45 protein-coding genes and 3 tRNA genes (1 of these 48 running past the window's edge) are annotated in these 57,671 nt (G+C 51.1%); 25 read left to right on the top strand and 23 right to left on the bottom strand.

The window, feature by feature from the left end; genetic code table 11:
- From CHB92_RS09430 to CHB92_RS09420, 3 genes are all read right to left on the bottom strand, one after another.
- Nucleotides 1–2,836, bottom strand: the 5' portion of a protein-coding gene (locus tag CHB92_RS09430; protein ID WP_089318954.1) for an FAD-binding and (Fe-S)-binding domain-containing protein. 110 nt of this gene lie to the left of the window's left edge; 2,836 of the gene's 2,946 nt are visible here — the first part of the coding sequence; the start codon lies at nt 2,834–2,836; its stop codon lies off the left edge, out of view.
- Nucleotides 2,837–3,150: 314 nt separating this feature from the next.
- A tRNA-Pro gene (locus CHB92_RS09425) sits at nt 3,151–3,224 on the bottom strand.
- A 165-nt stretch (nt 3,225–3,389) separates the two neighbouring features.
- Entirely contained in the window at nt 3,390–4,541 is a 1,152-nt protein-coding gene (locus CHB92_RS09420) for an MFS transporter (protein WP_089318953.1), read from the bottom strand.
- Between the two features lie 332 nt (nt 4,542–4,873).
- On the opposite strand from CHB92_RS09420, the gene CHB92_RS09415 reads away from it, so the two are divergent.
- Entirely contained in the window at nt 4,874–5,971 is a 1,098-nt protein-coding gene (locus tag CHB92_RS09415) for a sodium:calcium antiporter (RefSeq protein ID WP_089318952.1), read from the top strand.
- Nucleotides 5,972–6,106: 135 nt separating this feature from the next.
- On the opposite strand, the gene CHB92_RS09410 is transcribed toward CHB92_RS09415, so the two are convergent.
- Entirely contained in the window at nt 6,107–7,444 is a 1,338-nt protein-coding gene (locus CHB92_RS09410) for an SPW repeat domain-containing protein (RefSeq protein WP_179222998.1), read from the bottom strand.
- A gap of 656 nt (nt 7,445–8,100) precedes the next feature.
- Between CHB92_RS09410 and CHB92_RS09400 the strand changes: the two genes are divergently transcribed.
- Nucleotides 8,101–8,367: a hypothetical protein gene (locus tag CHB92_RS09400; RefSeq protein ID WP_089318949.1), complete on the top strand. Its 267-nt coding sequence runs from the start codon at nt 8,101–8,103 to the stop codon at nt 8,365–8,367.
- 11 nt (nt 8,368–8,378) lie between these two features.
- Here the strand turns inward: CHB92_RS09400 and CHB92_RS09395 are convergent, their stop codons facing one another.
- Together CHB92_RS09395 and CHB92_RS09390 are read right to left on the bottom strand one after the other, a co-directional pair.
- Nucleotides 8,379–8,807: a hypothetical protein gene (locus CHB92_RS09395; protein WP_089318948.1), complete on the bottom strand. Its 429-nt coding sequence runs from the start codon at nt 8,805–8,807 to the stop codon at nt 8,379–8,381.
- A gap of 328 nt (nt 8,808–9,135) precedes the next feature.
- Nucleotides 9,136–9,209: transfer RNA gene (locus CHB92_RS09390), tRNA-Arg, on the bottom strand.
- A 154-nt stretch (nt 9,210–9,363) separates the two neighbouring features.
- Between CHB92_RS09390 and CHB92_RS09385 the strand changes: the two genes are divergently transcribed.
- Nucleotides 9,364–9,780 (top strand): organic hydroperoxide resistance protein, encoded by a 417-nt coding sequence (locus CHB92_RS09385; protein ID WP_089318947.1) that lies wholly within the window; start codon nt 9,364–9,366, stop codon nt 9,778–9,780.
- A gap of 81 nt (nt 9,781–9,861) precedes the next feature.
- On the opposite strand, the gene sucC is transcribed toward CHB92_RS09385, so the two are convergent.
- Entirely contained in the window at nt 9,862–11,058 is a 1,197-nt protein-coding gene (gene sucC, locus CHB92_RS09380) for an ADP-forming succinate--CoA ligase subunit beta (RefSeq protein WP_089318946.1), read from the bottom strand.
- 210 nt (nt 11,059–11,268) lie between these two features.
- Between sucC and CHB92_RS09375 the strand changes: the two genes are divergently transcribed.
- From CHB92_RS09375 to CHB92_RS09350, 6 genes are all read left to right on the top strand, one after another.
- Entirely contained in the window at nt 11,269–12,357 is a 1,089-nt protein-coding gene (locus CHB92_RS09375) for an AI-2E family transporter (protein ID WP_089318945.1), read from the top strand.
- 76 nt (nt 12,358–12,433) lie between these two features.
- Nucleotides 12,434–13,519 carry an AI-2E family transporter gene (locus CHB92_RS09370; protein ID WP_089318944.1) on the top strand — a complete coding sequence of 362 codons (1,086 nt, stop codon included), beginning with the start codon at nt 12,434–12,436 and terminating at the stop codon, nt 13,517–13,519.
- A 47-nt stretch (nt 13,520–13,566) separates the two neighbouring features.
- On the top strand, nt 13,567–14,811 hold the full coding sequence (locus CHB92_RS09365) for an AI-2E family transporter (RefSeq protein ID WP_089318943.1): 1,245 nt from the start codon (nt 13,567–13,569) through the stop codon (nt 14,809–14,811).
- Between the two features lie 97 nt (nt 14,812–14,908).
- Nucleotides 14,909–15,577: an ABC transporter ATP-binding protein gene (locus tag CHB92_RS09360; RefSeq protein ID WP_089318942.1), complete on the top strand. Its 669-nt coding sequence runs from the start codon at nt 14,909–14,911 to the stop codon at nt 15,575–15,577.
- A gap of 360 nt (nt 15,578–15,937) precedes the next feature.
- A complete protein-coding gene (locus tag CHB92_RS09355; protein WP_089318941.1) occupies nt 15,938–16,732 on the top strand; it encodes a hypothetical protein in 795 nt (264 codons plus the stop codon).
- 129 nt (nt 16,733–16,861) lie between these two features.
- A complete protein-coding gene (locus CHB92_RS09350) occupies nt 16,862–18,772 on the top strand; it encodes a RecQ family ATP-dependent DNA helicase (protein ID WP_089318940.1) in 1,911 nt (636 codons plus the stop codon).
- Nucleotides 18,773–18,797: 25 nt separating this feature from the next.
- Here the strand turns inward: CHB92_RS09350 and CHB92_RS09345 are convergent, their stop codons facing one another.
- Nucleotides 18,798–20,231 carry a DUF6056 family protein gene (locus CHB92_RS09345; RefSeq protein WP_089318939.1) on the bottom strand — a complete coding sequence of 478 codons (1,434 nt, stop codon included), beginning with the start codon at nt 20,229–20,231 and terminating at the stop codon, nt 18,798–18,800.
- A 289-nt stretch (nt 20,232–20,520) separates the two neighbouring features.
- Between CHB92_RS09345 and CHB92_RS09340 the strand changes: the two genes are divergently transcribed.
- Nucleotides 20,521–21,258, top strand: a complete 738-nt coding sequence (locus CHB92_RS09340) for a head GIN domain-containing protein (protein ID WP_089318938.1) — start codon at nt 20,521–20,523, stop codon at nt 21,256–21,258.
- A 29-nt stretch (nt 21,259–21,287) separates the two neighbouring features.
- On the opposite strand, the gene CHB92_RS09335 is transcribed toward CHB92_RS09340, so the two are convergent.
- The 3 genes from CHB92_RS09335 to CHB92_RS09325 all read right to left on the bottom strand — a co-directional run bounded on the left by CHB92_RS09335 (nt 21,288) and on the right by CHB92_RS09325 (nt 23,552).
- A complete protein-coding gene (locus CHB92_RS09335; RefSeq protein ID WP_089318937.1) occupies nt 21,288–22,721 on the bottom strand; it encodes an amidohydrolase family protein in 1,434 nt (477 codons plus the stop codon).
- Nucleotides 22,722–22,791: 70 nt separating this feature from the next.
- Entirely contained in the window at nt 22,792–23,085 is a 294-nt protein-coding gene (locus tag CHB92_RS09330) for a DUF1330 domain-containing protein (protein ID WP_089318936.1), read from the bottom strand.
- Between the two features lie 38 nt (nt 23,086–23,123).
- A complete protein-coding gene (locus CHB92_RS09325; RefSeq protein ID WP_089318935.1) occupies nt 23,124–23,552 on the bottom strand; it encodes a nuclear transport factor 2 family protein in 429 nt (142 codons plus the stop codon).
- A 183-nt stretch (nt 23,553–23,735) separates the two neighbouring features.
- Between CHB92_RS09325 and CHB92_RS09320 the strand changes: the two genes are divergently transcribed.
- Nucleotides 23,736–24,251: a DinB family protein gene (locus CHB92_RS09320; protein WP_089318934.1), complete on the top strand. Its 516-nt coding sequence runs from the start codon at nt 23,736–23,738 to the stop codon at nt 24,249–24,251.
- Nucleotides 24,252–24,539: 288 nt separating this feature from the next.
- Here the strand turns inward: CHB92_RS09320 and CHB92_RS09310 are convergent, their stop codons facing one another.
- Complete coding sequence (locus CHB92_RS09310) at nt 24,540–24,767, bottom strand: VF530 family protein (RefSeq protein WP_089318932.1); 228 nt, start codon at nt 24,765–24,767, stop codon at nt 24,540–24,542.
- Nucleotides 24,768–24,838: 71 nt separating this feature from the next.
- Here CHB92_RS09310 and CHB92_RS09305 point away from each other — a divergent pair, with 71 nt between their 5' ends.
- The gene (locus tag CHB92_RS09305) at nt 24,839–25,462 is read left to right on the top strand and encodes a YdcF family protein (RefSeq protein ID WP_089318931.1); all 624 of its coding nucleotides are present in this window, start codon (nt 24,839–24,841) and stop codon (nt 25,460–25,462) included.
- Between the two features lie 112 nt (nt 25,463–25,574).
- On the opposite strand, the gene CHB92_RS09300 is transcribed toward CHB92_RS09305, so the two are convergent.
- Nucleotides 25,575–26,675 carry a lipase family protein gene (locus tag CHB92_RS09300; RefSeq protein ID WP_245842414.1) on the bottom strand — a complete coding sequence of 367 codons (1,101 nt, stop codon included), beginning with the start codon at nt 26,673–26,675 and terminating at the stop codon, nt 25,575–25,577.
- 197 nt (nt 26,676–26,872) lie between these two features.
- Here CHB92_RS09300 and CHB92_RS09295 point away from each other — a divergent pair, with 197 nt between their 5' ends.
- Nucleotides 26,873–27,820: an NADP-dependent oxidoreductase gene (locus CHB92_RS09295; protein ID WP_089318929.1), complete on the top strand. Its 948-nt coding sequence runs from the start codon at nt 26,873–26,875 to the stop codon at nt 27,818–27,820.
- A 252-nt stretch (nt 27,821–28,072) separates the two neighbouring features.
- On the top strand, nt 28,073–30,565 hold the full coding sequence (locus tag CHB92_RS09290; RefSeq protein ID WP_089318928.1) for a zinc-dependent metalloprotease: 2,493 nt from the start codon (nt 28,073–28,075) through the stop codon (nt 30,563–30,565).
- 80 nt (nt 30,566–30,645) lie between these two features.
- Here the strand turns inward: CHB92_RS09290 and CHB92_RS09285 are convergent, their stop codons facing one another.
- The gene (locus tag CHB92_RS09285; protein WP_089318927.1) at nt 30,646–32,484 is read right to left on the bottom strand and encodes a prolipoprotein diacylglyceryl transferase; all 1,839 of its coding nucleotides are present in this window, start codon (nt 32,482–32,484) and stop codon (nt 30,646–30,648) included.
- A gap of 404 nt (nt 32,485–32,888) precedes the next feature.
- Between CHB92_RS09285 and CHB92_RS09280 the strand changes: the two genes are divergently transcribed.
- Nucleotides 32,889–33,281 (top strand): VOC family protein, encoded by a 393-nt coding sequence (locus CHB92_RS09280; RefSeq protein WP_089318926.1) that lies wholly within the window; start codon nt 32,889–32,891, stop codon nt 33,279–33,281.
- 148 nt (nt 33,282–33,429) lie between these two features.
- On the opposite strand, the gene CHB92_RS09275 is transcribed toward CHB92_RS09280, so the two are convergent.
- From CHB92_RS09275 to CHB92_RS09260, 4 genes are all read right to left on the bottom strand, one after another.
- Complete coding sequence (locus CHB92_RS09275; RefSeq protein WP_089318925.1) at nt 33,430–33,855, bottom strand: ACT domain-containing protein; 426 nt, start codon at nt 33,853–33,855, stop codon at nt 33,430–33,432.
- Nucleotides 33,856–33,858: 3 nt separating this feature from the next.
- Nucleotides 33,859–35,451, bottom strand: coding sequence for an amidase family protein (locus CHB92_RS09270; protein ID WP_089318924.1), 1,593 nt, complete (start codon nt 35,449–35,451; stop codon nt 33,859–33,861).
- A gap of 126 nt (nt 35,452–35,577) precedes the next feature.
- Nucleotides 35,578–36,342: an MBL fold metallo-hydrolase gene (locus CHB92_RS09265; RefSeq protein ID WP_089318923.1), complete on the bottom strand. Its 765-nt coding sequence runs from the start codon at nt 36,340–36,342 to the stop codon at nt 35,578–35,580.
- Nucleotides 36,343–36,596: 254 nt separating this feature from the next.
- Complete coding sequence (locus CHB92_RS09260) at nt 36,597–37,796, bottom strand: phosphoglycerate kinase (RefSeq protein ID WP_089318922.1); 1,200 nt, start codon at nt 37,794–37,796, stop codon at nt 36,597–36,599.
- A 548-nt stretch (nt 37,797–38,344) separates the two neighbouring features.
- Here CHB92_RS09260 and CHB92_RS09255 point away from each other — a divergent pair.
- From CHB92_RS09255 to CHB92_RS09240, 4 genes are all read left to right on the top strand, one after another.
- Nucleotides 38,345–41,047, top strand: a complete 2,703-nt coding sequence (locus CHB92_RS09255; protein ID WP_089319068.1) for a D-alanine--D-alanine ligase family protein — start codon at nt 38,345–38,347, stop codon at nt 41,045–41,047.
- 99 nt (nt 41,048–41,146) lie between these two features.
- A complete protein-coding gene (locus CHB92_RS09250; RefSeq protein ID WP_089318921.1) occupies nt 41,147–41,923 on the top strand; it encodes a PASTA domain-containing protein in 777 nt (258 codons plus the stop codon).
- A gap of 184 nt (nt 41,924–42,107) precedes the next feature.
- Nucleotides 42,108–43,919, top strand: coding sequence for a T9SS type A sorting domain-containing protein (locus CHB92_RS09245; RefSeq protein WP_179222997.1), 1,812 nt, complete (start codon nt 42,108–42,110; stop codon nt 43,917–43,919).
- On the top strand, nt 43,916–44,230 hold the full coding sequence (locus tag CHB92_RS09240; protein ID WP_089318919.1) for a rhodanese-like domain-containing protein: 315 nt from the start codon (nt 43,916–43,918) through the stop codon (nt 44,228–44,230). The genes CHB92_RS09245 and CHB92_RS09240 overlap by 4 nt, the downstream gene beginning before the upstream one ends.
- Nucleotides 44,231–44,471: 241 nt before the next feature.
- On the opposite strand, the gene CHB92_RS09235 is transcribed toward CHB92_RS09240, so the two are convergent.
- Entirely contained in the window at nt 44,472–45,758 is a 1,287-nt protein-coding gene (locus tag CHB92_RS09235; RefSeq protein ID WP_089318918.1) for a site-2 protease family protein, read from the bottom strand.
- Entirely contained in the window at nt 45,748–46,377 is a 630-nt protein-coding gene (locus CHB92_RS09230; protein WP_089319067.1) for an HAD family hydrolase, read from the bottom strand. Before CHB92_RS09230 ends, CHB92_RS09235 begins: the two co-directional genes overlap by 11 nt.
- Before the next feature lie 91 nt (nt 46,378–46,468).
- Between CHB92_RS09230 and CHB92_RS09225 the strand changes: the two genes are divergently transcribed.
- Nucleotides 46,469–46,542, top strand: a tRNA-Ile gene (locus CHB92_RS09225).
- 84 nt (nt 46,543–46,626) lie between these two features.
- Here the strand turns inward: CHB92_RS09225 and CHB92_RS09220 are convergent.
- Nucleotides 46,627–47,490, bottom strand: a complete 864-nt coding sequence (locus CHB92_RS09220) for a M28 family peptidase (protein WP_089318917.1) — start codon at nt 47,488–47,490, stop codon at nt 46,627–46,629.
- Between the two features lie 337 nt (nt 47,491–47,827).
- Between CHB92_RS09220 and CHB92_RS09215 the strand changes: the two genes are divergently transcribed.
- A complete protein-coding gene (locus CHB92_RS09215; RefSeq protein ID WP_089318916.1) occupies nt 47,828–49,096 on the top strand; it encodes an MgtC/SapB family protein in 1,269 nt (422 codons plus the stop codon).
- A 136-nt stretch (nt 49,097–49,232) separates the two neighbouring features.
- Here the strand turns inward: CHB92_RS09215 and CHB92_RS09210 are convergent, their stop codons facing one another.
- On the bottom strand, nt 49,233–50,537 hold the full coding sequence (locus CHB92_RS09210; protein WP_089318915.1) for an NCS2 family permease: 1,305 nt from the start codon (nt 50,535–50,537) through the stop codon (nt 49,233–49,235).
- A gap of 183 nt (nt 50,538–50,720) precedes the next feature.
- On the opposite strand from CHB92_RS09210, the gene CHB92_RS09205 reads away from it, so the two are divergent.
- The 4 genes from CHB92_RS09205 (at nt 50,721) to CHB92_RS09190 (ending at nt 55,647) form a co-directional block, all read left to right on the top strand.
- Nucleotides 50,721–51,485, top strand: coding sequence for an oxygenase MpaB family protein (locus CHB92_RS09205; protein WP_089318914.1), 765 nt, complete (start codon nt 50,721–50,723; stop codon nt 51,483–51,485).
- A gap of 93 nt (nt 51,486–51,578) precedes the next feature.
- Entirely contained in the window at nt 51,579–52,322 is a 744-nt protein-coding gene (locus tag CHB92_RS09200; RefSeq protein WP_089318913.1) for a Mut7-C RNAse domain-containing protein, read from the top strand.
- Between the two features lie 371 nt (nt 52,323–52,693).
- The gene (locus tag CHB92_RS09195; protein WP_089318912.1) at nt 52,694–55,237 is read left to right on the top strand and encodes a PAS domain S-box protein; all 2,544 of its coding nucleotides are present in this window, start codon (nt 52,694–52,696) and stop codon (nt 55,235–55,237) included.
- A 17-nt stretch (nt 55,238–55,254) separates the two neighbouring features.
- Complete coding sequence (locus CHB92_RS09190; RefSeq protein WP_089318911.1) at nt 55,255–55,647, top strand: response regulator; 393 nt, start codon at nt 55,255–55,257, stop codon at nt 55,645–55,647.
- Nucleotides 55,648–55,767: 120 nt separating this feature from the next.
- On the opposite strand, the gene CHB92_RS09185 is transcribed toward CHB92_RS09190, so the two are convergent.
- On the bottom strand, nt 55,768–57,279 hold the full coding sequence (locus tag CHB92_RS09185; RefSeq protein WP_089318910.1) for a malate:quinone oxidoreductase: 1,512 nt from the start codon (nt 57,277–57,279) through the stop codon (nt 55,768–55,770).
- Nucleotides 57,280–57,671 lie beyond the last annotated feature (392 nt).

Here is a 57,671-nt window from a genome sequence, read left to right as displayed (position 1 = left end):
CCGGTTGTTGCCGTACCGTTGGAAACAGTACCAACTCGCCCACCTGCATAGACAAGTCATAGTGTTCTTCCTCGTAGCCAAAAGAGCCGGCCATGCCACAGCAGCCCGATGGAATGGCCTCCACCTTGTAGTTGGGAGGGAGCGTAAGCATCTGCTGCGTGTACAGCACAGAAGATAATGCTTTCTGGTGGCAGTGCCCATGCAGCTTGATCAGTCGCTGTTCGTCTTTAAACAAACCCTTATCAATGTTACCGCTGAGGATCTCGCGTGCGATAAACTCATCGAACTGCAGGCTGTTAATGGATAGGGCTTTTGCCGCTTCTTCCTGATCAGCATCTACCAGATCAAGGTACTCATCACGGAAGGAGAGGATGCAGGAGGGCTCTATGCCCACCAATGGTGTCTCACTGGATACGATATCTTTCAGTAAAGCCACGTTTTTCTGCGCCAGCTTTTTTGCTTCCCGCAGCAGACCTTTAGATAGATAAGTACGGCCGCTTTCCTCATGCTTTGGAATTTCTACCGCAAAGCCCAGGCGCTCCAGCAATAGCACAGCAGTCTTGCCGATGTGCGTGTCGTTGTAATTCGTGAACTCGTCGCAGAAGAGATAAACTTTCTTCTTAGCCTTGGTCTGTCCGTTGCGGCCTTTTTGCTTTTGATGCTTCTTGAACCAGCTACGCAGGGTAGTTTCCTGGAGCAGCGGGATAGTCCGCTTCGGAGCAAATCCCATCATTTTCTTGGCGATGGCAGCTGTTGTGGTATTTTTAAACAGGAAGTTGTACACACCCGGCGCCATGGCAGCCAGTTGGTTCGCCTTCGTGAAGTTGCCTACCATACGGGTGCGGAAAGGAACGCCGTTGGCATCGTAGTAGTGTTGCAGGAACTCTGCTTTCAGCTTGGCCACGTCCACGTTAGAAGGGCACTCTGACTTACAGCCTTTGCAGGAAAGGCAGGTATGCATGGTGTCCATGATTTCCTGGTGGTCGAAGCGGTTCTCTTTGTCGGAACGGGTCAGGAACTCACGCATCATGTTGGCCCTGCCTCGGGTCGTGTCTTTTTCGTTGCGCGTTACCATGTAGCTCGGGCACATGGTACCACCCGTCAGATGCGTTTTGCGGCAGTCGCCGGAGCCATTGCAAAGCTCGGCTGCCCGCAGCACGCCTCCTGCCTGGTTGAAACGGAACACGGTGTCAAACTCCGGTGTCTCCTGTCCTGGTTCATAGCGCAGGTAGGTGTTCATGGAAGGGGTGTTCACGATCTTACCTGGGTTAAAGATATTACCCGGGTCCCACACGCGCTTCACTTCCTCTACCAGTTTATAGTTGTCTTCCCCGATCATAAAGGGGATAAATTCCCCGCGCAGACGCCCGTCGCCATGCTCACCACTCAGCGAGCCCCGGTACTTTTTCACGAGGTGGGCAATCTCTGTGGCAATATCGCGGAAGAGCTTGTTGCCTTCTTCGGTCTTCAGGTTGATGATGGGGCGCAGGTGCAGTTCTCCGCTGCCCGCGTGGGCATAGTGCACGCAGTACAGATTATATTGCTCCAGCGTCAGGTTAAACTCCCGGATAAACTCCGGCAGGTCATTTACGTCTACCGCCGTATCCTCAATCACAGCGACCGGCTTGGCATCACCCGGGATGTTGGAAAGCAACCCGAGGCCTGCCTTACGCAGGTTCCATACCTTTTTGGTGTCGGGCCCCACTACCAGCGGATAATGGTAGCCCAGTTGATTTTCTTCCAGGTCGCGCACCAGGGCCTGTGCCTGTTGCGCTACTTCTTCTATCGTGTCTGCTCTTAGCTCCACCACTAGAATAGCTCCAGGGTCGCCCTTTACAAAAAAGCGGTTTTGGCTTTGCTCTATGTTTGTTTTGGTGCACTCCAGGATGTAGTGGTCCATGAGTTCACTGGCGCTCGGCTTGTAGCGCAACGCCACGAGGTTAGCCCGCAGGGACTCGTCGATGCTATGGCAGTGGATGCACAATAGACCTGTTTCCTTTGGTGGGATCGGGTTGACGTGCAGTTTGATCTCGGTCAGGAAAGCTAGTGTGCCTTCAGAACCGGCGATCAGTTTACAAAAGTTAAAGATCGCAGCTCCTGGTGTAAAGGGCTCCGTTTCGAGTAGCAAGTCAATGGCATAGCCGGTATTGCGGCGCTCAATGCTGGGCTTTGGGAACTCCCTGCGGATGTTTTCCTGGGTAGGAGTATGCGATAGCATAGCCTTCGTGGCCTGGTAGAGGCGTGTTTCCAGCTCTCCGGAAGTATTCTCTCCCCGGCACTTGGCTTCAAATTCCGCTTGGCTTAGTGGTCCAAATTCCGTTTCGGTACCGTCGCTTAGAATCGCTTTCACGGAGATCGTATGTTCGCGCGTACTGCCGTACACCACCGAATTTGAGCCACAGGAGTTGTTCCCCACCATTCCGCCTATCATGGCGCGGTTGGCCGTAGAGGTTTCCGGTCCGAAATAAAGGCCGTACTGCCTCAGGAAAAGGTTAAGCTCGTCGCGGATAACGCCTGGCTGCACCCGTACCCAATTTTCCTCCGGGTTTACCTCCAGTATTTGTGTAAAGGTGCGCGACACGTCCACAACTATACCGTTGCCTACTACCTGCCCCGCCAGGGAAGTGCCGGCCGTACGCGGAATAAGGGAAGTGCCTTCCTGGCGTGCAAAAGCGATCAGTTTCTTGATATCCGCAGCCGATTTCGGAAACGCAACGGCTTGAGGCATTTCGCGGTAAGCGGAGGCATCGGTTGCGTACAGCGTACGCATGGTATTATCGAAATAAAACTCCCCTTCCAGTTGCCCGGCAAGGTGTTGCAGTTTTTCTGGGTTCATATAAGTAAACGCTGTACCGGCTTTTCAAGAAGAGCAACCAAAATTGCCTCTGATAAGTGCAGGAAAGCTGGTATAAACAAGACGAAATGTACGGGTAGTGTTTTGTGCCTTTGTTAATCTTTTCTGCTATTTGTTTTACACCTGACTAATGATGCACTGGGTGTGTTAAAGAATTAACAAAGGTTCCTATCCCGAAGGTAAGCAGCGTTTTGCTAAAGTCAAAGCAGGAAATTGCACTGCTAAAGGCTGCTGAAAGATGGGCTAGGGGACAGCAATAAAAAAAGCCTTATACAAAAAGTATAAGGCTTTTAAAGTCGGAGTGGCGGGATTCGAACCCACGACCTCCAGCACCCCATGCTGGCGCGATACCAGGCTACGCTACACCCCGAATCTGATGGCAAAATAAAAGCCTTACAGAACAAATGCAAGCCTTTTGGGTGGTCTGTTGCGATATATATTTCTGCTTTACATTTTGCATAATCAGGAAATAGAGCCAAAGCAAAAGCGCTCTTGGTTAGCCTGATTGATATGTCCCTGGGAATCAAATCTAAACTTAGCTTGCTGTTGCTGCCTGAGCTTCATTCTTAAAAAATAAAGTAGAAATCGGGATAAACATCAGTCCGGCACAGGCAAAGGCAATAAACGAAACCCTTAGGTTAAAAGCATGGGCCAAATAGCCGATCAAAGGCGGACCAATCAACATCCCTACCATCCCATAAGTAGCAATGATAGAAATGGCCATGCCAGGAGAGTACTTTTTAGAGGCACCTGCTAAAGTAAAGGTCATCGGGATAACAGCGGCAGTGCCAAAGCCAACGAGGGAGAAGCCAAGCATGGCTGGCCAGAAGTTCGGCATAAGAATAGCCAGCCCAATGCCTGAAAAAATAAAAACAGCACTCAACACATAGGTGGCAGGCATGCCAATTCTTTCAATTATCCGATCAGACAGAAACCGGGAGAGCGCCATAAAGGCCATAAAGATCAGATAGCCGGACGTGAAAATCTCTACCTGCACTACTTCCTGGAAATAAATACCGCTCCAGTCGAACATGCCCCCTTCGCAGATGGCGGCAAAGAACACCAGTAGCCCTAAGTAGAGGATGTATGGGTCTGGTTTGCCGAAGGCCAGTTTATTGCCAGCCGTAGACCTGTCGTCCCGCAGTAAGAACCGGTAGGTAAACAGGGTTATGAGGATGGCGACGACAGACACCGCAATCAAATGGGGTACTATGGAAATATCCAGCGCCACTAATAGGGTGGTAAAGCCTACGCCTGCTATGCCGCCTGTACTCCAGAGACCATGAAAGGAGCCGTTGATTTTGCGATCGAATTGCTTCTGCAGGGTGATCGCCTGCGTGTTCATGGCAATGTTTAGTATCCGCATGCTAAAGGCAAACAAAAAGATTGCCAGCACCAATGTCAGGGTGGTGTTGGCAAAGGAGATGAGAGACAGGCACGTGGCATGTACTAAAAACCCCACCGATAAGGGAATGCGGCTGTCAAACTTGGTGATGAGCCAACCGGAGAAGGGAAGGCCAATCAGGGAGCTGATAGGCATAGCAAGCAGAATGGTGCCGAGCTCTGCCTCGTTAAAACCAAAAGCTGTTTTGATGGTAGGAATGCGTGCTGCCCAGCTCGAGAAGCTAAATCCGGAGAGAAAGAAAAAAGTACTGAGCGCAATCCGCTGCTTGAGTTTAGAGTCCATGAAGGCAAAGTATGAGGAATGACAAATATCCTGACTTAAGCGCAATAAGTGGCCGTGCTTTAAAACAATTTAGGGAAACGCTTACAGGCACAAGCGAACCCTGATAAAAGGAGGACTTAGGGGCAGGAGGCAGGATCGCTTAAACTTGCTCTGTTTACGCTATTGTTCGTTCCTAAGTAAGGAGGAAGGTTATACGGCGCCAGCCTGCTTTTAAAGAAAAACTAGAAACCGTTGTTTTAGTATAAAACTCTTTTAACTGGTACCCAGGAGTTATTCGGGTGTTCGTGCGAACACTAAACTGATTTTTAAAAGAGCTTCAGGACTATTTAACAATGAAGAGCTACATTCAGGACCTTTCATTAGTATGGAACATTGTTATTTTCGTTTTATCTGGTGCCCTGGTTTGGGGGGCAGGGGTAAGGCTCTCTAAGTACGCTGACAAGATCATCGCGAAAACAGGGGCTTCCGAAGTCTTTGTGGGGACCCTTGGGCTTGCAATCATTACCTCGCTCCCGGAGGTCGCTACCACAGTATCCGCAGCATTAGCGAACAATGTTTCTATGGCTGTGAACAACCTGTTTGGGAGCATTGCATTGCAGGTGACGCTTTTAGCCGTGGCAGATGCATATATCAAAAACATTGCGTTGAGTAGTGCGCTTGAAAATCCTGTGTCCCGGTTACAGGCGATGTGCCTTTCTTTTTTACTGGCGCTGGCGGCCATTGCCATCCTTTTCAAGGATGTTGCTATTTTTCATGTGGGGCTTTGGTCCATTATCCTGTTCGGCTTTTACGTCGGCCTCTTTTACCTCATAAACTATTTTAAACAAATGAAATGGTGGTTAACGGAGCCGGAAGAGCGGGAAAGCATCGGCAAGGTACAAGCTATTGTATCTGAGCGTGTGAAAGAGGAACATGAAGAGAATACTGGAAAAAAGGGAAAAGAAAAACTATCGGAGGTAGTTGTTTCTAAACTAGGCCTGTATACCCTGGTCGCCGCTATTTGCATTCTGGTCGGAGGGTACTTTGTCGCCAATACGGCAGATGTCATCGCTACGAAAACAGGACTAGGAGCCAGCTTTATGGGCTTTTTCTTTGTAGGGCTTACCACCTCCCTCCCCGAGCTCAGCACCACGATTAGTGCCGTAAAGCTCAAAAGGTACCGGATGGCTTTCAGCAACATCTTTGGGACTAACCTTTTAAACGTTGGTCTGGTTTTACTTGCCGACCTGCTGTATTTCGAAGGGCCTGCGCTACAGGAAGTAGGAGACTTCGCCGCTATTGGCGCTATCATAGGCATCCTGTTAACAAGCATTTACCAGGCAGGCCTCACGATCAAGTACCGGAAGACCTTCTACAGGCTTGGCGTTGACTCCATTATTGTGGTGCTGTTTTATATCGCAGGCATGATTGTGCTCTACACCATCCGATAAGTTTAAGCCAGCTACTCGTACAGCTCCTAGGTTTATGCTACATGAATGCGCAGCTAAAGCTTTAAGTATACCTTTGGCGCTTTGCTAAAGTGGAAAGCGCTGTGGCTTGGATACCTTCCTGTTTCTGGCACAGGATTATTTTATGTACTTATCAAAGCTTCCTCTACTGTCCTCCACTTTGCCTCTCGGAATAGCCAGCGGAATTAACACAAGGCCGGAGATGACATTACTCCACATGGCCGCATTGTTGTCTGTGCCCAGGATCCAGGGAGCCGCAATGAGCCAAAGCCCGAAGAGTATGTGGAGGTATCGCAGGGGGCGCCCTACTTCTGACATGGCAATAATGGCGAACATAACGGCAATGGCCCCGACAATATGGTTGCTGTCAGCTATGGTGCCGGTGTACCCTAATACCCCGGGGGCCGACATCACCCATATTCCCACTGCCATGAGCAGGAACAAATTCCAGGGTCTTAATAAAAGATCCTTTCCTCCTTCCTTAATGGTAAGATTCAACAGGCCGGATGGGTGCTTTTTTTCCTCTATCTCGCCGCCTTCCATGGTGCCGCCAAACCAAAAGGTTGTCCAGTAAGAGGTTCCTCTCACCTCTTTTTCATGCTTCATGAGCTGTGCCGTGGCCAGCACCTCATCCAGTGTAAAAGGGATCATGATCAGGGAGATCAGGGCACTGCAAAGGCACAGAGTACACCAGTACCCCACCGACACGGGCTGCAGGATGATCAGGGTGATGCTGACGATACCAAGTGGCACAATCAGAATACCGAAGATAATCACCACCCAGGGCATCGTGCGCCAACGGTGCGTACCTCCTGCTAAACCAAACAGCACATCTATCACATAAGAGAAAGCCCCTAGCATGGCATCGGATATCGGAAAAGAGTGGGATACTTTGGACGTTAGTACTTTACGAGTGCCCTCTCCAAAAAAAGGGTCCCACACCGTGTCTATATAACCCATCTGAAAAGCACCCATGTAGCGGGCAACAAAAAAGCCCAGCCAGGCCAAAAAGACCACGGGTACCCGCTGGTTCCAGGAAGAGGGGTTGTAACTCCAGCCAGCTGGCACATTAGGGCCTGCAGGGGCGTACAGCTTAATGCCCGGCTGCCTGGCTATTACAATGGCTAGTGTTACAGCCAGGGTGCCTATAAAATAGTCGTTCAGGAGGGCTGCCCCTTCCTTAGCCCAAAAGACCATGGGGGCCACCAAAAGCCAGATACCCAGAAAAACAATGCCCCACTGTGCCCAGAGCCTGTAAGGTTTTAACGCAAGGTAGCTTAAGCCTATCAGCAGGAAGCCGGCAATAATATCATTCCAGACCATCGCCGGTACCTTATAGCCAAAGGTGGGCGGGCCGGCAATGAGCCAAAGGCCCAATGTAATGGTGGCGTAGTAAACCCAGCTAACCCGTTGGTGATGCTGTTCATGAGCAGACTGCTTCTCTTCAGGAAACATGTCCTTTTTTACAAAAAAGAGATTGCTAAAAGTAAGGCCCATATATATCAAATTTTAGAATAAACAGACAGGCGCTACTATCTGTAAGCCTTCTTTCCTGCACCAAATTCCCTCCCCGAAGCCTACAGCACCGTACTCTTGTAACCCCGGATACGCCTGCTCGCTACTAGTTTTCCCGCGGGTTTCGTTAAAAAAAGGTAACGCAGGCAGGCGTTCTTTTGTTTGCGGCAGCCTGCTTAGGGCTCGCGTCTCCTCGTCTTTACCTGTCTTACCCTGCTGTTCCTCTACCTCGGGTACAGGGTGAAAAGGGAGCTCTTCTATGCGCCCTACCTCAACCTGATCGCGTATGTGTGGCCTTGCTGTTGCTAGTGGTGCTCCTGGCTATAATGCTCTGGAAAAAGAATCGCAGGCAAAATGTGGATAGGCTTAGGAGCAACGGGCGCTCTGCTGGTCGGTCTTAATGGCCTAAACTATGTTTTAGGGTGGCACCCCCTCAACCTAAGTCAAATCCCCCTTCAGCCAGTCACAGTCTTCTGCAGGGACTACAAGCCCTATAACTGGGAAATAGCCTTCTCCGATAACGTAGGCTATGCTGCTAACCACTTCGATCATTATTTTCGAAACTTACAGGACTGGAAGAGGGGCAGGGGCTGCAGGTGATCAAGGGCGATAAGTTAGTGGTGGATAAGTACTTGGAAGGGGCAACCAAATACAGCGCTTACAATGGGCACTCCGTGACTAAGAGCATTATGAGTGCCTTACTGGGGCTGGCGATACAGCAGAGGAAGTTGAGTTCCGAGGACGCGCTGGTGATGCTTTTCACCCGCAAACAGAAGCGAAATTTCAATACGGTCTCCAGGCACTGCTGTGAGGGTGTTAAAACAGAAAAGCCCCGCTTTCTGAAGAAAACAGGGCTTTTCTAGCTAGTGCTTTTCTATACTGCTTCTACCGTGCTTTTGTCCTTCAGCCACGTTTCAGCCTCTGCTTTGCTGTTAAAGTTCTGGAGGTCGTAAGAGAGCAGTTGTGATTCCTTTATGTGCCTCATGTTTCCCTGTGCTGTGATCTCCACCGTTGTGCTGGAAGACTGTACCCGCGCCACTTTCTGCACGCGTGTCCCCATGAGTCCGGTGGCTAAGTACACTGCTATCTCCCGGCTTTCTTCGTCACTTACAGAGATAACGGTTCTGGTTGAGTCGAGTAGCACTTTCTTAACGTCGTAGTGCTTGATCGTGTCAATCAGGATATTAATACTGTGTTTGATCTCCGAGAGCAGGTAGTCGTGCAGGTCAGGGTAGGCCACTTCTAAAATGTCGGTAGCAGGGTTGTAGTCTAACTTCAGGAGGCCGTTTTCAAATAAGATCATGTATAGGCGTATTGAGTATCATGCAAAACTATTAAATGCATGCCTTATATAAGGCAATTTAACAGGGTATTAGTTCACGTCTCCCAAGACAGAAGCTTTAACGTAGAGGCGATCAATGGGTTAAATTTAATTTGAGGGTTTTGGCTCCCACAGTCTTTTTAGAGGTTTGTCTCCGTCTGCCTTTTATGGCTTTTTTGGCCGTAGTTATAGCCTGTAAGGGGTGGTACAGTGCTACATAAAACTTGTACCAGCATTTTGTTTTACGTGCAGGGCTTTAAAAAAGAAAAGCCTTGCAAACATTAGTTTACAAGGCTTTTGTACTTTGTTGTGCACCCGAGAGGATTCGAACCCCTAACCCTCGGAGCCGAAATCCGATATTCTATCCAGTTGAACTACGGGTGCAGTACGAGTGCAAAAATAGGAACTATGCTGAGAAAAGGAAATAGCTGATGCAAAATATTTGCTGCTGTTTCCAGCTTCCTGTCCGTTTTAAAAACAATACGTCAGTTTTAGAGGTTAAACCTCTAAAGGAAGGCAATCATAAATAACTGAAACTATGGAGAAACTGTACACGGCGGTGGTAACTGCCACAGGAGGCCGAAGGGGCCAGGTAAAATCCGATGACGGGATCATTGACATGAAGTTGTCCTTGCCAGAGGGCTTAGGCGGGCAGGGGGGGAGCACCAATCCCGAGCAACTCTTTGCAGCGGGGTATGCCGCCTGCTTTCAAAGTGCCCTGCTGGTGGTGGCAGGAAGGCATGGGGAGCGTCTCAATCCAGACTCTACTGTCACCGCACATGTGGACCTGAATAAGAAAGAGGACGATAGCTTTGCCCTGAGCGTGAAGCTTGCGGTAAGCGTGAAGGGGGTAGATAAGGAGAAAGCGAAGCAGATGGTAGACGAGGCGCACCAGATATGCCCTTACTCGGTCGGTACCCGTGGGAACGTTGACGTGGAGTTGGAAGTAGTGTAGCAGCCGTAGTTTTCCGGATAGCTATAAAAAGACGAAGGCGGCCCCACAGGCCGCCTTCGTCTTTTATGATTTCTGTAGGAATTAAGCTTCGGCAAGTACTTGCTTTACTTTGTCCGCTGCCTCTTTCAGAACCACGGCAGAGTAAACTTTCAGGCCGGACTCGTCAATGATCTTGGCACCTTCTTCAGCGTTAGTACCCTGCAGACGCACAATGATCGGAACCTTGATGTCGCCGATGTTTTTGTAAGCCTCTACCACACCGTTGGCTACACGGTCGCAACGAACGATGCCACCAAAGATGTTGATCAGGATGGCCTTCACGTTCGGGTCTTTCAGGATGATGCGGAAACCGGCTTCTACGGTCTGTGCATTGGCTCCACCCCCAACGTCCAGGAAGTTAGCAGGCTCACCGCCAGAAAGCTTGATAATGTCCATGGTCGCCATCGCCAAACCGGCACCGTTTACCATGCAGCCTACGTTACCGTCCAGCTTCACGTAGTTCAGGTTATGCTCACCTGCCTCAACTTCCAACGGATCCTCTTCAGAAAGGTCGCGCATGGCAGCCAGGTCTTTGTGGCGGTACAGGGCGTTGTCGTCCAGGTTTACTTTCGCGTCAACAGCCAGGATCTTGTTGTCTGAGGTCTTCAACACCGGGTTGATCTCAAACATAGAAGAGTCTGTCTCCACATATGCTTTGTACAGGTTGGTTACGAACTTCACCATCTCCTTGAAAGCTTCGCCCTGCAGGCCGAAAGCAAAAGCGATCTTACGCGCCTGGAAGCCTTGCAGGCCTACAGCCGGGTCGATCCACTCTTTGATGATCTTCTCAGGAGTTTTCTCAGCTACTTCCTCAATGTCCATACCACCTTCTGTAGAGGCCATGATCACGTTCATGCCTTTGGCGCGGTCCAGCAGGATGCTCAGGTAGTACTCTTTTGGCTCGGAGTCGCCAGGGTAGTACACGTCCTGTGCAACAAGCACTTTCTGTACCAGCTTACCTTCTGGTCCTGTCTGGTGCGTTACCAAGGTCATGCCCAGAATCTGGTCGGCAAGCTCTTTTACCTGGTCCAGGCTTTTGGCAAGCTTCACGCCGCCACCTTTTCCACGGCCACCAGCATGTATTTGGGCCTTGATCACATGCCAGCCTGTACCGGTTTCTTCGGTCAGTTTCATGGCAGCTTTTACTGCCTGGTCTGGCGTCTCAGCCACGATACCCTCCTGGATACGTACGCCGTAGCTCTTTAAAATTTCTTTAGCCTGATATTCGTGTATATTCATGCGTTCAGTTTTTATGGACGCACGAAAGTAAGTTTTTATCGCCTTAAATTCAAGTAAAGCGTTTTTAAAATATTACTCCTTCGATACCTGTTGTGGTTATTTCTACCTCCCCCAAAGGCTGCCAAACCCCCTGCGTAACGCGTATTCCTTTTTCAAAGTAAACACAAGGGCCGCATCAATAGGAGCAGCAGAAATATGAAATAATCCTTTATGAACGTCTTTACCTACGCAAAGCGGGTGGCCCTAACCGCCGCTATTACTTTGCTGGTGCTGGCCGCCTTTTACCTGCTGGCCAGGCATGCCCACTTCTTCCTGCTTGTGTTCGCCGGTATTCTGCTGGCAGCTTTGTTTTGCGGTATCACCAACTGGCTTCAGGCCAGGCTGCATGTGAGCCGCGGGCTCGGTCTTCTGATCAGCGCTTTTCTTGTGTTCGGGGTGCTGGGTGGGCTGTTCTGGTTGGTGGCGCCCCGGGTGAGCAGCCAGTTCGACGAGTTGGGTGCGGCTGTGCCAGAGGGGCTGGGCTATCTGAAGGAGCGGTTGGGGCAGTACGCCTGGGCAAAAAAACTGGTTGCGGAGATCCCGGTTAGTGTGAATGGGCTGATGCCTGCACAAAAGGCCACCCTCAGCAGGTTTATAGGCATTTTCTCCTCTACGCTGGATGTGCTGGCCGACCTGGTGGTCATTATCGTCACAGCGCTGTTCTTCGCTTCAGAGCCCAAGCTTTACACGAAGGGCGTGGTGCGGCTCTTCCCCGTACGCAACCGTACCCGCGTGATGGAGGTGCTGAACAAATGCTACGAGGCCCTGAAAATGTGGCTGGTAGGCATGTTGTCGGCCATGACTATTGTCGGGGTAAGTACGGCCATTGGCTACAGCCTGATTGGCCTTCCGGTGCCCTTTGCCCTGGCCGTTATCGCGTTTCTGCTCGCCTTTATCCCGAACATCGGCCCCTGGCTGGCGGGAGTGCCCGCGGTACTGATCGGCCTGACGGTGGGACCCCAGATGGCCCTTTATACCGTACTGGTGTATGGCGGTGTGCAGCTTATCGAAACCTACTGGATAACCCCGATCATTTTTCAGAAAACGGTAGACTTGCCCCCGGCACTGCTGCTTTTCTTTCAGGTACTGCTAGGCACTTTAGCCGGAGCCCTGGGGCTGCTTTTGGCTGCCCCCATACTGGCGGTGATTCTGGTGCTGGTAGAGGAACTGTACGTGCAGGACGTGCTGGAAAAAGAGCCCCTGGATGCAGCGGAGGAGAGGGCTAGCCACAAGCCTGTAGGGAAAACAAAAGGCGTGTAGCGTAGGCGCTGACAGCCTCGGGGAACAAGTGAGGGCATGACCAGTATAACCTGTGAATAAAAAGGGAAGGACGACGATGAACGTATACCTCTATGCAAAACGAGCGGCGATTGCCACCTTTGTTTTGTTGCTGCTAACGGTGGGCTTCTTCTTAATAGGGAAGTACTTTTACTTTGTGCTGCTGGTGTTCTCCGGCGCCCTGCTGGCTATTCTGCTCTGCGGCATCACAAACTGGATCGTGCATAAAACCCACCTGAACCGGGGCCTGAGCCTTTTCCTGGCCTTCATCCTGTTCTTTGGGGCAATCACCGGTGCCTTCTGGCTAATTGCCCCCACAGTGTCGGATCAGTTCAGGCAGTTAAGCGCTTCTGTCCCACAGTCGCTAAACAAGGTACAGGAGTGGTTAAACCAGTATGGCTGGGGAAGCCAATTGCTCCAGAAAGTGCCCGAGAATGTGTCCGTGTCCAACCTCATACCCGACCAAGGAGCCTCAGCAGGGCAGGAGACCTTCGTGACCAAGGTGATTAACTTCTTATCGTCTCTCTTTGGGGTCCTGTTTGATCTCCTTATCGTAACGGTCACAGCGCTGTACTTTGCAGCCAACCCTAAACTTTACACGCACGGCTTTGCCAGTCTCTTTCCGGTCCGGAACCAGGACAGGGTGTTAGAGGTGCTCGACAAGCTGTACCTCGCGATGAAAAAGTGGTTGTGGTCGATGTTGATCATCATGGCGCTTGTTGGCGTATCCACTGCCGTTGCCTACCAAATTATCGGTCTGCCACTAGCCTATGCGCTGGCTTTGCTCGCTTTCATGCTTCAGTTTATTCCAAACATTGGCCCTTTAATCGCAGCGGTGCCTGCCGTGTTGATCGGACTTACGGTAAGCCCACAGACAGCTGTGACTGTGGGAGCTGTGTTTGCCTTGATTCAGGTCGTGGAAGGCCTTGTGATCCTGCCTCTTGTTCTAAAAAGAGCAATCAAGATACCCCCGGCACTGCTCTTGTTCTTCCAGGTACTGTTAGGAGTGATGCAGGGGGCGCTAGGGGTGCTTTTGGCCGCTCCGCTGCTGGCCGTGCTCCTGGTGGTGACCCGGGAGCTTTGGGTCAGGGACGTTATCCATGCGAAGCAGGCTAAGGCAAGGGAGCCAGTGCCTTTAGGGTAACAAGTTAAGGCATGACAAGTATAACCTAGGAACAAAAGAATAAGACTATGATGAACGTATACCTCTTCGCAAAGCGCGTGGCCATTGCCGCATTTGTTTTGTTGTTAATAGCGGCAGGCTTTTACTTAACAGGGAAGCACCTGTACTTCCTGCTGTTGGTATTTGCCGGTATTCTGCTGGCCGTTTTGTTCTGCGGCATGACCAACTGGGTGGTGGAAAAAACGGGCATGAACCGGGGCCTTAGCCTTTTTCTGTCGGTGATAGTGTTCTTTGGGGTGATCATTGGCGCCTTTTGGTTGATTGCCCCCACGGTGGCAGATCAGTTCAGGCAGTTAGGAAATACCATTCCCCAATCCTTGAACAAGGTGCAGGACTGGCTAAACCAATATGGCTGGGGGAGTCAGCTACTCCAGAAGGTTCCCAACGACCTGTCTGTTTCAAACCTGATGTCTACCGCGCAGGAGGCCACTGGCCAAGGAGCATCGGGGCAGGGGGCATCTGGCCAGGCAGCTTCGGGACAGGGAACCTCTGGTGACAGTTTCTCTATCTTCTCCGGGCAAAGCTCCATATTTTCGAAAGTAACAGGCTTTGTTTCTTCTGTCTTCAGTATCCTGATCGACCTGTTGATAGTAATTGTGACAGCGCTGTTTTTCGCCGCCAGTCCTAAGCTTTACACCGAAGGTTTCGCCAGCCTCTTCCCGGTACGGAACCAGGACCGTGTGATGGAGGTGCTGAATAAACTGTATACCATACTAAAGGCCTGGTTGGTGGCGATGCTCATCTCTATGACCATCGTAGGGGTAACAATGGCGATTGCCTATAAGATTATAGGTTTACCTATGGCCTATGCACTTGCTGTGCTGGCTTTCTTCTTTGAGTTTATTCCGAATATCGGCCCCTGGCTGGCAGGTATTCCTGCTGTATTGGTCGGACTTACACAGGGTACCCAGACGGCCCTGATTGTAGCCGTCGTGTTCTTTGGCATTCAATTGATAGAGAGCTTTTGGCTAATACCAATCATCATGAAACGGGCGGTGGAGTTGCCTCCTGCCTTGCTGCTCTTTTTCCAGGTACTGCTGGGCATAGTGCAGGGAACGCTGGGCCTTTTATTGGCGGCTCCGTTGCTGGCCGTGATCATGGTACTGGTGCGGGAGCTTTGGATAAAGGACGTGATCCAGGCAAAGCCATTGGATGCCGGAGAGGCGCGCATTCACCGGCATGGCATGGGTGAGGAGGAGGATACCGGTCAGGCGAAAGTAACCCGGCAAAGGATCATCAGAAGGGAAGAGTAGGCTCTGCATTTTTAAAGCAGGGTATAGAAGTAAATTATTTGTTTTGTAGTTTTGAAAGAGTAAGGCTACTGTAAGTCTTACTATACCCGATCCCGTAGTGCTGCAAGTATCAAACATTTATAAAAAATATGGCGCGCTGGAGGTGCTCAAAGGCATTGATCTGACGATTGCCAAAGGCGAAGTCGTATCGATCGTGGGGGCTTCCGGCGCAGGCAAAAGCACCCTGCTGCATATCTTAGGCACCCTGGATGCGGCCGATGCCGGCGAGGTCCTTTTTGACGGCAACAACATAGCCAAGATGAATGCCACGGAGTTGGCCCGTTTCCGCAACAGGCACATTGGTTTTATCTTCCAGTTTCACAACCTGCTACCGGAGTTTACCGCTTTGGAAAATGCCTGTCTGCCAGGGTTCCTGGCGGGCAGGCCTGAGAAAGAGGTGCAGCGGCAGGCCGAGGAGTTTCTGCAGATGCTGGGCTTGGCAGACCGCGTGCACCACAAGCCTTCCGAGCTTTCCGGGGGCGAGCAGCAGCGTACCGCTGTAGCCCGCGCCCTGATCAACTCCCCGCAGGTTATCTTTGCAGACGAACCCAGTGGTAACCTGGACTCACAGAATGCGCATGAGCTGCATGACATCTTCTTTAGGCTGCGACGCGAGTTTAACCAGACTTTCGTGATCGTGACGCACAATGAGCAGCTAGCCTCTATGGCCGACCGAACTTTGGTGATGAAAGACGGCATGATCGTGCAGGAAACAACAGTGGGGTAAAACCCACCATCGAGAATAAATACTGGCAGCTTCAGTAACCCGTAGGGTAGCTGGAGCTGTTTTTTATGTACCCGTTACAAACTATTAAGGGAGTTATGCCTGCCGCCGCACTGCCAGTTCTTCCCGAAAATCCTGCTGTTGCCCCAAATCTAAACGCTTCATTTCTCGTATTTATACTCTACCCTTGCTCAACTTTTAGCCTCTGAAGCAGACATGGAGGGGCCTGCGAAAAAATATTTAAAGCAGTTCGTAACTGATTGTCTATCAAGTATATAAAATAGCTGTTTTTTTTTATTTTTTGCACCATTTACCACCCTCTCTTGTTTGATATATGAACGATAAATTGAAAGCTAATTGAATATGAGTCAATCAAATAAGGAGGCGACAGTGCAGAAGAAAGCTAAGATAGAAAGCTATGATATAGCCAAATCGGATGAGACGCTTCATCTGGCTGTAGACTTGGCGAAGTTTATCAAGGAGAACAGGCTGTATCAGAATATACAGGGCAAAGAGTATGTGAACGTAGAGGGCTGGCAGTACGCTGGTTCCCGTTTAGGTATTCTGCCCGTGGTAGAGCATGTGGTGAATATCAGTACTGATGACGAAATTAAGTATCAGGCAAAAGTAAATCTCCTTGATTTGCGCAGCCAGCAGGTAGTGGGCGCTGGTTTTGCTATCTGCTCTAACAAAGAGCAGGGTAAGAAGTATTACCAGGAGTTCGCCATTGCCTCTATGGCCCAGACACGTGCTATCGGTAAAGCATACCGTAACATTCTGGCCTGGATTATCCGCGCTGCCGGCTATGAGCCTACCCCAGCAGAGGAGATGGACTATAGCGGCAACGACCAAAGTGCAAAGCCAGCGGTACCAACAGAGAAAAAGGCAACCATGAAGGCGGCTGCCCCTGCTGCAAAAGCCGAAGAGCCAGCACAGCCGAAAGCCGAAGCAGAAAGCCAGGGCAGCGTACGTTATGCCTCTGCCAAGCAGAAGGAGGCGATCATTGGCCTGCTGAACAACCCGGTGATTACCCGCCAGGAGAAAACAAAAATGTTGCTGAACATTAACCGCCTGGACGAGGAGCGTGCTGCACAAGCCATCGAGAAACTGAAAAAAGTGATTGAAGAGCGCGAAGACGGACAGTCTGCTGCTGCTTAATCCGGAGAAATAGTTTAAACGTACAAGCCTGCCTCTTTTTAGGGGCAGGCTTTTTTTATTGTCCTGCTCGTCTTCTAGTGGAGGCTTCTGCTCCTTATCGCTTATCTTCGCAGGTAAAGCACATACCCTTTGCAAGACATCCACCACATCCTGAAGACCTATTGGGGCTATGAGCAGTTCCGGCCCTTGCAGGAAGAGATCATCCGCTCTGTGCTGGCCGGGAAGGACACGCTCGCGCTGCTTCCCACAGGGGGCGGCAAGTCGCTGTGCTTCCAGGTGCCTGCTCTAGCGCAGGAGGGCCTGTGCCTGGTGATCACCCCGCTGATTGCGCTGATGAAGGACCAGGTGGAACAACTGAAGCGGAGAGGCATCAATGCGGTGGCGGTATATTCGGGGATGAGCCGCCGCGAAATAGATGTGGCCCTGGATAACTGCGTGTACGGCGGCGTGAAGTTTCTTTACCTCTCGCCCGAGCGCTTGTTCACTGACATCTTCCAGGAGCGGGTGAAGCGAATGAAGGTGAACTTGCTGGCCGTAGACGAAGCCCACTGTATCTCCCAGTGGGGCTACGATTTCCGGCCACCATATCTGCAGTTAGCTGAGTTAAGGGAGGTGTTGCCACTGGTGCCGGTCATTGCCCTTACGGCCACGGCCACTGCACAGGTAAAGGCCGACATACAGGAGAAGCTGCGCTTTGCCACCCCCCATGTTTTCCAGAAAAGCTTTGCCCGGGCCAACCTTTCCTATTCCTGCCTTTATACCGAGGATAAGGTGAACCGCCTGCTGGAAGTGCTGCAGCGCATGCCGGGGCAGAGCATCGTGTACGTGCGCAGCCGCCGCCAGACAGTAGAAGTGGCCAAGTTCCTGCAGGCCCGCCGCATTACGGCAACTGCCTACCACGCAGGGCTGAAGTTTGAGCAGCGCAATGCCGTGCAACAGGCCTGGATACAGGACCAGGTGCGGGTGATGGTGGCGACCAACGCCTTCGGCATGGGCATCGACAAACCCGACGTGCGCTTGGTCGTGCACCTGGACTTGCCGGAAAGTCTGGAGGCCTATTACCAGGAAGCAGGCCGCGCCGGTCGCGATGAGCAGTATGCCTATGCTACTATCCTGTACGGGCCTAACGACGTGGCGGAACTGCAGCGTAAGGTAGCGGAAGCACATCCGGCCATCGATTTTATCCGACGCGTGTACCAGTGCCTGGCAAATTATTACCAGTTGGCCGTAGGCAGTGGCCTCATGGGTAGCTTCGACTTTGACCTGGCCGCCTTTGCCAGGAACTATAAACTGCAAGCCCTGGAGGTACACCATGCCATAAAGCGCCTGGAAGCAGAAGGCTACCTGCTGCTAAACGAAGGCTATTACGCGCCCTCGCGGTTGATGCTGGTGTTAGAGAACACGGAGTTGTACAGCTTCCAGTTAAAGCACCCGGAGCATGACAGGCTTATTCGCCTCATCCTTCGGCTGTACGGAGGGGAGGCTTTCGCTAACTTTGTAAAAGTATCGGAGCCCAAGCTGGCGCAGTACCTGAATGCGACAGAGCAGGAAGTTCGCCGGAAGCTTGAATACCTGCACAAGCTGCAGGTGATTAACTACGAGCCGCAGCACGATGCGCCGCAGCTTACCTTTACGGCCCCGCGAGAGGAGGCAAGCAGGCTGCTCCTGAACACCAAAAAGTTGGAAGCCCTGCGCGAGCGGGCTTTGCAGCAGGCAAAGGAGATGGCACGCTATGTGGAGACGCACAACCGCTGCCGCACACAGCTCTTACTGGAATACTTCGGCGAGATAAGTGATGCCCGCTGCCGTATTTGCGATTACTGCCTGGCAGCAAGAAAAAAGGAACGGGAAGGGGCGGCCCAGGAGGGCCTCCGCGAAAAAGTACTGGAACTGGTAAAAGCCCAGGCTTGGCTACCCCGTGAACTGGTACAGCAGTTTGAGCCCAAGCATGCCGAAACCGTGACAGCCCTGGTGCGGGAACTGCTAGACCTTGGTCACCTGAAGTATAAAGAGAGCGGAAAGCTGGAAGCGGTGGAATAGGAGGGGAAACCTTTGCCTGGGCCGCTTACTGCTGAAGTGCTTGCTTACCTGTTTCTCTTAAGGTGGCGGTGTTATCTTTTATCACCGGGTTAGGGGAGGACAGGTACACACCAGACTTGTTCCAATAGTCGGCAAAGTCCCTGTTCACCCAAAAGCTGCTGTTCTCCTCTCCTTCCATCAGGTCCAGGAAATAGACAGACTGTGGTATGGCAGGCAGCGGCGCAAGTGCACACGTATCACACCTGGATGCCTGCAGGGAGTCATACCGCTGGTACATGGCACGATCATAGGCGGCCGCTTTGCCCGAAAATAAGTCGACGTAGGCGGTTGCTACGTTTTTGTCTATATCAAACAGGAACAAGGTAAAAAGGACGAAGGCGGCTACAGGCAAGGCAGGGGACAGGTTGCGTTCGGCTTGCAGCAGGCGAGCATATTTTATGACAGCAACCTGCAGGATGTAAAACCAGCCAAACACAAAGAAAAAGTAAATAACGTTCTCCACCCGTGGGGTAGGCCGCTCCCCGACAGCCCAGGTAAAGGCAAACTGCATCAGGAAAAGCGTGACGAGGAAGTAGAGTACAGCGGTCCGAAGGCTTACTTGGAATACACCAAGTGCTTTTGCCTTTTGGGCCAAAGGCAGCCCCCAGTAAAAGAGGTAAAGCATGGAGGCAGCCAGCAGTGGGGCCAGCCACCGGTAAAAGCTAAGCCCTGTTAAGAAGAAAGCATAGACAGTAGCCCACAGTGGCCTGGATGCATTTGGATGGTCTTCCATGCGGGCATAATTCCCCGGGGCAAGTACTGCTACTAAACAGGCTGCCACACAAGCCAGAAACAGGAATAGCAGGTAAGGCCGGTTCTTTCGGCCGTTCCAGTTATTGTAAAGAAGGAAGAGCGTGGTGGTAAAAGCCATCACGACTGACATCTCGTTAGAGCCCACAATGGCTACACAAAACAACGCTGCCAAAGCGACGTAGGCTGTCTTCACCGTTTTGTCTCCTGTTTTAAAGAAGCCCACGAGAAGAGCCAGCATTAAAAGCATCAGGATGTTTGGTAGCTGATAGGTCAGGTAACCGGAGAGCCAGAAGATGCCTTCAGATACACTTTGCATTTGCAGCAGGTACAGGCATAAGAGCAGCACCGCTAAAGCCAGTATGCTAATAATTTTAAAGTAGGGGCTAAGGAGTTTAAACAGTAAGAAAAAGGTAGAGACCCCTAATAGCAGGATGAGCAAAAGGGAGTAGAGTTTGTATACCGTCACAGCACTGCCTATGGCACGATAGATTAAAGGATTGACATGAAAGGCCGTGTTGGTGCTGAAGTATCGGCCCGTCCAGTTTAAATAGAAGGTCTTGTGTGTTTCCCAAAAGCTGTAGGTCGTATCTCTGACGGCAAAGCCATAGTCATCGGCCTGTGGATGATTGTACAGGGTTAGCAGCAGGAAAGGTAGTAATGCCAGCACACCTAAACATAAAAAGAGGAGGTAGGGTACTTGTCGTTTTTCGTGTAGAGCGTGCATCATGGGACTTGTAAAGTTAAGGCACTTCAAATATAAGATAAAACCCCTGCGATGAGCAGTGCCGAGCAATGCTTTGTTGGTGGACTAGAGCCGCTAAAGAGAGTGTAGGAAATAATAGGTGCCCTGCTAACATGGCAAACAGGATTTATGCTTTTTTAATAGTTGTTATTGCTTTCATGCAACCTTTCGCCTGCTGCAGGTATCTTCTGAGCAAGCAACAAGAAACAACACGATGAAAACGAACAGCAAGGTTAAAAGAATGGCAGGCTTCAGGTCCTTACTTCTGCTGGTAACCCTGGGTATTTTAGCTGCCTGCGAAGACACGAACTGTATCAAGGGGAACGGTGAAGTAGTGCAGCGGACCTTAGACCTGCAGTCTTTTAATGAAGTAGAGGCGAACGGAGACTTTAAAGTCTATATCACGCAAGGGCCCACCCAGCACGTGGAAGTGAAGGGAGAGCCGAATATTTTAAACGAGCTGAAAACAGACGTAGCAAACAATAAATGGAGTATCGGATATAATAGTTGTATCAGGAGGAGTAAGGCTGTAGAGGTGTACATCACCATGCCGGAAGTACGGTCTCTGTACCTGAACGGCTCTGGCTTGATCAACAGCCAAAATGTTATTATGGCCACTGAGCTGCCGGTAACAGTAAACGGCTCTGGTAAAATCGACCTTGATCTAACAGCTGCAAAGGTGATCACGCGAATTACTGGCTCCGGGGAGATAAACCTGCAAGGGGAGGCGCCCCTGCACCACGTGAGCATTTCTGGCTCTGGCAAGGCTAAAGCCTATGACCTTGTTGCGGATAATGTAACGGTCAACATATCTGGCTCTGGCCTTACGGAAGTAACTGCGACAGACGCATTAGACGTTAGTATCACCGGCAGCGGCGAGGTTTACTATAAAGGCAATCCGGCCACTGTTAACAAGAGCGTCTCAGGGTCTGGCAAGGTGGTAAAAAGATAGCGGCAAGACCATCGGCATGATGGCTTGATTTACCTGCTCCGCTCTGGCAGCATTTGCTGTAGTTCGGTTGCAGAATAAACCTTACCACCGAGGATAACCGAGTGGATGTCTTGCGTGTGCTTTATGTCTTCCAGCGGGTTTTGTTCCAGCAGCACCAGGTCTGCCGTTTTGCCTTGCGCCACCGTACCAAACTGATCTGCCTTACCCATAAAACGGGCACCGTTAATTGTTGCCGTTCTTAAGGCTTGTGCTGGTGTGAGGCCAGCCTCCACCAGCTTTTCCAGTTCTTTGTGCAGGGAAATGCCGGGGTATACATAAGAGTTATAGGCACCGGCGTCGGATCCCGCCAGTATCGTAACACCCGCTTCCTGCATTTCAGGTACCATGCTTTCAAACTTCGCCTTCAGTTTTTGCACAAAAGCAGTCCATTCGTCCGACTGCCGTTTGGCACTGTTGATCCTGCGTTCGTACGTTTTCACAATTCCTTCGCCCATGTAAGGCAAATAGCTGTCCTGGCTGTGGTCCTCGTACTTCAGGTTATCGAGTACCTGGCTGATGTAAAGAGTAGGAACAACCGCTGTATTATTTTCGGCCATTTGCTGGAAAAGCTGCTGTGCTCTTGCAGGGGCATACGTATCATAAAGCCAGCCGAGGGCAGTGTAAAAACCAACCGGCTTGTCTGTTTTCTCTCTGGCAATGATGACGTTGGAAATGCTGTCTTCTTTGGCAGAGGCCGCTTTAAAGGCGTAATACAGATGCTCGGTTGCGTCCAGTCCCTTCGCCATGGCATCGCTCAGTTTCACGCTAAAAGGCATGTGCCCTGACACCTGCATGCCCCGCTTCTCAGCCTCCTCCACAATAGCCAGAAAAACATCCCCGGAAATCGTGCTGTCATAGATCTTTACAAAATCCACACCCAGTTGCTGCAAAGAGTCGAGTGCCGCTGGTACTTCGGCGACAGTTGCTACTTCAATAGAGCCTTGCCAGGTAGGGTTGGGGCCGTCCAGTTTTGGGCCTGCCGTAAGGATACGAGGCCCTGTCAGGATACCGGCAGCGGTTTGTTCTTTCCACTGCCGGATAGCCGGGTACAGGTCGCCGCCGGCATCGCGCACGGTGGTCACCCCGTTGGCTACGAAGAGTGGTAGCAGGTTTTTGTTTTCCTCCTCCAGCGCTTCCCCTCCACGCAAGTGCACGTGGTTGTCCCATAGCCCAGGGATCAGGTATTTCCCCTGCGCGTCTATTACTGTTTCTGCTCTGTATCTGCTTTTTGATGGGGCATCCGTGATCTCCTGAATAATACCTTCCTCTATCACGACTGTTTGCCCGGGTAGCAGGCTGCCGGTCTCTACGTCCACCACATTTACATTGGTAAGGAGGAGGTCGTAGGTTTCCTGTTTAGAGGTGGCGCAGGAAAGTAAAAGACTGCCACATAAAAGCATGGCAAGGGAGGTAACGTGCTTCATGTAAAAGGGTGGCCTTAAGCCGAAGGGATGGCAAAAAACAATTGGATGCGCTGAACTGGTGCTGGAGGGCTTACCCTTCAAAACCTTCTACCACCAGCATCTGCGTGTTAGCCGCTTGCTGGCGCATGGACTTCGCCTTGGCATATTCCGGTGAGTTCCACCAAGCCTTCGCTCTTTCTACAGACGGGAACTCCAGCATCACCAGTCGGCTTGGCTGCCAGTCTCCCTCCAGGGCCTCTGTCTTACCGCCTCTCACAACAAATCTGCCTTCATAAGGCACAAGGGAGCCAGGGGTTAATTTCTTATACTCTTCGTAAGTGGCAGGGTCTGTTACTTCAATTTGTACTAGTACGTATGCTGGCATTTTCTTTTATTTAACTGGTTGAATGATCAATTATTTGCTTACTGCGCTTTGTCCGGGGAAATGAAGGTCACTTCCACGATCTCGTTGTTTTTTACCCGGTACACGGCAATCGCATCAAATCGGGGCTGTCCTTTCTGGCGCTGCACCTTCTCGTGGTCTATCACCACATTACCCGCTACAATCCTGTTGACAACCTCACAGTGCAGGTCAGGGGTGTTGGCAAACATCTTCCCGTACCGCTCGCGCAGTTCATCTCTGCCCTGGTACGATAGCACGCCCGGTTGCCTGTATACTTTCACAGTGTCACTAAAGGCCTTTGCAAAGGTCTCAATGTCACGGTTGTTGTACGCGCGCAACTGCAATTTTACAGGGTCTGTTACGGCAGGGGCTTTCCCTTTGTCCTGTGCCTGCACTGTAGCAGTAGCTAAGAACAGAGACAGAAAAAGCAGGAAGGGTTTTAAGAGCATCGCTTGTTGTTTTTATGTAAGTGGCATGCTTCCTTTCGGGAAGGTAGCCCCAAAATAAGGCCTTCCTTTTAATTATGGAAACAAGGGGGGGATTTGTTGGCCAGGACAACCTGGTTTAGAAGTAAGAGGTAACATGTTTTGCAGGGGAGAAGCGTAATTTTTTCTGCTAAATGAAAGACAGCGATGACATCTACAGAAAAACTCGAAGTGTGGCTCAGAGGACCTTTACCAGGTATGCCGGGTTTGCTACAACCCGTCGCGCATGCCCTGTTGCAGGCCCGCGAAGAAGTGCAGGCCCAAATGCAGGACTTTCCGGAGGAGCTCTTGTGGGTAAGGCCAGCCAGTGTGGCCTCCGTTGGCTTTCATCTGCAGCACCTGAAAGGCGTGCTTGACAGGCTGCTTACGTATGCCCGGGGCGAGCAGTTAACACCGGAGCAGTTTGATGCCTTGAAAGGAGAAGGGCAGGCCGGAGAAACAAAGCAGTCCGTGCAGGACCTGGTGCAGGCTTTCAGCAGGCAGGTAGACAAGGCCCTGGACCAGCTCCGGCAAACGGAGGTGCATAGCCTACTCGAACCACGGGGTGTGGGAAGGGCACAGATCCCCTCCACGGTGTTAGGACTACTGGTGCATGCAGCAGAGCATACCCAGCGGCATGTGGGGCAATTGCTGGTGACAGCCCGTGTGCTACAGGGACGTTGAGCCTTTCTCTTTTTGGATCCTTTTGCTCCTGGCGAAGCCCAGCGCCACGGAAACAGGCAACGCTATCGAGAGAATGCTATAAACATTTAAGCTGCTAAATGTTGTTGCCCAATCAACCTGGGTACCTGTAAGAAGACTTTTCCATGTGTCCCAAAGCTGAAGGAACGTGAAGCCGACGCTAAAAAACAGGAGGTAAAGTAGGGTGTGTTTTACTGCGCTTAAGTTTCTGTTTGTGCCCATAGTTAAACATAAGCAAAAGAATATGCTTTTACTTTAAAAGGCGCAGTTTTAACTCATGCGGCGCTTGGTCTGCAGGTAAAGTTGTTCCACCTTTTCCCGTGCCCAGGGAGTACGGCGCAGAAAAGTAAGGCTAGATTTTATACTTGGGTTGTTCTTAAAGCTGTTGATGTTGATCTTATGGCTCAAGTGTTCCCAGCCATATACGTCTACCAGGTACTCGACCATCATCTGCAGCGTAACGCCATGCAGCGGATTGTTTTTCTGTTCTTCTGCCATAGGCGCAAATTACGAAATCCTGCTCTAAACGTATCTATATCTGTCAGGGGGATAGCCCGTATAAGGGGGCTATGCTAGAAGAACTCCTTATCCGTAGCCTTGCCGATACCTTACCCACTGCACAGGCAGATGGCCTCTTTCTTTTCGGGCAAACAGAAGACAACCAGGCCTCTGTCTTCGCTACCGCCAAACGATTGCTGGAGGAGGGGAAAGTGCAGAAAGTGCTGTTTATTCACTCCGGCCCTATAAGCGGCTATCCTGGTTTTGAGCGCTGGCAGCAGGAGTTGACTTGGTTAGGGGTGCCCGATGAAAAAATAGAGGGCGTACCTGTCCCAGCTGATAACGATAAGCTGCACACCCTGATAGAAGCGGAGGCCATGGCTCGGCACGCCAAAGCAAAAGGCTATGAGCGTGTGGTTGTAGCTGCTTCTCCCTTCCAGCAACCCCGTGCCCTGATGGCAGCCGTAACGGCGGCGCATCGCCACTACCCGGAACTATACCTTTATAGCCAGCCAGGGCAGGCCTTGCCCTGGTATCAGGAAGCTACGCATTCGCAGGGTAAAGTAGAGGGGACCCGGGCAGGACTGATAGCAGGGGAAATAGAGCGTATCCATAAGTACCAGGCCAAAGGCGATCTGGTCTCAGTAGAGGAAGTGCTGGCTTACCTGGAGAAACGAGACAAAAAGCTGCTTTAACTGCCTAACCCTCTGCTATCATAAATTGATTGCAGAGGGGTGTAAAAAAAGCAAAGCAGAACGAATTGCTTTGCTTTCTGATGTAGCAAATCAGTGCTTACGCCTTCTGCGTTTACTTAAGCCTTTCAGCCAGGTAAAGGTAAGGTTGCAGCATGTGGTGTACAAAGACCCTCTCTTTGCTGTCCGGGTACAACGCGTAGTACTTTTCGTCCGGCATAAGCACGATAATGTCTCCGGTACGCACGTAATGGTTTGACTCGTAGTAAACAGGCTCCTCAAACTCCTTCAGTTGCTTGCGCGTGAACTTGGATACGATGTTTCCTAAGTACTTCTGGTATTTTCGCTGCGCCTTTTGTGTGGGCTTTGTCAGCTGTTTGTACACATGCGTCAGGGCCAGGTTTTTCGGGAACTTCTGTCTTTTAATGCCTGCTTTAGCATTGGTAAAGGGGTTCGTTTGGTTAAAGTCCCCCATCGTCTGGATAGAGACAGGGGTTTCCGGTACCCAATCGGCCGCATTAACAATGTTAAAGGCCCAGCCTCCTGCCGTAGCGTTTTCGAACTCATAGGCATAGTAGAGGTTGCCCGGTTTAGGGGCGGCACTACAGTAAGTTTTAAACCGTAGGTCAGCGGGCAGCAGGCCGTCCTGCTGCAGGGACAAAAGGTGCGAGGTAAGCAGGTAAGCGATCGCACCACCCTGGCTATGCCCTAGGATCAAAAAGTCTTTCGTGCCGGCCTTATAGCTCGCATCGATCTGAGGGAGGATGTCCCGCACCAGGAAACCCGTTGACACAAGCCATCCTACATGCACCGCCGCTTTTGGGTTTGCTGAAAGCCTGTAGTTAAAGGTATAGTCCTTTGTTAGCTTCAGCTGTCCTTTGGCCGGTACCATGGCCGCATACACGTTTGCCAGCCAACTGTTCGGGTCTCTTGTCGTGCCGCGCAGGCTAATGACTGCCACACTGTCTTCCTGGCTGTGCAGGAGCTCCCACCTGTTCTCCAGGCCCATTTCGGGGGATTTGTAAACGCTCCTGTATTTATCTGTTGGCGCTATGCCATCATTGTAAGCGGGGTTACGCCAGCCAGCGTAAGCCTTTAGTAATTCTATGTATTCTTCCTTGTCAAAGCCTGGTTTTAAAGTTTGTGCCTGCACAGTGCTTAACTGGAAGCAAAGGCCTAGCAGGGCAAGTATGGGCATGAAATATCTGGGACTCATGAATAATCGGTAAGGTGTTCAACTTTAAGCCTTAAGTTAGTAAGGAGCGCTCTTCTCCTGCATTTTCGGTATGCAATTTTTAAACCAGCCTGCTCTGTATGGGGTCGGTTATCCCTTCGGCTCATACAGTTCGCATAACCTTTTATTAGCACGTTAGTTTTATAAGAATGAATTGTGCAACTCATTAACCTAACGCTATGAAAGCATTTGTATTGAACGAGCCGGGTCCGGCAGAGAACCTACAGTTACAGGAAATAGAAAAACCAACTCCTAAAAAGGGGGAGGTGCTGGTAAAAGTAAGAGCCGTCAGTGTTAATCCCGTCGATACAAAAGTGCGGGCAGGCAAAGGACTGTATAACCAGATGAAAGAAACGCCACCGGTGATCGTGGGCTGGGACATATCCGGTGATGTGGTAGCCGTGGGCGAAGGCGTGGAGTACTTTAAAGAGGGCGACGAGGTGTTTGGGATGGTGAACTTCCCCGGGCATGGCAAAGCCTATGCGGAGTATGTAGCGGCCCCGGAAAATCACCTCGCGCACAAGCCCGCGAATGTGCCCCACCATGAGGCTGCCGCCGCAACACTCGCGGCTCTAACTGCCTGGCAGGTGTTGGTACACCAGGCAGATATACAGCCGGGGCAGCGTGTACTGATACATGCCGCGGCGGGTGGGGTAGGCCATTATGCCGTGCAGATCGCCAAGTACTTTAAGGCCATTGTGATTGGTACAGCATCGGAAGAGAACCACGAGTTCCTGCGAACAATGGGAGCCGACGAACAAATAGACTACCACAAGTATAACCCGGCGGATGTGGTGATGGATGCCGACATCGTGCTGGACTCTTTAGGCGAGGAGAACACGCGTAAGTCCCTGGCTGCTCTGAAAGACGGCGGTAAGATCATTTCTATTTTAGGAGGGGCCACCGAAGCTGTGCAGGAAGAAGCAAAAAAGAGGAACATCAAAGCGAAAAGCTATTTGGTGCACTCCAGCGGAGAAGACCAGGCGAAGCTGGCAGACCTGCTGCGGGACGGAAAGCTCCGGTCGCACGTGTCGCATGCCTACGACTTTGAGGACATGGCGAAAGCCCATCAACAAGTAGAAACGCGCAAAACGAACGGCAAGGTGGTGGTTACCGTGGGTTCCTAAGGTAAAGGCGTAGCTAACAAGGATGTAGTGCCTGCAACGGAAATTGTCTGTTGCAGGCACTACGTGTTTTAAAGTAAAGGCACGTGTAGGATTTGCAGCACCATCGTAGAACCTATGTAGTGCATGCGAAGAGGAGTGGTAGCGGTACTTCTTATAGATACTTTCTTAAATAAAGCTTAACTTTATGGTGCAACATGTAACAAGGCGTGTACACCTTGTTCGCTTTTATTTAAGTCTATCAACTAAAAGTAAATGCCTAAACTCTACCAGGCCATGGGACTTGCCCTGCTTGTGGCCGTTACCCAAACCTCCTGTTCCAGTGCAAAATTAGCAACGGCACAGGCCGACGCTCCGAAAACAGAGAATACGGAGAAAGCCAAGCCCGCCTCTAAAGGGGGACTTAAAAGTTATGAGGAGGTAATCACAAGAAACGCCGTGTCAGACCAGGGCGTGTTTACCGTCCATAAAGTAGGAGACAAGTATTACTATGAGATACCGGACTCCCTGCTGCAGCGCGACTTTTTGTGGATCAGCCGTTTTGCTAACCTGCCTTCCGGCTTGGGTGGCGGATACGTGAATGCCGGCTCCTCTGTGAACGAGCAGATGGTGGAGTGGCAAAAGCTGGGCGATAAGCTGTTGCTGAAGACCAAGTCCTACAATGCCTATGCAGCCGATTCACTGCCGATCAGTCTTTCAGTAAAGGCGAATAACTACCAGCCTACGCTGTACGCTTTCGATATCGCGGCCCTCTCGAAAGATTCCTCTGGCTATGTAATCGACGTAACCAAGTTTTTCCAGAGCGATATAAAAGCCTTCAGCGGCTTGGATAGTGACATGCGCAAAGAGTACAAGGTCAGCAAGCTGGACGACAGCCGTAGCTTTATTCATAGCGTAAAGAGCTTCCCGCTGAACATCGAGGTGAAGCAGGACTTTACGTATGATGCCGCAGAGCCACCTTCACATTCTGCCACAGGGGCGATCAGCCTGATGATGAACCAGTCGATGGTGCTGTTGCCGGAAGTGCCAATGCAACCCCGCATCAACGATCACCGCGTAGGCTACTTCAACATCAATCAAATTGACTACGGCTCAGAGGCGCTGAAAGCAGATGAGAAATCTTATATCCGCCGCTGGAGATTAGTACCAAAGGACATAGAGGCCTATAAGCGTGGTGAACTGGTAGAACCGGTAAAGCCAATCGTATACTACCTCGACCCAGCCACGCCCGAAAAGCTACGCCCTTATATTAAAGCAGGCGTAGAGCAGTGGAACGAGGCTTTTGAATCAGCTGGTTTCAAGAATGCAATCATCGCCAAAGACCCGCCCTCCCCGGAAGAAGACCCGGACTTCAGCCCGGAAGATGCCCGTTACTCTATTATCCGCTATGTAGCGAGCACTACGCGTAATGCCATGGGACCAAGTGTATCGGACCCGCGTTCCGGGGAGATCATCGAAAGCGACATTATCTGGTACCATAACCACCTGCGCTCTTACCGAAACAGATATTTGTTGGAGACAGGTGCTGCCAATCCAAGTGCCCGTACCCTGGACACTCCCCTGGATGACCTGGGCGAGATGATGAAGGAGGTAATAACGCATGAGGTAGGCCATGCCCTTGGTCTGCCACACAACATGAAGGCGAGCGCTGCCTACCCGACAGACTCGCTTCGCTCTGCTGAATTTACCCAGAAGAACGGCATTGCGGCTACCATCATGGATTATGCCCGCTACAATTACGTAGCCCAGCCAGGTGACAAGGGTGTTCGTTTTGTGCGGCAGTTAGGGCCTTACGATCACTATGTCATTAACTGGGGGTATCGCTACCTGCCGGATGCAAAGAGCCCTGAGCAGGAAGTGCCTACCTTATCTAAATGGATAGAGGAAAACACCGGCAACCCTGTGTACCAGTTCGGTAGCGGCAGTGGCGGCTATGATCCCGAAAGCCAGACAGAGGGAATTGGTGATGACGTGGTAAAGGCCAGCACTTATGGCCTGGCGAACCTGAAACGCGTAGCCCCGAACCTGTATGCCTGGACAGCTGCTCAGACCAACGACTACGACGACCTGGAGGAACTATATGGCGAACTCTTGGGCGTGTGGAGCCGCTACATCGGCCATGTGGTAACGAACGTGGGAGGTGTGCGCGAAGACCGCCTGAAGCCAAGCCAGCAAGGCTATGTGTATACCCCGGTGAGCAGCAAAAAGCAAGCGGAGTCGCTGAACTGGCTGCTGCAGAACGCCTTTTCCTCTCCTGAGTGGCTGAACCAAACAGAGATCAGCCGCAACATCCACCATGCCAATCAGGTGGAAAATGTCCGTAACCTGCAGGTACGTCACCTGAACAACCTGCTTTCGGCAGACCGTATGGCCCGCCTGATGGAGAATGAGGTAAAAGGAGTAAACTACAATGCCCTGGACATGGTGCGCGACCTGCAGCACGGTATCTGGAGCGAAGTATACAACGGCCAGAAGGTTGATATCTACCGCAGAAACCTGCAGAAGGCTTACCTCGACCGGGTGAACTACCTGCTGAACGAAGAGCCAGCCAGAGGCAGAAGCAGCCGCTACGGAACGCCGGTTGACCTGAGTCAGTCCGATATCCGCTCTGTGCTAAGAGGGGAGCTGGTAAAACTGCAGAGCCAGCTCAAAAGGTCACAGAGCCGTTATGCCAACGACCTGACCCGATACCACGTGGATGATGCGATTGTCAGAATAGACAACATCCTCAATCCGAAGAAAAGCTAATCGAAACAGCAAGGCCCTGCTACAAAGCGGGGCCTTGTTGTTTCTAATACATAGGTACCTGTACGATACCTTCGTTTCGCCTACTGCTTCAGCACCTTCTCTTCTTTGATATTAAACCTGTAGTGCAAGCCCACTGAGAACTGCCTTCGTTTGTACTCTAAGTCAGGGTAAATAGTAAGCGGAGGGTCCCATAAGTACAGCGGCTCTAGCACGAACCGGTTGTCTATGACAAGGTTACCCGTCACAAAGGTCCCTGTTCCGGTACTGCCTACTTTTACAAACGTTCCGTTCTTCAGTCCAAAACCGCTTCCGATTCCCCCCTGGTAGCGCAGGCCGGGCATAGCCGATGGAAAATGCTCTGCCAGCCGGAAGTCAATAAAAAAGATGTGAGTAGGTCCTATCCGGACGTGGGCCTGTGGATAAACGAGGGGTTTCTTCCCGCCACTCTCCGGTATGCCGGTTCCATCCTCTTCTAAGTCTTCCGTAGTGTAAAACAGATTGCCCACATGCAGGCCTGCTCCCAGCCCCAGCCAGCGGGTGTCATACTGCACAAAGGGGTTAACTCCTGCCAGTGTTATGCTTTCGGAAGGAGAAATACCTGCCCCTGCCTGTGTAATGTCAGTCTCTGTGTGCTTACCCGCATAAGCGTTGATGCCATAGGTGAGGGCTTCTTTCTCCTTTTGTTTTGTAATGGCGTAGCCTGCGCCTCCTATTTCATATTCTTGCTGAAAATAGCTGGTGTTACTTACCCGGTCACAGCCGCTTCCATATCCTATGTCATGCGAGTTATAGTAGTCGCCTGATCCGTAGCCAATCTTCACGGTCTGATAAGATTTTACTTCAACAGAGTCCTGGTTCAGATTGGGGAAAGCCTGGCTCATCAGAAACACGGGTATTACCAGGATACCTGCTGTTAACCAGCGGTACTGTGGCACGGTGAAAGCCTTGAACACGTGCAGGCTTACCACTGCCATGGCCGGTAAGAGCGCGGTGTGGAGCGCCACGAACTCTGCGTATGAAAACCAGTTTTTCAGGCTCCACGTGGCAAAGAGAAGGCACAGGAGTAGTGTCCCGGTGCTAATGGAAGAAGGGGCAGCTGTAGTGTCTTGTCTTTTAACGGAGTTAAAGGTCTTCTCACGGTAGATAAAAAGCGTGCCCAGTATACCTATTACAAACAGTAGGATCCATTGTACAACTTTTAGCTCACCTACCAGTATACCCCCGGCTGCATGAGCAGCCGTATCTCTATAAAACTCGATAAAGAACCGGAAGCAACTGTACAGGGCAATAGAGCAGACAAACAAGTTACCGGGGGCTTTGATAAACCGTCTTACGGACAGCACAATGGTGACAACTAGTATTCCGGCTATCAGCTCGTACAGTTGTGTGGGATGCACCGGAAGCGAGTAGAACTGGCCGGGAGGGAGCAGACCCGCATGAAACTGGTGGTAGTGCGGCAATGTGAGTGGGGCATACTGTACACCCCAGGCCGTCCCCGTTAGTTTACCATGGCAGCAGCCCGCCAGCAGACAACCTATGCGCTGCATACCGACAGCAAGCGGGAGCAGCACCGCAAAGGCATCCAACACCTCGCTTTTGAAGTGCAGTAACTTCTTTAGAAAGACAAACCCAATAAAAGAAAGCAACAAACCCCCAAAAAGGACTTTATTGTAAGTAGGGGGGAGGTGCTGCCCCATTAAGAGCGCTTTCCATTCAGCACCAGAATAGGTAAATAGTTTAGTGCCAAGGATAAAGAGAAACCAGGTAGCGGCTATGCCAACCATCCATGCAACGGAATGAAATCTTCTTCTGGAGCCTTCTATGAGTAACCAGCCAACTCCTAGAAGGAAGACCAGGATATAGATAAGGTCAAAATAGACACCCCCTTGGGCATTGATAATGAACAGTTTTTTGTCCATAGCCTTGCATTTATGTATCCTATCAAGAAGGCTTGCCGGCAGCAGTGGTCGTTGATTAAGGCAAGCGCTTTGATATAGTTAAAATACAAAAAATAAAATTAAAATTTATGTATTTAACCAGTTTGTTTTTAAGCCTGGGTCATACCCAGACATGCCCTACATTATGCGGATAAGGTGACTGTCAGGACAGACAAGATCCCAGTCCGATACAGCGCTGGTTATGCTAAAACGGGAAGCCCCTCCGCAAAGAGGGGCGTTTTTATGTGGCAGGAAGAACACAAAGGCAAATCGCAGCTCTGGGCAAAGATGCTTAACTTGTAGCGCTGCTAATTTTTGCTTGCTTAACCTGTAGGAGTAAATACCCGGTGTTTGGCCAGCTTCTGATAAAATTAATTTCAAAAAACATGAATCCTGTTTCTGCTACTATTAATCACATCGCCCTTTATGTGCACGATCTAAACCGGAGTGTCAAATTCTACGAGGAAGTGCTGCAGCTGCGCCAGATACCGGAACCCTTCAAAGACGGTTGGCATTTCTGGTTCAGCATGGGAGGGCGAAGCCAACTGCACCTGATAGAAGGTGCTCCCAAAGAAATTCCGCAGGAGAAAAATACCCATATATGCTTTAGCGTTGCCTCTCTGGAAGAGTTTATGGCTAACCTGGACGCGTTGGACATCCCGTACGGAAACTTTGCCGGAGAACTCAAAACGCCTAACCTACGCTCCGATGGTATCCGTCAGATCTTTTTTCAGGACCCCGATGGGTATTGGCTGGAGGTAAACGACGACCATGTATAAGCGTAGCCTATGAAATTATCGGCTCTAAGCTTTGTTTATGTCCGCCTTTGTTTTCACAAACTCCACGTTGCGGGCCCTGGAGTTTGTGACTTTCATGCTTTTGATCACTTCTTCCTGTCGCGCTCATAGTAAAGGTTAGCATCCTGCATCAGCTTTTAGGTGCCGATGAAGATTGTTTTTCGGGCTCGGAAAGCTGTTGAAGTACCTGCATGGCTTTCTTTGCATCCTGCTTAGAAACGAAAATGTGGTCGTGGTAAAACCCAGCTACCACATTGCAACTGATGCCATTTTGAGCCAGAGCCCTGGAGAAGGCGGCGGTTAAGCCCACCGCTTCGAGCGAGGAATGCACTGTTAACGTGATCCAGGAAGCAACAAAGCCATAGGGCAAGCCTAACGCATCTGCCTTGTCTTTTGCCAGAATAACCGTTAGTCCTTCCTTTTCCTTAAATAGACTGATGATGTCGTCAGGTGCTACCGATTTTAGGTCGGGCACGGTGCAAAACACATAGGCTCCCTCGTTCAAGACTGGTGTCAGGGAGCGCAGTAACACGGCCAGGTCTTTTTCTCCTGCCATCTGCTAAGGCTTTACCCCTTCCTGCTTCTTACCAGCTTTCGTAAACCTCACGGGCGGCTTTCGGTGCTTCGTGGCCTGCTCATAACTGTAGGTCAGCTTGATGAGCGTGGGTTCATCGAACATGCGTCCCAGGAACTGCAGGCCGGCTGGCAGGTTGTCGTAGGTATAACCCATCGGGATGGTAAAGGCCGGCTGACCCGTGTGCGGGGCAATAACCTGGCTGTTATCGCCTTTGTAACCTTTGAAGTCTCCTACCCTGGCAGGCGGGTTGTTCCAGGTGGGGTAAACGATGGCGTCTACCTTATACTTGTCCATCGCGTTTTCGATGGCTTCCCGGAAAGCGATTCTTTTAGGGTCTGTAAAGGCATCCCCGCAGGTACTGGTACCATCCTCTTCTACCTGGTTTTCCTGGAAGTACTTCAGGTTTTCCTCGATATAGGCGGAGTACTTGCCGGATGCTACAATCTCATCCAGGTTCTTCACCGGCACATCAGGGCCCTGTGCTGCCAGATATTCATTTATGTCGCGCTGGAACACGTCGCACCACTGGTCCTGACGCAGCTTATCAAAGTCCGCCACTTCGAAAGGATCCACGATCATAGCCCCCTGGGCTTTCAGGTCTGCAAGGGCCTGCTCAAACAGGGCTTTTACCTGTGGGTCGGGGTTCTGATCACTCAGCTGCCGGAGTACGCCGATGCGGGCCCCCTCTAGCCCGTCTTTGTCCAGGAACTGCTGGTAGTTCTGGGGTACTTTGCCCTGACTGTGTTTGGTAAGTGGGTCTTCTGGATCATACCCTGCAATCACTTCCAGTATTCTGGTGGCGTCTTCTACTGTCCGGGCCATTGGGCCGCCCACATCGTTGCGCAGGTACAAGGGTACAATACCCGCGCGACTCGTTAAACCTAAGGTTGACCGGAACCCAACCAAGGCGTTGTGGGAGGAAGGCCCTCTGATGGAGTTACCCGTGTCCGTTCCCAGACCTACCGTCCCTAAATTAGCTGCCACGGCTGCGGCGGTACCCCCGCTGGAGCCGGCGGGTACATGTTCCAGGTTATAAGGGTTCAGCGTTTCCCCGGCAATGGAGCTAATGGATACCATGGGGCTGAAGGCCCACTCTGCCATATTAGACTTTGCCAGCACAACAGCCCCCGCTTCCTTCAGTTCCCGTACCTGGTAGGCGTCCTCGGCAGGTGTAAAGCCTTTCAGGGCCGCGGAGCCAGCGGTTGTCTGCAGTCCCTCTGTGTTATAATTGTCTTTCACAATGACCGGAACACAATGCAGCGGCCTTAGCTTTTTCGTTTGGGCAAACTCCGCATCCAGCTGTCGGGCTCTTTCCATTGCTTCCGGGTTAGTAAGCACAATGGCATTGAGTCCGGTTGGCTGATCATACTGCTCAATCCGTTGCAGGTAAGCTGCCACCAGTTGCTGGCAGCTGCAATCACCTTCCCTGAAAGCTTGGTGTATGTCCGCGATGGTGACTTCCTGTAGTTCGAAGTCGGTGGCAGCGGAGCTTGCTGTTTTGGTTTCACGGGTACAGCTGCTTAGCAGGAGGATGCCGAGCAGGAACTGGAGCAAGTGGGTGACTTTAATGGGCATAGGTAAGTGTATAGGGATTTGATCCAGGGAGCAATTTATGTCAGAACAATATAAGCAAAAATCCCCTGCTACTAGTCTGTAGCAGGGGATAAAGTGAAAAAGCATGACATACGAAGGCTTTAATTTCTAGTACTCCGGATACCAATTTCTCAACCTTACCTCAATGTTTTTGTTGCCTTCGTTTACCAGCCTTTTAAAAGTTTCCACGTCGCTTAAGCCGTTCTGCCCCCGGTAGTGGTAGGGGTACACGATCCTGGGCTGGAAGTCCAGCACCGCGTCCGCGGCCTGATCTACATCCATGGTGTAGGGGAGGTTCATGCTAACAAAAGCTACGTCGATGTTCTGCAGTGTCCGCATTTCTGGGATACCTTCCGTATCGCCAGAAAAGTAGATGTTTTTGTCGCCCAGGTTCAGGATATAGCCATTGCCGCGGCCTTTGATGTGCCGTGCGTCCGGACTCTCGGGGAGGTTATACATCGGAACGGCGGTAATCGGGATCCCTTGTTGCGTCGTGTTTTCCCCATTTCCCAGCACCACAGCTTTTGCTTTCAGGTTTTCTGGTAGTTTATCGGCCACCGCCTGGGGCACAACAAAGCTTGCCTTAGAGGTGTTGAGGGCGTCCAGTGTCTTCTGGTCCAAGTGATCCCCATGGATGTCGGTAATGAGGACGAGGTCTGGTGCAGCAATACCTTCAAAGGCTGCAGCGCCTCCATAAGGGTCTATGTAGATAGTTTTGCCATTCCAGTTCAGCACGGCGGTGCCATGCAAAATGGGCTGTATCGTTAGTGGTCCTTTGTTGGTTTGAACCTGGTCTGGCGTGGCGCGTTGTGCCAGAGCCGGAAGGTAGGCGAAGCTCAGGAGCAAGGCCCAAAGGGAAAATAGTTTCTTCATACTGTCTTGTATGTTTTAGGTGTTTACGGTTTATTAATGATATGCCGCTTCTACGCAAAATCTACTGGTAGCCTGCTACTTACGGGCTAAGATATGTACAGTTTTTTGGTTATTTTGTTTAGCAACAGCCAGCATGACGCCTATGTTTTGTATGTTTTTGCCTCTTATCTCGTAGGTAAAACAGCATACATACAAAAATCCCCTGCTACATGATGCAGCAGGGGATTTTTGTATGTAGTCAACTAAAGCTGTTGTTAATAATCGTCGCGCTCGATGGCTACAACACCTGGTAGTTCCCTGCCTTCCATGTACTCCAGTAGTGCACCACCACCTGTTGAAACATAAGATACCTTATCGGCATAGCCCAGTTGGTTTACGGCTGCGGCAGAATCACCACCACCAATCAGCGAGTAAGCGCCACGGCGGGTAGCTTCTACTACGGCCTCGGCAACACCTTCCGTTCCCACTGAGAAGTTCGACATCTCGAACACACCCATCGGCCCGTTCCAGAGGATGGTCTTCGAGTTCAGGATTACCTCAGCATACTGGTCACGGGCAGTCGGGCCAATATCGAGTCCCATCCACATGGGTTTGATATGATGACTCAGGCTGGTGTCTACATTGGCGTCATTGCTAAAGGCATCGGCTACGACAGAGTCTACCGGTATCATCAGGTTCACGCCTTTCTCACGGGCCATGCCTATCAGGCGCGAGGCTAAGTCTACTTTATCCTCTTCTACCAGCGATGCGCCAATCTGGCCACCATCTGCTTTTACGAAGGTATAAGACATCCCTCCACCAATCAGCAGGTTATCCACGCGGTCCAGCAGCTTCTCGATGATCAGGATCTTGTCAGAGATCTTAGCACCACCCATAATGGCTGTGAAAGGACGCTCGGCGTTTTCCAGCACGCGGCGGGCATTGTCCAGTTCGGCAAACATCACATAGCCCATTACCTTGTCTTTCGGGAAGTAGCGCGCGATGATGGCGGTAGAGGCGTGTGCCCGGTGTGCCGTGCCAAAAGCATCGTTCACGTACACATCGCCGAGAGCAGCAAGTTCTTTTGCGAAATCAGGATCGCCCTTCTCCTCTGCTTTATGGAAACGCAGGTTCTCCAGTAGCAGGATCTGCCCAGGCTGCAGGTCCTGGGCCAGTCTGGCAGCCTCCGGACCGATGCAATCCTTGGCGAAAAGCACGGTGGTATTAAACTCCTGGGAGAGGCGCTCCACCAGGTGGATCAGGGAATATTTTTCCTCGGGCCCGCTTTTCGGGCGGCCTAGGTGCGACATCAGCACCACAGAACCTCCATCGTTCAGGATCTTCTGGATGCTGGGTATGGCCGCACGAATACGGGTATCGTCTGTAATTTTGAAATTCTCATCTAGCGGCACGTTGAAGTCAACGCGCATCAGCGCGCGCTTGCCGGCAAAGTTATAATTGTCTATCGTTCTCATCTACTGTTATGGGGTTTCGTTATCTGTAATTCGTTTTTCGTGATTCCTGAGATTTTGTTGCTGCTTATAAGAATAAGCAAATATAGTAAAATGGGGATAATTTCATAAGAGGCGAAGACTTGTGTCTGGTGTTATAGGATTGTTGGCTGGTATGGTTAAACAGGGCTTTCATACCGAATGATTGAGTTATCAGCCTAAAGACGCTAAGCTAAGCCCCAGCGGGGCGATATATCTGTCGTCTTGGGCGCTTCATTTTTTAAGCTCCGGAGGAGCGACATGTAAAAGCACTTGTCTTAAACAGCAACCATATGCCGCTCCTATGGAGCCGTACTCGTCTTTCTGTTCTTTGCTACAAACATATCGCCCCGCCGGGGTTAATTGAAAAGGCGCTTGTCGGTGGTAACTGATGAGGCCGAAAATGAAGATGGAGCACAAGGCAAAAGGCTGCCAGGCATTGATTGCTAAACTATAGTTGCACCGAAAATCGTTAGCTGCTGTAAGGGACGCTACTTGCTGAAGTAGTGGCTAAAATTATTACCTTTGCGATGATGAAAGTAGGAATAATCTTCGGAGGACCATCACGCGAACGCGAAATCTCGTTTGCAGGTGGCCGTACGGTATACGATAATTTAGATAAGGCACTGTTTGAGGCGGTTCCGGTGTTTGTGGACAGCCTGGGTAACTTTATTTTGCTGGACTGGCAATACATCTACAAAGGGACTGTGCGGGACTTTTACCCGCCTGTGGAAGCCCTGCCGGAGAGCGAGCACGGACTGCAGATTTACATGGAGTCTTTGGGCGAGTTGAGCATCGAGGAGCAGGACAGGATTATTGCCAAAGCAGGCAAGCGCCTATTGCCTTATGAGTTCAAGAACCACTTCGACTTTGCGTTCCTGGCGCTGCATGGCCCCTACGGAGAGGACGGCAGCATACAGGGCTTGCTGGAGTGGTACCATATCCCGTATTCCGGATCCGGCATCCTGCCATCAGCCATCGGTATCGACAAGGTGGTGCAGAAAGAGTTGCTTAAACAGCACGGCTTCCCTACTCCCGATTACCGGACCATCCAACATGCAGCCTGGGCAGATAAGCAAAATCGCGAGCAGTTGTTTAACAGGCTGGTAGAAGAGCTTGGCCTGCCGCTGGTGCTGAAGGCACCACACCAAGGTTCGTCAATCGGAGTGTCCATCATCAAAGAAAAAGACTTTGCCGCTTTTGAGGCAGGGGTAGACCGCAGCTTCTTTACCAAGACCATTTACAAGAGCCAATGGCAGGCGATGGGAGAGGAGAAGCAGGTCATGAGCATGAAGCAGCTCGTGGACATCCGCGAGGGCATCGGCATGCCAGTGGTGCTGGAAGATGGGAAGATCATTTACCATCCGGAGGAGCTACTGAATCATATTAACGAGACGTTCAACGGCTCGGGAACAGACACGATCACGCTGACCAATGTAGAGCACGAACAGCAGATATTGGTAGAGTCCTTTATCCAGGGCAAGGAGTTCTCCTGTATCGTGGTGCAGGACGAAAACGGAAAACCGCTGGCCCTGCCGCCAACGGAGATCGTGAAAGGCAGCGAAGTATTCGACTACCGTTCCAAGTACCTGCCCGGCCTGAGCCGTAAAATTACGCCGATCAACCTGCCAACCGAGCAGATACAGGACATCCGCAAAGCGTGCAGCAAGTTGTTTCAGGACTTTGGCTTTAATGTGTATGCCCGTCTGGATGGCTTTATCACCGAAGGTGGCGAGATTTTCCTGAACGACCCGAATACCACGTCCGGTATGTTGCCCTCGTCGTTCTTCTTCCACCAGGCAGCGGAGATCGGCCTGAACCCTTCGCAGTTCCTGACCTATATCATCCGTACCTCTGTAGCCGAGCGCCTGAAGTCTGGTAAGTATACAGTGAAGCTGACGCGCCTGCTACAGCAACTGGATAGCTCCATCAAAGAGCAACAGGCACACCGGCACGACAAGGAACGGGTGGGGGTGATCATGGGGGGATACTCTTCTGAACGACATATTTCGGTGGAGAGCGGCCGCAACATTTATGAGAAGCTTTCCTCCTCTACCAAATATGAGCCACTCCCTATCTTCCTGACTGGGAATAACGAGGAGCATCAACTGCACACGATCCCGATCAACATCATGCTGAAGGATAACGCGGATGACATCAAAGAGAAGATCCAGCACTTTGAGCACGGCGGCAAGCCGCACCCGGTGCTGGCCCAGATCATACAGGAGGCGGAAGGCATTACGCGCAAGTACACCGGTCGCAGTCTGCAGGAGCCTCAGCGCATTAGCTATGCGCAACTGAAGAACCTGGTAGATGCTGTGTTCATCGCCCTGCACGGTCGTCCGGGAGAGGATGGTGCCCTGCAGGAAGAACTGGAGAAGCTGTACATCCCTTACAATGGCTCGGGCATCCGTTCTTCCCAGATCACAATCAATAAGTACGAAACCAACGAGATCCTTGCGAAGCACGGGGTGCCGGTAGCCAAGCATGCCATGGCCTTTAAAGAGGACTGGCTGCAGGATAAGGAGGCCTTCTTCCGGAAGATAGAAACTGACTTCAACTATCCGTTCATTGCCAAGCCAGCGGACGACGGCTGTAGCTCGGCGGTGAAGAAGATAAAGAACCGGGCGGAACTGGAAGCTTTCGCGAAGCTGATTTTCCGTGAGATGGAGGAGTTGGACACGGAGTGCGCGCGTACCTTGTCGCTGGGCTTTAAAGAGGAGTTCCCGAACAAAGCAGGCTTCCTGGTAGAGACGCTGATCTCAAAGAATGGTGCGAAGCACTTCCTGGAGATCACGGGTGGCTTACTCACACGCTACGCGCCGGACGGTACCGTCAGCTATGAGGTGTTTGAGGCATCAGAGGCGCTGGCCGAAGGGGAGGTGTTATCGCTGGAGGAGAAGTTCCTGGCAGGTGAAGGGCAGAACATCACGCCGGCACGTTACGCAGCAGACCCGGTGCGGCGCCAGCAGATATCGGATAAGGTGAAGCAGGACCTGGAGCGCGTGGCAAAGATCTTGAATATCGAAGGCTATGCCCGTATCGATGCCTTTGTGCGTGTGCTGGAGAACGACGAGGTGGAGACGATCATCATCGAGGTGAACTCCCTGCCCGGCATGACGCCAGCTACCTGTATCTTCCACCAGACTGCCATAAACGGGTACAAACCGTACGACTTCATCGATCGCATCCTGCAGTATGGCATGGAGCGTACGAAAATGAAGGGAGTAGAGTAATTGTTAGTAGATAATTAAAAATTAGAAAGTGGGAAAGATGAAGCTTACAGGAGAGCCTTGTTCTTTTGTCCTGCGTCTTTTGTCTTATTAAAATCACCCATGTTTAAAGCAAATTCATTTGCCGATGTGTTAAAGCATCTCGCCATCATGGCGGCCATTGTGGCCGTGCTCGTAGTTGGCTTTTTTTACGTGTACCTGCCGTATACCACCAACCATGGCGAGAGCATTCCGGTGCCGCGCATCGAGGGGATGCAGCTGAGTGATGCGGAGGAGTTGCTGGAAGACCAGAACCTGCGCTACTTCATCAATGACTCGACCTATAAGCCCGACCTGGAGCCTTTCGTGATCCTGACGCAGGACCCGGCCCCTGGCGCAGAGGTAAAGGAAGACCGCAAGATCTATATCTCGGTGAACATGAAAAACCCGCCGATGATCAAGATGCCGAAGCTGGTAGACGGCTCGGTGAAAAACGCGGAGCTGATCCTGAAAAGCTACGACCTGAAGCGCGGTAAGATCACCAAGATCCCGGACCTGCAGGAAAACGCCGTATTAAAACAACTGGTAAACGGCCGCGAAGTGCAGCCGGGGGAGATGATCCCGAAAGGTTCTGTGGTGGACCTGCAGGTAGGCGATGGCCTGGGCAACACCGAGTTTGAGGTGCCGGACGTGGTAGGGCAGCCAGTGGATGAGGCTTCGGTAGCGCTGGTAGGACAAGGCCTGCAGATCGGCAACATCATCTATGTGCAGGGCAGCGAGGAGCCGGACGGCACAGTGCTGAAGCAGCGCCCCTACCCGGAGGTAAACGCCAAGATCCGGGTAGGGGAGTTTGTTGACCTGTGGGTGGCCGGGCAGGAGCCAATACAGGGAATCGAGTAACGTGATACAAAATAGTTGAAAGACGCCTACCAGAAATGGTAGGCGCTTTCGTTATTACAATATTCGGTGTAAGGCACTAGGGAAGGGTTACAGTAGCTTTTCTTAATCACAAATGCGTACTACCAGTAAATAAAATATGCAGAGAGCAAAGTTAGGTTTAGGGCTTTTGTTCTCTTTGATCAATATGAAAAAACTGTCGCTTGTATTCTTCATATTATGCTGTGCTGTCGGGGCCAAGGCACAGGCTGTTTTACAACCTTTGCAGATGGAGGCCCGGCAGGTGCCGGCTCCGCAGGCTTTCCGCACAGCTGCCGCCGTCCCTGTGCCGCTCCCTTTTTTCGAGGACTTTGCCACCTCCAACGTAGTGCCAGACCCCTTGCTTTGGAACACGAGTGGCGTGTTTATCAACAACCGTTTTGGCTTCGAACCCTTGACCATTAACGTGGCCACTTTTGACGGGCTTAACCGCTTTGGCTTTCCCTATGCTCCCAATTCCATTGGGGCGGGTGTGTCGGATACGCTTACCTCAGCACCGATTCTTTTGGGTGGTCTTAGCCCCTCAGATTCTGTTTACCTAAGCTTTTGGTGGCAGTCGGGTGGTTTGGGCGATGTGCCGGACCTGACCCAAAACGACCTCAAGTACCTGCAGCTGGAGTTTAAAGACCAAACGGGTACCTGGCACCCGGTATGGCGGCAGAATGCGGTAGGGGAGGTAACGCCTTTTGTGCAGGTGTTTGAGGCCATCACGGATCCTAAGTTTTTTCACAACGACTTCCAGTTCCGATGGACGAATATAGGGCAGCGCAATGGCCTGGCTGATGTCTGGAACATTGACTACATCCTGCTGGATAAGAATCGCCGCAGAGGCCTGAACACAACACGCGACATTGCCATTAGCGAAGGGGTAAGCAGACTGCTGGAGCACTACACGGCTATTCCGGCCCGGCAGTTCCTGGCAAACCCGGAGGCGGCGCTGGCAGAGGAAGTACGGACCACAGTCAACAACCTGGGGGGGCTGCCTGGTGCCATCAGCTGGCGGGGCTATATACGAGAGGCAAGCGAGGCTGTAGCGGATACTTTCCTGCGTGGTGAAGGGCTGGTCCCGGCTGCTGCTTTTCAGTACAGTATTACGGGCACGCCAACCTTAGACGCCGTTACCTTGCCCCAGAGTGGTCCTTTTACCCTCTACCACGGTATTAAGCTGGACACCCGGGAGCAAAACCCCTTGGAGCGGGCCAACGACATTACCGAGCGTAAAACAGAGTTTGCGGACTACTTCGCGTATGATGACGGTACCGCGGAGGCCGGTTTCAGTTTCCTGGGAACCGGCACCACCCAAATTGCTACCCGCTTTGATCTGTTCCAGCCAGACCAGTTAAGTGCCTTTAGGGTTTATTTTCCCCGCATTGGCAAAGACCTTTCCAACACCTCGCTGACTTTTAAGGTATGGGACGATAACAACGGGGTACCCGGCGAAGTACTGCACCAGCAAACTTTCCAGATACAGTACACTGATACGCTGAATGAGTTCTACCAGGTGAACCTGTCCAAAACAGTGCCGGTGGAGGGAAGCTTTTACGTAGGATGGTCACAGCCGGGAGGCACCTTTGTAAACATTGGCTTTGATAAAAACGAAACAGCTGCGGGCCGTCGCTTTACCTACGTCCCTTTTACCGGCTGGACAGAAGAGACCACGCTGGAGGGGGCGATCATGCTGCGACCGGTACTGGTGGGAGAGCCACTTGGAGTAGAGGAGGACTTGCTGGCCAGAAGGTTCAAAGTATTCCCTAATCCTTCTGCGGGAGATGTTTTCCTGAATGAGCCTTACGAGCAGGTGCAGGTATACAGCGTGACAGGCAAGCTCGTGCACAGCCAAAAGTTTCAGGGGCAAGGACAACCCATTAGCCTCCAACACCTCGCACCCGGGCTTTATACTTTGCGTATTCAAACAAGAAAAGCTATTATCACGAAAAAATTAATACTAACTAAACTATGATCACTTCAGCAGATATCACAGTAGAAGAATTAATAGAGCGCCTGGATAAAGGGGAAACCCCCGTTATTATAGATGTACGGGAGGACTGGGAGTACCAGGAGTCTAATATTGCCGGCGCCCAAAACATCCCACTCGGTACTTTGCCACAGAAAGTTGCAGATCTCGAGGACCTGAAAGACAGGGAAGTCATCGTGCAGTGCCGTTCCGGGGCCCGCTCTGCCAACGCCAAAGCCTTCCTGCAGCAGCAAGGCTTCAATAACGTGCGCAACCTGCTTGGCGGCATTCTAGCCTACAATAAAGCACAGGGCTAAGACGTTCAACCCAAAGTAAAACGAGCAGCAGCGGCGGCAGGTGTTGTACCTGCCGCCGCTGCTTGTTTTATACCTCCTGTCTTGGAATTGATGTCTCTTACAGATATCCAACCACCTACTCCCTCCTTGTCTTAACACCCCGGGTTGGAAACCTTTTTATCTTAACAGAAAGCTCCTGTAGCTTCAGTTTCTCTCCAAAAGCACCACGAAAGGGATGTGTCCGAACAGGAGTTGCAGTCTCCTACTTTATAATAAACGGCGCCGGGGTAAAGCAGAGAATAAAGATGACGAAGGCCAGGATACCCAGTGCTTTGCGCAAGGGAGTAAGCGGCTGTTCGTCAGGGCAGGAGGGGTGGAAAATACCCATCTCCCGTGATAGCAGCAGGCCAAACACCAGCCATCCGCTGTAGCCATCCGCCTCCGGAAAGAAGAAAGAGACCAGCACCTGTAGGATCAGAACTGCAGCGGCTATGTAAATACTGTACTGGATTTTCGGTGTAGCAGGCTGTAGCACAAACACCAGATACAGCGCATAAAAGGGCCATAACCACATATACGCCTCAGCCAAAGGGAACAAGCCAGACAGGCTGTACTGGACCAGCAGCATGCCTAGGGCGGCAGCCAGGCCCTGGCGTCTGTCTCCTAAGATCTTCCACCAGGCCCAGTAGGCAAAGGGCGCAAACACAAGTAGTAAATCCTCCTCCCAGACCGGCACGTTGTGCGGAGAAATCACGCCCAGTCCGGCATACAGAATGAACAGGGTAAAGAAGATAGGGGAGAGGCGGTTGAAGCGGCGGTAGCCGATCAATCCATAGAGCACATGGCCCCCGTCCAGCTGCCCGATCGGGAGCAGGTTTAGGGAAGTGAAGAACAGGGCCAGGAAGCCGGCAAACACATAGGGGTAGTGGATGACCTCGTACTGGTTCGGAACAAGGCTAGGATCAGCCACAAACTGCTCAAAGAACATGAACAGCAGGTTACGACCGATAGCAAAATTGCCAACCCCCTCCTGGTACACATGCTGCGCGTAGTTCAGGCCAAACTGCTTGTACTCGGGGTGTACCTTGAAGATAAAGTCTGCCGGGGGTAAGTGAGTGAAGGCATAAAACAGCAGCGGTACCGCTACCACAAAGCCTGCCAAAGGGCCGGCAACACCAATATCAAAAAACTGCCTCCGTGAAAAGATGCGTTCCTTGATGCGGATAAAGGCTCCCATGGTACCAATAGAGAAGGTAACCCCAAACCAAAGTGGAATGTAATAGGGCAAGGTGACGTAGGTCCGGTAATGGCGTGCGGTAAAGTAGTGCCCGAACTCATGCACGGTAAGCACACCCAAAAAGGGCAGCGAGAAATTCAGGCCGGCCTTATACTCCGCCCACGTAAAGGTACCCGTCCAATCAAAGCCCTGGGGCCCCAGAAAGAAGAGTTTCCCGAACTGCCACTCGGCCCCGGCAATAGTCGTCGTAATGAGGGTAACACAGAATAGCAGCAGGTGCAGTCCGTATGTGCGGTACTGCCTAGACCCCATCTTGAAACACCTGGTTAATGGTAAGCGGAGGCTGCAAGTGCAGGGTTTGCAGTCCTATCTTCTTTGCACTTTCAATGTGTTGGATGCTGTCGTCTATAAACAACGTCTCTTCCCGCTTCAGGCCATTCTGCTCCAGGATCATCTCAAACACCGGGGCGTTCGGCTTGCGCTGCCCGATCAGGTGAGAGTAGTAGCTCTGCTCAAATAGCGAATCCAGGCTAGGAATCGTGAAGCTGTGTTCCACGATCTCGTTAAAGCGTTTCATGTGGATTGCGTTGGTATTGCTCAGCAGGTAAATACGGTACTTCTTGCCCAGCTCCAGCAACAGGTCGATGCGCTCTTTGGGGATGTCGAGCAGCATGGCGTTCCAGGCATGGTCGATCTGCTCGTCGGTGGCCTCTATCTTGTAGGTTTCGCGCAGGTTGTTGCGGAACTCGTCGCTGGAGCTAACGCCTGTCTCATACAGGTCGAACAAGTGCGACTGTTCTTTCTGGCTAAAGGCAACGTTGCAGTTGTCTTTGCATAGCTTCTGCAGCTCCTGTATGCTCTTGTTGTAATCTATGTTGATGATGACCCCGCCGAGGTCGAAAATAATGTTCTTTATTTGGGTCAGATCCACGGAAAAATTTTCGTTTCTGTTTGAAATATTGAATGCAAATATGTAAAATTGCACTCCCAAATCAAAGGAAGTACATTCCTTAAAAGGGAACGGGCCTATAGCTCAGTTGGTTAGAGCACCTGACTCATAATCAGGTGGTCCCTGGTTCGAGCCCAGGTGGGCCCACTTCAGTATCAAGCACTTACATCGTTCATTCGGAGTAAGTGCTTTTTTTGTGCATAATATTTGCAGCTCTTGCCTTATAAATAACTAAAGCATGTTCGTAATCGCCCTATAAGTGCTGTTCACTACCTCTGTCATTTTTTCGAAGTCCAGCGTGCCGATGGTATCCGTTGGCATGTGGTAGTGGGGGTTGCGGATAAAGGAGGTGTCGTTGATCATAAGCGCCGGATACCCGAACTTCCAGTAGTTCCGGTGGTCAGACATGCCCGCCAGACCATGAGCAGCCGGGAAGCTGATCACCTGGACATCTATGGCAGAGCCATCCGACATTAACTGATGTACTTTTCGGTTGAAGTCTTCATATTGCGCGATGCCCACTACGATAATAAAGTTGGCAACATGCGGGTAGAGTTCTGCCAGTTCGGGTGAGGGAAAAGGCTGTGAGTCGGGCTTTTCTGAGAAGTAGCCGATCATCTCCAGGCAGATCATCCCCATCACATCCACCTTGTGCTCGTGCAGGGACTTTGCATGCACGTAACTGCCCATCAGTTCTGTTGCATAAAAGGGAGGCTCCTCCAGGCAGTAGGCTACAAAATCTATCCTATAGCCCAGGGCAGGCTGTTGTGCGAAAACAAGTCTTGCAAGTTCTAGTAAACCTGCTACGGCACTGGCATTGTCGTCTGCTCCAGGCTGGTCGCCACACACATCATAGTGGGCCCCCACAATTAACCGGCGCGACTTGTCGGGGTTATAAGAGGCAAGGATGTTTTTATACTCCCTGCCCTCTGCCTGCCAGGTCTGTGTTCCCGGGGCGGCACCGCACTGCTTAAACTCTTGTTGGATATAACCCACCACTTTCTCGAGGGAACTTAAGTTTAGGTAATTTCTGGCCGGGTTTATTGTTGTCAAGAATTCTACGTCGTGGTACAGTCGGCTAGTTTGTGCTTTCATAGGATGCTGCGTAGGAAGTTACAGTTGATACTTTCAGTGATGACAAAGTATAAATCCAGCTTACACAACTTTATTAACCGAACTAACAGTTTATAAAGTTGATGGTCACTTTTGTTTTACTCTTACTGAGTTTGAGGTTTGTGTGGTAACAAACTTTACAAAACTTAGGAAGTTCTCCCCTTATTGTAATGACCAGTATTTGAATGAAATACGCTTTCGATCTCTTGCTGATTGTGTCCTCAAAGCCCTTGTTACCTCTTCCACTTGCCGTTTTTTCTACTCCCTGGCCAGCCTGTACACGTATTTATAGGCCTGATGTGCCACAGGTTAATTGTATATGGAGTTAGAGCTTTTTGAAGTGTTAGGAATATCGTTAGGGTTAGGTTTACTGGTAGGGCTGCAGCGGCAGTACCAGAACTCAAAGCTGGCGGGCATTCGCACTTTCCCCCTTGTGACCCTCTTAGGCACGCTGTCAGCTCTTCTGTCCGTAGAGTATGGTGGTTGGGTTGTGGCTGCTGGTTTTGTTAGCATAACAGCGATTGTGGTCATTGGTAACTTCCTGCGCATAAAAACAACAGTTGTACGGGTGGGCCTAACCACCGAGGTAGCCATGCTGCTGATGTTTACCATAGGTGCTTACCTGGTGCATGGCAGCAGCACGGTGGCCATAGCCCTCGGCGCCACAGTGGCTGTCCTGCTGCAGATGAAAGGTACCTTGCACGGCTTTGTGGATCGGATCGGGGAGAAGGACATCCGGGCTATTATGAAACTGGTGGTCATCTCGATGGTGATACTGCCTGTACTGCCAAACAGAACCTATGGCCCATACGACGTCATTAACCCGCACAATATCTGGCTCATGGTCGTGCTGATCGTGAGCATCAGCCTGCTCGGTTACTTTGCCTACAAAGCTTTTGGGGGGAAGGCCGGTGCCATACTGGGAGGGAGCCTGGGAGGCTTGATATCCAGCACAGCCACTACAGTGAGCTATGCCCGCCGCACTAAGAGCGCTTCTGCCAATACCATGCTGGCGGCCCTGGTGATTTTGATTGCCTCTACCATTGCCTTTGTTCGTATACTGCTGGAGGTAACGGTGGTAGCACCGGATATCCTGGGCATCGTGGCACCTCCGTTTATTGCCATGTTTCTGCTGATGACGGTAATTGCAGGAGTGGCTTACATCTTTAAAGGGAATAACGGCGAAAGAATGCCGGAACAGGGCAACCCCGCACAGCTAAAGGTGGCCCTGGTTTTTGGCCTGGTGTATGGCGTCGTGATTTTTGCCAGTGCAGCTGCGAAGGATTTCCTGGGCGAGGAAGGACTGTATATTGTTGGGATACTCTCTGGCCTCACCAACGTCGATGCCATTACCCTCTCCACTGCCCGCCTGATGACAAGCGGTAACATCGACCTGCATAACGGTTGGCGGGTCATTCTGATAGGTGCGCTCTCTAACATCGCTTTTAAAATTGTGCTGGCGGGGTTTCTGGGCAGCCGCAGTCTGTTTGCCAAAATCGCTTTATTGCTAGGCCTGGTGCTAATAGGGGGTATCGCAATTTTGTGGTTATGGCCGGAGGAGTTGGACTTGCTGACAGAATGGTTTTAATCCCTCGCAAGTTTGAGAGCTACGCCAGCATAGACAGAGGCTACAACAGATTAGGGCGTAACAGCTTCATTCCTGATAGGAACCAAATCTGAGTCTGACCCTATCTAGATAAACGCTGTTTTGTGTCCAGTTTACCTTACTCCAGCACCAAAGCCACTACACAAAAGGCATCAATCACCAAAAGGGCTGGGCTTAGTTCTTTTCTTTTACCGGTCGCTATTTTCAAGGCTGTCCAGCTCAAGAAGCCCCAGATAATGCCTTGGGTGATAGAGTGGGTGAAGGGGATCAGTACTAGGGCCAGAAACGCCGGTATAGCCTCATCCAGCTGCAACCAATCAATTTTGACGATAGGGCGAACCATAAAAGCCCCTACCAGCACCAGGGCCGGAGCGGTGGCGATGGCCGGCACTACCGAAAGCAGCGGGGCTAAAAACAGAAAAGGCAGAAACAGCAGGCCTCCTACCACGGCAGTTAATCCTGTACGGCCGCCGGCCTCTATGCCTACCGCCGACTCCACGTAAGCCGTGCCGGGGCTGGAGCCCACCAAACCAGCCAGTGTGGTGGCGACTGCGTCTGTCACAAGTGCCTGTTTTACGTTGCGGGGCTGTCCCTGCTCGTCCAGCAGGTTGGCAGCTTCTGCCAGTCCCACAAGCGTGGAGAGGCTATCGAACATATCGGTAAACACGAAGGCAAAGATCACCGGCAAAATGGACAGTTGCAGGGAGTTGACAAGGTCCAGCTCCCAAAGCAGGCTAAAGTCAGGTGCCGCAAAAACACCTTGCCAGACGATCAGGGGATCAGCTTCTGTTCCCCACCAACGTCCCAGTGGGTAGGCGGCCAGTGTAGTGAAGACAATGCCGATGAGAATAGCGCCTTTCACGTTACGCACCAGTAGGACTGCTGTAAGCAGCAAGCCAGCCAGAAAAGTGATGAGTGTGGGGTTCAGGGTGCTGACCCCCATAATGGTGGACGGGTTCTGGATAATAAACCCGGCATTGGTAAAGCCAATAAGGGTAATAAATAAACCGATCCCGGAGGCGATGGCAAAGCGCAGGGGGCGCGGGATGGCCCGTATGATCAGCGTCCGGATGTTAAAGGCAGAGAGCAGGAGAAACAAGATGCCCGACCAGAAGACAGCCCCGAGAGCCACTTGCCAGGGAACGCCTAAGCCGATAACGGCAGAAAAAGCAAAGAAAGCGTTCAGGCCCATTCCCGGGGCTACCAAAATGGGGTTTTTGGCGTAAATCCCCATCATCAGGCTACTGAAGAAGGACACGAGCACGGTTGCTGTCAGTACGGCCGCAAAAGGCATTCCTGCCTGGCTCAGGATACTCGGGTTAACGACGATGATGTAGGCTGTTGCCAAGAAGGAGGAGATCCCGGCGATTACCTCCGTTTGTAGATTGGTATCGTTTTTCTTCAGTTCGAAATAAGAAAGCATTTTGTGCGGGTTGAGGTGTGCCTTGCGGCTTTAAATAAGTAGAGGGCCTAAATTAAGAAATACCTTGTAAGTCTTCATGCCCCTTTTGGAGAGAGATGATAAAAACTCCTTCAGCAGCTGTTTTTTTCGATGTGTCTCAGCCAATGAACTGCACGTTTTTGTTTACCTGTTTGTTCTCAAAACATGAAATATTTTGTAAATGAAGGCGCTATAGTGCGTAGAATCTGGGGGGACGGGGACACCATCCTGTTTATCTTTGCCGGAGCGTCTGCCGAGTTTGCTGTCAATAAAGCTGTGGATTGGCTTTATTTTACCGGTAGGTTACCCGCCGACCCGCTGGGGAGGCTGTTCTCCACCGTGGCTTATGCCCGGCGGATTGTCTTTTCTGAGCTGGAGGGGGCAAACAGGGCCATCGACAAAATGGCTGCCATCCATGCTGCCGTGGAGGAGAAACGGGGCATGTCTATACCGGACTGGGCCTATCGGGATGTGCTCTTTATGCTGATTGACTATTCTATCCGCTCTTTCGAGGTGCTGGAAAGAAAGCTGACTGAGCCCGAAAAGGCAGAAGTGTTCGAGGTGTTTTACAGGGTAGGGAGCCGCATGGGCTTAAAAGGCCTTCCGACGACTTACGCTGACTGGCTCCTGATGCGCCAGGAGCACCTGAACGAGAACCTCGAGAAAAGCGCTTACTCTAAGGACTTGTTCCGGCAGTATAAAAAGCACCTGGGAGCCATACGGTATGCCTTGTTGCTGGAAGCGCAAACACTGGTCGTTCCGAAGAGGGTCAGCGAACTGTTGGGTTTCCGGGATGTCTCTTTACTCACGCCTGTACTGAAGCTGTACAAACTCACCCGTGCGGTAAAGGCAGACTGGTTCTTGAAGTCTCTGATTCTGCCTGGCGACTACAAAGCAGAGATCAAATCACTGGATGTTGCACCTTCTTAGGAAGGTAATTTAAGCTTCATCTTTATAGAAGCCTCCGGCCGGTTTACCAAACCCGTTGGAGGCTTCCTCGTTTTAGAACCTGTACTATTTTGTATGAACCAGCAAGCTCTTTTCCGATTCCATGATAGCCTGAAGGACTTTCTGCCAGCTTCCCGAAAAGATGGCTGGGTATCCTACGGCTTTAAGGGACAACCCGCTGTGAAGGATGCCATAGAGGCGATGGGGGTGCCGCACCCCGAGGTAGATGTGGTGCTGGTAAACGATGTCCCGGCGAGCTTTTTCTATCTTTTGTTAGAAAGAGACAGGGTAGAAGTTTATCCGGCCAGGTCGCATGTTTCCTGGCCGGAAAGTTACTCTTTCGGGGTGTTGGATCCTGCACCGGATAAGTTTATACTGGATGTCCACTTAGGGAAGTTGGCTAAAGCCCTACGCATGCTAGGCTTTGATACGCTCTACAGGAACGACTACACGGACAGGGCTATAGCTCAGGTTGCGGCGGAAGAAGAACGCGTCGTGCTGACCCGAGACGTAGGGCTGCTGAAGCAAAAAGTTATCCGATGGGGATACTGGCTCCGCTCACAGCACCTGGCAGAACAGTTGACCGAAGTAATCAGACACTTTCAACTAAAACCGGGGATGAAGCCTTTTGAAAGGTGTCTGGCGTGTAACGGAAAGGTGGTGCCTGTCTCAAAAGAAAGCGTTGTTGATGCGCTTCCTCCCAAGACCAAACGCTATTTCAACGAATTCTTCCAATGCCCCTCGTGTCAGCGCGTTTACTGGAAGGGGTCTCATTACGACCGCATGCAGGCGTTCGTAAAAATGGCACGGGAGTCTTAGCGCTATAGCAGCCAGTGTGTAGGTCATTCCTCATCTTCTTTTTGCTTCACTTTGTATGGTGTACTCCTGTAACAGGTAAAACAATAACCTTTTGGGTGTATTGGTAATTTCCCAAACCCAAGGTTTGAAGCCAAACGGGGCTTGTGAAAAAAATGAAAGTTTGGATGGAGTGAAGGTTGGCTTGTTTGTTTATATTTAGAAGCCTGTTTTTGCGCTTGCATGTTTATTTAAAGGTTTTTTTGTAACAGCTTAAAAGTAGGCAAAGCTGATCATGTTATGTTTGTGGCAAAAAAGTTATAAATGCAGGAGGTGTGCGTGCACAGGAACTCTTACTAGAATAATATTATTGAAAATAGCTTAATGTTTATAAGATGATTCATGATTACCGGAGCAGGCTGGCTGAAAAAGCAATTCAGCTATCGCCAGACATTATCTACATGCTGGATCAGGATGGAAAATTTCTGGCGGGTAATGCTTCCTTTCTGTCCATGCTGGGGTACACCCAGGAAGAGCTTTCCGGTAAATGCCTCTTTGATCTGATGCATCCCTCCTGCCGCGATAAGTCCTATGCAGCAGTACAGGCTGTCGTCAAGGGAACGCCGAGCGCTACCTTTGAAAGTAACTGTGTCCATAAGGATGGGCATCTTGTGCGTGTGGCGTGGTCTGTGTCCTGGTGTGAAGAAGACCGGACCGTTTTGGGGATAGGCCGTAACGTGACAGAACTGTTTCAGGCCCGACAGGAACTGCTGAAGAAAGATGAGTTTTACAGAGCCCTGGTGGAGAACGGGGCAGACATGTTCGGGCTTCTGGATGAGCAGGGGAGTTTCCTATACACGGGAGGGGCAGTAACGAAATTGCTAGGCTACCACCCGGCAGAACTTATCGGGCAAAATGCCTTCGGCCTGATGCATCCGGACGACCTCCCCGAGGTACTGGCACAGTGGAATACATTGGAGAAAGAAGAACGTGCGCAGGCATCAGATTTCAGGTTCAGGGCAGCGAACGGAGAGTGGCGCTGGCTTGAAGCGGCAGCTACGAACCATATGCATAATCCCTGCTTACAGGCATATGTGTATAGCGCGCGCGAAATTACGGAGCGTAAGCAAAGTAACCTACGGCTGGAAGAAAGTGAGCAGCGCTTCAGGTCCCTGTTTGAAAACAACCCCGATATCATTCTCCGCGAAAACAACGAAGGGTATGTGGAGGACGTGAATAAAGCGTTTGCTGCGACTTTCGGTGTGCAGCAGGAGGAGGTGGTTTACCAGCATGTTTCCTCCCTGGTACCAGCTTCTGTGGTGCCCTTGTGTGAGCAATGGTTTGGAGAGGCTTTAGCTGGAAAGACAGTTAAATTCGACTTTGAACAAGAGATAGAGGGGAAGGGCCTGGTACAGTTTGACGGGACAAAAGTACCTGTGTGGATCAATGGGGAGGTTAGAGGCGTCTATACTATTCTAAAGGATATTACCGCGATCAAAAAAGCCCATGAGGCGGTTAGGCAGCAGGCAAAGAAGTTAAACACCGTCTTTGAGAGCATAACAGACGCATTTTTTATGCTGGACAAGAGCTGGGGGTTCTCCTACATGAACAGCGAGGCAGAGCGCCTTTTTCGCAGAAGCAAGCAGGAGGTGATCGGAAAGAGCATGTGGGAGCTGTTCCCTGCGAAAGTTGGAGGAGACTTCTACAGGCACTACCATGAGGCTATCGAGACCGGGAAAGCAGTTCGTTTTGAAGCTTATTATGCCCCCTATGATGTGTGGGTAGAGGTAAAGGCCTTTCCTTCAGAGGAAGGCCTGTCCGTTTACTTTACTGATGTAACAGAGCGGGTAAAAACAGGGGAGGAGCTGAAGAAATTATCGCAGGTAGCAAGTAAAACGACGAACGGGGTTATCATTACCGACAAGGACCGGAGGATAGAGTGGGTGAATGAAGGCTTTACAAGGCTGACAGGGTATAGCTTTGAAGAGGCAGTAGGGTGGAGGCCATCGGAGCTGCTGCACAAGCATGGCACAGACCAAAAGGTTTTTACTGCTGTAGAAGAAAAGCTGAAAAAGGGGGAGCATAGCAGCTTCGAGATTCTGAATTATAAAAAGAACGGAGACGAAGTATGGTTTTCTGTGAAGGTGAGCCCTATTCTTAACGAAGAAGGAGAGCTGGTCAAATTCATCACCACACAAACAGACATAACAGACCTAAAGAAATCCGAGCTAGAACTGGCCAAGCTTGCCAGGGACCTTTACGGACAGAACCGCGATCTACAGCAGTTTACGTATATTGTTTCCCATAATCTTCGGGCTCCGGTTGCCAACATCCTCGGTCTGTCGAGTTTGCTTACAAGGCTCAACAGCGGGGAGGAAGCCTTTGAGAAATCATTGGGCAGCTTGAAAACTTCCGCACAGCGCCTCGACACAGTACTTAAGGACTTGAACATGATCCTCTCCATCCGGGACAACCAGGACACGGTGCCCAAAGAAGAGGTGAAGCTTTCGGAGGTTTGCCAGCAGGTAGTAGCCTATCTGGAGGATCCGCTCCGGGAATGTAAGGGGATAGTCGCCCTGGATGTTGCCGAATGCTGTAGTATCTGGACGAAAAAAGCTTACTTGCACAGTATCCTGTACAACCTCCTTTCAAATGCAATTAAGTACCGGGCAGAGGACCGCCCCCTCCGGGTGAGCATCAAGTGCGTTAGTTGCCCTACCAAAGGAACGGAGATCTCTTTCTCGGACAATGGCTCCGGCATGGACATGAACAAGGTAGGGAACGATCTTTTTAAGCTCTACAAGCGGTTCCACAAGGACAGAGAGGGGAGAGGGATAGGCTTGTATTTGGTGAAAACTCAGGTAAGTGCTTTGGACGGAACCATTGAAGTCAGTAGCCGTCCGAATATAGGGACAGAGTTTGTGATTAACCTAAAGTAAAAGTAGTGTAAGTCTTTATGAAGACCTTTATTATTGATGACGATCCGATCAGTTTGTTTCTGACAGAGCAAACCCTTAGGGTAGAAGGGTTCTCGGAGGACATCTGTTGTTTTATGGAAGCCGAGGCCGCCTTGAATCACATCACCAGTGATATCCGTAATAACCCGCCGGATGTTTTTTTCCTTGACGTAAACATGCCCTATATGAACGGGTGGGAGTTTCTGGATGCCCTTAGGCCATACGCCGGGCAGTTAACGGAATGCAGGATTTATATCCTTACTTCTTCGCTCGATATATCAGACCACGAAAAGGTAAAGGAATACCCCTTTGTGCATCGCTTGTTTCATAAACCGATAAGCAATGAGGACGTGCAGGTAATTCTTTCCGAGAAAAGGAGCGAAGCAAACTAAGGTTAGCTTTAAGCTAAGCTTATCCTGGCAAAGGTTTGAGCTACACATGATGCTACCAGACGCCATAAAAGGAAAAGGCCTCCATGCTATGTGGAGGCCTTTTCCTTTTATGGCTTATGCTTAGTCCTGCAGGCTTTTTAGCCCGAGCACCTCGCTCGTGTATTCTCGCACTTCGTTCACAAGCTCAGCATTATCGCCAAGCGGCTGGCCGTGAGACGGGATCATTTGCTTTAGCTTCTCTTGCCAGGCAGCGGTATTCATCTTGTCTTTGAAGCAGCGGTTTAACAGGCTGATCATGATAGAGACAGCAGTGGAAGCGCCTGGCGAGGCTCCTAAAAGCGCCGCTAAGGAGCCATCGGCAGCACTCACTACCTCTGTGCCAAATTCCAGCACGCCTCCTTTAACGGGGTCGTTTTTAATTACCTGCACGCGTTGCCCGGCCACTTCCAGTTCCCAGTCTTTCATGTCGGCATTAGGCACATAGGCCTTTAGGGACTCCACGCGGTCTTCCTGCGATTGACTCACCTGATTGATGAGGTACCGGGTAAGCGGAATATTTTTGATGCCTGCCGCCAGCATTGGGCGCAGGTTATTCAGCTTGATAGAGCGCGGCAAGTCTAGTAACGACCCTTTCTTCAGGAACTTGGTAGAGAAGCCGGCATATGGTCCGAAGAGAAGCTCTCTCCTGCCATTAATAATGCGGGTGTCCAGGTGAGGCACAGACATTGGCGGCGAGCCAACGGAGGCTTTGCCGTACACCTTGGCCTGGTGCTTCTCGATTACCTCCGGGTTTGTGCACTTGAGCCACTGCCCGCTTACCGGGAATCCGCCGAAGCCTTTCCCTTCCCGTATGCCAGACTTCAGGAGCAGCGGCAGCGAGCCGCCACCGGCACCGATGAAGACAAACTTGGCGTGTATCTTTCGTTTTTCTCCGGATTCCAGATCTTTTATCTTCACGCGCCAGCGTCCGTCCGACTCTTTGCGCATGTTACGGACCTCGTGGCCAAAGTGCAGCGTTACACCGTCCATACTCTGTAAGTGGTCGAACATGCAGCGGGTTAGCTCCCCGAAGTTAACGTCGGTGCCGATGTCCATGCGGGTGGCCGCCACTTTCTCCGATTTGTTACGCCCTTCCATGATCAGAGGCATCCATCTTTCCAGCTGGTCCCAGTCTTCCGAGTACTGCATGCCCTGGAAAAGGTGGCTCTGCATGAGGGCTTTGTAGCGCTTTGTCAGGAAATCAACATTGTCATCCCCCCACACAAAGCTCATGTGCGGAATGCTTCTGATAAAGTCCTCGGGTATTTTTATGAGGTTTTTCGCGATCAGGTAGGCCCAGAACTGTTTCGACACCTCAAAAGACTCGGCAATCTTGATTGCTTTGCTTGTGTCAATGGAGCCATCGGGGCGTTCGGGCGTGTAGTTCAATTCACAGAACGCAGAGTGCCCGGTACCGGCATTGTTCCAGGCGTCGGAGCTCTCGGCGGCGGCTACTTCCAAACGTTCAAATACTGCTATTGTTAAATCCGGCTGAAGCTCTTTAAGTAAGGTTCCAAGGGTGGCGCTCATAATGCCGGCACCTATTAAAATAACATCAGGGTCTTTAATGGTAGATTTATCGCTTTTAATCATAACAGATTCTATAGTAATCTCAAGTTACGTGTAAAATAGATTAAATGTCTTGTTTTGTAGAATGAATACAAGTAAATGTGCGATTAAGGCAAAGTGATCCTGGCCCTCCGGCACATGCCGGCAAGCCTGTTATGCTAGCGCTTGGGGCACCCAAAAAACTTCTGTTTAGCCCAAAGATAAGCCTCATCACGGCTGCTAAGGTAATGCTTTCTCGGTTTTATCATGCTCCTTTTGCTGTAAAGCAAGGGGCTGAAACATCTCGTATTTGCTGTTTGTATATAGCAGCGGATACAATAAATCTAGCAACATGGACAACACAAGAAAGTTTTTCTTCTACCTCTTTGTAATACTCGGCACATTGCTCATCCTGGGCACGATGGGATCACTCGTGG

This window comes from Pontibacter ummariensis (assembly GCF_900188175.1).
In the GTDB taxonomy this organism is placed as follows: Bacteria; Bacteroidota; Bacteroidia; order Cytophagales; family Hymenobacteraceae; genus Pontibacter; species Pontibacter ummariensis.
Note: the sequence above shows the minus strand (reverse complement) of the source record. Positions and strands in the feature narration are given on the sequence as shown.

Bases quoted from the DNA above. Each gene is read 5' to 3' on its own strand.
- CHB92_RS09420 (WP_089318953.1), bottom strand. From the start codon at position 4,541: ATGGACTCTAAACTCAAGCAGCGGATTGCGCTCAGTACTTTTTTCTTT.
- CHB92_RS09415 (WP_089318952.1), top strand. From the start codon at position 4,874: ATGAAGAGCTACATTCAGGACCTTTCATTAGTATGGAACATTGTTATT.
- CHB92_RS09410 (WP_179222998.1), bottom strand. From the start codon at position 7,444: ATGTTTCCTGAAGAGAAGCAGTCTGCTCATGAACAGCATCACCAACGG.
- CHB92_RS09395 (WP_089318948.1), bottom strand. From the start codon at position 8,807: ATGATCTTATTTGAAAACGGCCTCCTGAAGTTAGACTACAACCCTGCT.
- CHB92_RS09385 (WP_089318947.1), top strand. From the start codon at position 9,364: ATGGAGAAACTGTACACGGCGGTGGTAACTGCCACAGGAGGCCGAAGG.
- sucC (WP_089318946.1), bottom strand. From the start codon at position 11,058: ATGAATATACACGAATATCAGGCTAAAGAAATTTTAAAGAGCTACGGC.
- CHB92_RS09375 (WP_089318945.1), top strand. From the start codon at position 11,269: ATGAACGTCTTTACCTACGCAAAGCGGGTGGCCCTAACCGCCGCTATT.
- CHB92_RS09370 (WP_089318944.1), top strand. From the start codon at position 12,434: ATGAACGTATACCTCTATGCAAAACGAGCGGCGATTGCCACCTTTGTT.
- CHB92_RS09365 (WP_089318943.1), top strand. From the start codon at position 13,567: ATGATGAACGTATACCTCTTCGCAAAGCGCGTGGCCATTGCCGCATTT.
- CHB92_RS09355 (WP_089318941.1), top strand. From the start codon at position 15,938: ATGAGTCAATCAAATAAGGAGGCGACAGTGCAGAAGAAAGCTAAGATA.
- CHB92_RS09340 (WP_089318938.1), top strand. From the start codon at position 20,521: ATGAAAACGAACAGCAAGGTTAAAAGAATGGCAGGCTTCAGGTCCTTA.
- CHB92_RS09335 (WP_089318937.1), bottom strand. From the start codon at position 22,721: ATGAAGCACGTTACCTCCCTTGCCATGCTTTTATGTGGCAGTCTTTTA.
- CHB92_RS09330 (WP_089318936.1), bottom strand. From the start codon at position 23,085: ATGCCAGCATACGTACTAGTACAAATTGAAGTAACAGACCCTGCCACT.
- CHB92_RS09325 (WP_089318935.1), bottom strand. From the start codon at position 23,552: ATGCTCTTAAAACCCTTCCTGCTTTTTCTGTCTCTGTTCTTAGCTACT.
- CHB92_RS09320 (WP_089318934.1), top strand. From the start codon at position 23,736: ATGACATCTACAGAAAAACTCGAAGTGTGGCTCAGAGGACCTTTACCA.
- CHB92_RS09310 (WP_089318932.1), bottom strand. From the start codon at position 24,767: ATGGCAGAAGAACAGAAAAACAATCCGCTGCATGGCGTTACGCTGCAG.
- CHB92_RS09305 (WP_089318931.1), top strand. From the start codon at position 24,839: ATGCTAGAAGAACTCCTTATCCGTAGCCTTGCCGATACCTTACCCACT.
- CHB92_RS09300 (WP_245842414.1), bottom strand. From the start codon at position 26,675: ATGAGTCCCAGATATTTCATGCCCATACTTGCCCTGCTAGGCCTTTGC.
- CHB92_RS09295 (WP_089318929.1), top strand. From the start codon at position 26,873: ATGAAAGCATTTGTATTGAACGAGCCGGGTCCGGCAGAGAACCTACAG.
- CHB92_RS09290 (WP_089318928.1), top strand. From the start codon at position 28,073: ATGCCTAAACTCTACCAGGCCATGGGACTTGCCCTGCTTGTGGCCGTT.
- CHB92_RS09285 (WP_089318927.1), bottom strand. From the start codon at position 32,484: ATGGACAAAAAACTGTTCATTATCAATGCCCAAGGGGGTGTCTATTTT.
- CHB92_RS09280 (WP_089318926.1), top strand. From the start codon at position 32,889: ATGAATCCTGTTTCTGCTACTATTAATCACATCGCCCTTTATGTGCAC.
- CHB92_RS09275 (WP_089318925.1), bottom strand. From the start codon at position 33,855: ATGGCAGGAGAAAAAGACCTGGCCGTGTTACTGCGCTCCCTGACACCA.
- CHB92_RS09270 (WP_089318924.1), bottom strand. From the start codon at position 35,451: ATGCCCATTAAAGTCACCCACTTGCTCCAGTTCCTGCTCGGCATCCTC.
- CHB92_RS09265 (WP_089318923.1), bottom strand. From the start codon at position 36,342: ATGAAGAAACTATTTTCCCTTTGGGCCTTGCTCCTGAGCTTCGCCTAC.
- CHB92_RS09260 (WP_089318922.1), bottom strand. From the start codon at position 37,796: ATGAGAACGATAGACAATTATAACTTTGCCGGCAAGCGCGCGCTGATG.
- CHB92_RS09255 (WP_089319068.1), top strand. From the start codon at position 38,345: ATGAAAGTAGGAATAATCTTCGGAGGACCATCACGCGAACGCGAAATC.
- CHB92_RS09250 (WP_089318921.1), top strand. From the start codon at position 41,147: ATGTTTAAAGCAAATTCATTTGCCGATGTGTTAAAGCATCTCGCCATC.
- CHB92_RS09245 (WP_179222997.1), top strand. From the start codon at position 42,108: ATGAAAAAACTGTCGCTTGTATTCTTCATATTATGCTGTGCTGTCGGG.
- CHB92_RS09240 (WP_089318919.1), top strand. From the start codon at position 43,916: ATGATCACTTCAGCAGATATCACAGTAGAAGAATTAATAGAGCGCCTG.
- CHB92_RS09235 (WP_089318918.1), bottom strand. From the start codon at position 45,758: ATGGGGTCTAGGCAGTACCGCACATACGGACTGCACCTGCTGCTATTC.
- CHB92_RS09220 (WP_089318917.1), bottom strand. From the start codon at position 47,490: ATGAAAGCACAAACTAGCCGACTGTACCACGACGTAGAATTCTTGACA.
- CHB92_RS09215 (WP_089318916.1), top strand. From the start codon at position 47,828: ATGGAGTTAGAGCTTTTTGAAGTGTTAGGAATATCGTTAGGGTTAGGT.
- CHB92_RS09210 (WP_089318915.1), bottom strand. From the start codon at position 50,537: ATGCTTTCTTATTTCGAACTGAAGAAAAACGATACCAATCTACAAACG.
- CHB92_RS09205 (WP_089318914.1), top strand. From the start codon at position 50,721: ATGAAATATTTTGTAAATGAAGGCGCTATAGTGCGTAGAATCTGGGGG.
- CHB92_RS09200 (WP_089318913.1), top strand. From the start codon at position 51,579: ATGAACCAGCAAGCTCTTTTCCGATTCCATGATAGCCTGAAGGACTTT.
- CHB92_RS09195 (WP_089318912.1), top strand. From the start codon at position 52,694: ATGATTCATGATTACCGGAGCAGGCTGGCTGAAAAAGCAATTCAGCTA.
- CHB92_RS09190 (WP_089318911.1), top strand. From the start codon at position 55,255: ATGAAGACCTTTATTATTGATGACGATCCGATCAGTTTGTTTCTGACA.
- CHB92_RS09185 (WP_089318910.1), bottom strand. From the start codon at position 57,279: ATGATTAAAAGCGATAAATCTACCATTAAAGACCCTGATGTTATTTTA.